The following is a 55,999-nucleotide window of genomic DNA, read 5'->3' as shown; positions in this document are numbered from 1 at the left end:
GCGCTGTGCGGAGTCGTGGGTGTCAAGCTCGAAGCCGGTGCCGTGCCGATGACCGGTATCGCGCCGCTGGCCCCGACCCAGGACTGCGCGGGCGTGTTCGCGACGAGCACCGACGACTGCGCCGCGGCCCTGGCGGCGCTGGCGATTCCGCCGCGCAGCGGCGAGATTCGCGCAGTCGGCGTGATCAGCGACAGGTGGGCCCAGCGGGTCCAGCCGGAAGTCGCTGCCGCGCTGGCGGATTCGGTGGAGGTGCTGCGGAGTCAGGGGATCGAGGTGGTGGACGTCGCGGTGCGGCATGCCGAACTCGCCCCGGCCGCGTCGTACGTGATCATGCTCGCCGAGTCCGCTCACGAGTGGTTCCCCGCCACCGGTGTCGGCGACGAGGTGCGCGACCTGCTCCGCCTGGGCGCCAACGTCCGCCGCGGCGACTACGACCTCGCGCTGTCCGCGCGTTCGGCCATCCGCGCCGGCCTCGACGAGGCGTTGCGCCGGGTGGACGCGCTCCTGCTGCCTGGTTCGCCCGTCGTCGCCCCGCCAATCGGGGCCAAACTGGTGGAGTGCGCCGGGCGGGAGGTTCCGGTGGCCGCCGCGTTCACCGCCATGACCGCGCTGGCATCGGTCACCGGTGCCGCCGCGGTGTCGGTGCCCGCCCCGGTCGACGGCCTGCCCGTCGGGGTGCAGTGCATCGCCTCCTCCACCGGTGCGGCGCTGCACTGTGCGGAGCTGCTCCACACGGGGTCGTGCCGCGCGCCCAGCTAGAATTCCGCCCGTATCAGCACAGAATGGATGACCCCCGTGATGCAGCCGCTGTACACCAGTAAGACCGAGCTGGTCACCAGCATGCTTCGCGAACTCATCGTGACCGGGGAGCTGGAGGCCGGGACGACGCTGCGGCAGCGCGACCTGGCGGCCCGGCTCGGAGTGAGCCCCACCCCGGTCCGCGAGGCCCTGCGCCGTCTGGAGTCCGAGGGGCTGGTGACCGCCGGCCAGCACCGCAGCGCCATCGTCGCGGAATCCTGGCTGGACGCCACCGAGGAGAACTACCTCATCCGCGCCGCCCTGGAGTCGCTGGCCGCCAAGCTCGCCGCCCGCCGTATCACGGCGGACCAGCTGGCAGCGATCGAGAAGATCAACGCGCAGATCCTCGCGCTGGACGAGAACGCTCTCACCTACGGCGCGCTGAACCGGGACTTCCACTTCGGCATCTACCAGGCGGCGGGTTCTCCCGTGCTGCTGTCGCTGATGCGGATGCTGTGGCAGGCGATGCCGGACGGCCCGAAGGTGGTGCGCACCCACCAGGAGTCGGCGGCCGAGCACGCGGAGATCATCGAAGCCCTCCGGGCGGGCGACGCGGAGCGAGCCGGAGAACTGACGCACAAGCACATCGTCGGCAGCGCCCACCTGGCGGACGAACGCCCCGCCAGGCGCAAGCGCGGAACCTGATCCCGCACCGCCCCCGCACCGCCACTCGATGAGCGGACCAACGCGGGGGCGTCACGGCATGCGCGTGTGCGGTTCGAAACCGGTGGTTCGGCGTCCCAGCCGACCGTCCGCGTTCAGCAGCGTTGCGGAAGGCGTTGCGGTTCCGCTGCGCGGGAGCGGCTGCGCGCGATGACGAGCAAGGAGCACACCAGCGACACCGCGACCAGCAGCACGTGGTAGGCGGCCACCGGCACGATCGAGTGCGTGCTGGTGTAGAGGCCCTGGCCGACCATCGGCGCGGTCCCGCCGATCAGCGCCGAGCACAGCTGGTACGACAGGGAGATCCCGGTGTAGCGGACGTTGGCCGGGAACGCCTGCGCCAGCAGTCCCGCCAGGACCGCGTAGTTCATCGCGCCGGTGATGCCCACGGCCGTGATACCGACCGCCGCCGCCACCGCGTTCCCGGTGCCCACCAATGCGTACATCACGGGCACGGTGAGCAGGTTGATGGTCAGCAGCGTGCCGACGGTGCGCGCCAGCCCGAAGCGCTGCGCGGCGAGGGCCCCGAACGGCTGCGTGACGAACTGGGCGATGCTGTAGACCAGCAGCGCGTTGAGCATCACCGAGCGGTCCATGCCGACCTCGCTGGTCGACCAGGACAGGATGAAGGTGGTGATGAAGTAGGTCGCGGCGATGCCGATGGAGCTGGCGAGCACGCCGAGCACCAGCATCCCCGGGTGTGTGCGGACCACCTCGCCCAGCGGGGCCCGCACGATCTGCCGCTGCTGCCGCAGCCGCTCGAACTCCGGGGACTCGGCCACCCGCAGCCGGATCACCAGCCCCACCACGACCAGCACCGCCGAGATCAGGAACGGCACCCGCCAGCCCCACGACCGGAACACCTCGTCAGGCAGTTGCGTGACCGACACGAACGCCAGCGTGGCCAGGATGGAACCGGCCGGTGAGCCCTGCTGGGCGTAGGCACCGAACAGGATGCTGCGCCCCTTCGGGGCGTGCTCCGCGCCGATCAGCACCGCGCCGCCCCACTCCCCGCCGACGGCGATGCCCTGCACGCAGCGCAGCAGCACCAGCAGGATCGGGGCGAGCACCCCGGCGGTGGCGTAGGTCGGCAGCACGCCGATGCCCGCGGTGGCCACGCCCATCAACACCAGGGTGACCACGAGGGTCTGCTTGCGGCCGATTCGGTCGCCGAGATGGCCGAAGATGACGCCGCCGAGCGGGCGGGCGAGGAACCCGACCCACAACGTGGCGAAGGACGCCAGCACGCCCGCGGCCGGGGACGACTCGGCGAAGAACAGCGAGCCGAACACCAGCGCGGAGGCCGTGCTGTAGATGTAGAAGTCGTACCACTCGATGGTGGTGCCGATGAAGGATCCGAGGCCCGCGCGGCGGGCCCGCCTCAGTTGTTCGTCCACAGTGGTCACCGTCCGGAGATGAGATCGGCGATCTTGGCGATCGGCGAGGTGGTGGTGCGGTGGGTGAACTCCGCCCGGTCCGCGGCCCGGTAGGCCGCGTACATGCCCTGCACACCGAGCCAGCGCAGCGGTTCCGGTTCCCAGCGACGCACCGGGTGGTCCACCCAGGGCAACCGGGTCAGCTCGGTGTTCCGCCCCAGCAGCAGGTCCCGCATGGTCCGCGCGGCGAGGTTGGCCGCGGCCACGCCCTGCCCGGTGTAGCCGCCCGCCCGGGCCAGGCCGGTGCGGCGGTCGAAGCTGATCGAGGCGCACCAGTCCCGGGGCACCGCGAGCACCCCGGACCAGGCGTGGTCGATGCGCAGCGTCGCGGTACTGGGGAACAACCGGGTCAGAACCTCGCGCAGGGCCTGCACGGTGCTGGCGCCGGTGGTGCCACGCGGGTTCGTGCCGCCGCCGAAGCGGTAGGGGTTGCCGCGCCCGCCCACGGCGATCCGCCCGTCGGCGGTCCGCTGTCCGTACATGTAGGCGTGTGTCTGGTCGGACAGCAGTTCCGCACCGGCCCACCCGATGGCGTCCCACATCGCGGCGGGCAGCGGCTCGGTCACGATCATCGAGGAGTTCATCGGCAGCACGCTGCGCCGCTCTCCGGCCAGCGTGGGCGTGTAGCCCTCGGTCGCCCGCACGATGCGTTCGGCGCGGACCACGCCGAACGGTGTGTGCGCGGCACCGGGTTCGATGCGGGTGACCGGGGTCGACTCGTAGATGGTCACGCCGCTGCGCTCCACCAGCTCGGCCAGGCCGACGACGAGCTTGGCGGGGTTGATGCGCGCGCAGTGGGGGTTGAACACCGCCCCGAGCGCCCCGTCGATACGGACGCGGTCGGCCAGTTCGGCCGCCGACAGCATGACCTGGTCGGTGTGCCCCCAGCGCCGGTCGGCTTCGTGGGCGGCGGCCAGCCTGGCGAGCTGGGCCGGTGAGTGTGCGACGCGGAGGTAGCCGGACCGCAGGACGTCCGCCTCGATGTCGTTGTCCGCGGCCACCGCGATGACCTCGTCCACGGCCTGGTTCATCCAACGCTGGAACGCCAGCACCGCGGCGCGGTCGCGGACCTGTGCGTAGCGCTTGGCCGAGCCGGGGATCTTGGCGCTGAGCCAGCCGCCGTTGCGGCCGGACGCGCCGAAACCGGCGAATTCCCGCTCCAGCACGGCGATCCGCAGCCCGGGATCGGCCTGCTTGAGGTAGTGCGCGGTCCACAGCCCGGTGTAGCCGGCACCGACGATGCACACGTCGAAGTCGCGCGGGCCGTCCAGCGGCGGACGCCGCACCGGATGCCCGATCTGCTGGAACCAGAACGACACGTTGCCGTTGACGGCCATGCCACTCCTTTCGACCCGCCCCGCGGGCAGTCCCTAGTAGCTGGGTGGGCTGATCACCCAGAGCACGCTCGCCGGTGCGCCTCCGGTCTCGACCAGGCGGTGCGGCGTGGCGCTGCTGTAGTCGGCACTGTCCCCGGCGGCCAGCTCGATCGCCTCGCCGTCGAGCTGCAACTCGACCCGGCCCTTGAGGACCAGGACGAACTCCTCGGACTCCCCGTGGGTGTAGGGATCGTCGCCGGTCGAGCCGCCCGGGTCGAACTCGCCGATGAAGACCTCGACGTTGCGGGCCGGACGCGGGGTCAACCGGTACTTGCGGCCGAGCACGCCGAACTCCAGGCCGGGCCGGTCGGCCACCCGCAGCACGCGGGCCCTACCGCCGCCCTGGTCGGCGAACAGGTCGCCGACACGCAGCCCCAGCGCCCCGGCGATCTGGCGGAGGGTGGCGATGCTGGGATTGGCGATGCCGCGCTCCACCTGGCTGAGGTAGCCCTCGCTGATCCCGGCACGTTGGGCCACCGACAGCAGGGTCATGCGCCGCGCCTTACGCAGCTCACGCACGCGCTCGCCGACCGGAATCTCCCCGTCCTGCGCCACCGCACCTCCCTGGGTCGACTGCAGGCTAAAGCGGCGCCGCACCGTCACACAAGATTTCTGAGGTAACAACTCAGCTGGCTTGCCCATGACCGGCCGGCACTGTGCTTCGACGGCGGGGCCGGTTCCGGACAGTGCAGGCCGCTGTCAGGTGCGCAGCAGCACGGCTACCCAGCCGGACGCGGACGAGGACGATCTCCGTGGTGGGACGGCACGTCGTGGGCGCCGCTGGGATGCGCGTGCAGCACCGCGCCACCCAGACGCGGAAGTGCCTGGCACAGGTTGTGTTCCGCGGTGTGCGCGATGTGGTGCGCGGCAGCGAGGCTCAGGTCCGGGTCGACGTCCAGTTCGGCTTCGGCACGCAGCGCGTGCCCGACCCACCGCATCCGCATCCCACCGACGGCGCGCACGCCCGGCGTCGCGGCCAGCACCCGCTCCGCGCGGAGCACCAGCTCGGGGTCCACGGCGTCGAGCATCCGCGCCAGCACGTCCTTCGCCGAGCCCCACAGCACCACCGCGATCGCCGCGGTGATCAGCACGCCGACCACCGGGTCCACCCACCACCAGCCCAAAGCGGTGCCAGCGGCCGAACCCAGCACGCCGAGGCTGGTGAAGCCGTCGGTGCGCGCGTGCCGACCGTCGGCGACCAGTGCGGCGGAGCCGATCTCGCGGCCGACGCGGATGCGGTAGCGTGCGACCAGCTCGTTCCCAACGAAGCCCAGCAGCCCGGCCACCGCGAGCCAGCCCGAGTGCGCCACCGGGTGCGATTCGACCAGCCGCCGCACCGCCTCCCACCCGGCCGCCGCGGCCGATGCGGCGATGACCGCGAGGACGGCCAGCCCGGCGAGGTCCTCGGCGCGGCCCAGTCCGTAGGTGAAGCGGCGGGTGGCCGCCCGCCGCGCAAGCAGGAACGCCACCGCCAACGGCACGGCGGTCAGCGCGTCGGCGAAGTTGTGCAGGGTGTCGCTGAGCAGCGCCACGGACCCGGTGAACGCCACCAGCACCGCCTGGCCCAGCGCGGTGACGAGCAGCGCCGCGAAGGAGATCCACAGCGCCCGCATCCCCTTCCGGCTGGCCGCCAGTGCGCGGTCGACCGCGTCGCGCGCGTCGTGGCTGTGCGGTGTCGCGGCGTGCCGCCACCGGCCGTGCCCGTGGCCGTGCCGCGATGTCGCAGAACCCATCGGACCTCCTCTCCCCACCGCACGATAGGCGCCCCGAGCAGCACGCGACAACGCTGCTGTTACAAGGAAATCGCAGCTACTCTCCGATCCGTTGTGGACATTCCGGCCGAGCCGCGGTGTGGTCGGCGGGTGGAGCGGCCGAGCGCGTTCCGGCGGTGGTCCAGCCCGGCCACCGCGGTGCCGCGCCTGCCGGTGGCCACACCCGGTGCAGCGCGGACATCGCGGCCCGTCGCGGTGGCCGCCGATCAGACCTTGCGGGCGGCGGTTTCGTTGGTCATCGCCGCGCGCCGCGGCGGCTCCGGCTCCAGCAGGTCGCCAACGTCGCACCCCAGCACCGAGCAGATGACGTCGAGGTCGTCGAGCTTGATGCTGGCCGGGGTCTTTGACCACAGCCCGGACATCTTCCCGGCGGAGACCACCAGCCCGCCCTCGGCGAGCCTGCGCTGCAGTTCGGTGGCCTTCCAGATGCCGCGCTGGGCCGCGACCAGGCGCAGGTTCCACTTCACGGCGACATCGCCTCCCGCGATGGAATGCAGCGTTCGCACACGCTCGTCCCGCCTCCAAACTCCGTGCCGCGGCAACAATTCCGCGCCGCCGAGGCGATCTCGGGGCTCCTGAGGAAGCTCCGGGATCTCCCGAGATCGTTCCGTGGCCCGAACAGTACTACTCACCCGACACAGCGCGGATAACACGATTCGTGGAATCCGGGATCACACCCAAGATCGCCCGGGCGGAGCAATACCGCGCGGGAATATGCCAAAACACCCCGAGCGACCTAACGCGAGCGGAGCAGTCCGCGCCGAATTGCCGCCACCGCCCGTCCTATTCGATCACCGAGCGTTTTCCGCAAGCAGCGATTCAGGTGACATTCGATCTGTATCGAACCACGCCGGTTTCGCTGCACTTTCGGGTGACTGTACGGCCGTGGTCCACGATGCTAGCGTCGCCGACGTCCGAACAACTCCCGCGATAAGCGGCACAAACACCCCTTTTCCGGAATCTTCTCGAATTCGCGGACACCGCGATTCGGTTCCCATTCATCTACGCATTCCGATACTCCGATGATTGGTGGTACTGGCGTGACTGTCACGGATCCGCTCACCCCGGGCGAGGTCGACGCACCGCAGTTGAGCCTGAGCACGGCGGCGGCCCGCAACCTCGCGACCACGACCAAGACCGTCCCGCAGATGCAGGGCATCACCTCCCGCTGGCTGCTGCGGATGCTGCCGTGGGTGCAGGCGGCCGGCGGCGTCTACCGGGTCAACCGGCGGCTGACCTACACGCTCGGCGACGGCCGACTGACCTTCACCAACACCGGAGCCGACGTGCGGGTCGTGCCGCAGGAACTGCGGGAACTGCCGCTGCTACGCGAATTCGACGACGAGCAGGCGCTGGGCGCGCTGGCCGACCGGTTCGTCCAACACGAGTACGAACCCGGGCAGGTGATCGCCACCGCCGGGCACCCCGCCGACCAGGTCGTGCTCATCGCACACGGCAAGGTCAACAAGATCGGCACCGGCGAGTACGGCGACGACACCGTGCTCGACGTCCTCGCCGACGGCGAGTACTTCGGCGCGCATGTGCTGACCGGCGAGGCGACCAACTGGGAGGCCACCTACAAGGCGGTCACCCGGTGCACCGTCCTCACCCTGCGGCACCAGAGCTTCCAGGAGTTGAACGGGCTCAACGAACCACTGCGGGAGCACGTCCGGCAGGTGCTGTCCGGCCCACAGCGGCCGCACAACCCGCACGGCGAGGCCGACATCAACATCGCCTCCGGCCACCGCGGCGAACCCGTGCTGTCGGGGACCTTCGTGGACTACGAGCTCAAGCCCCGTGAGTACGAGCTCAGCGTGGCGCAGACCATTCTTCGGGTGCACAGCCGGGTCGCCGACCTCTACAACCAACCGATGAACCAGACCGAACAGCAGTTGCGGCTGACCATCGAGGCGCTGCGCGAGCGCCAGGAGGACGAGCTGATCAACAACCGCGAGTTCGGCCTGCTGCACAACGCCGACCTGCGCCAGCGCATCCACACCCGCAGCGGCCCGCCCACTCCCGACGACATGGACGAACTGCTGTCGCTGGTCTGGAAGGAACCCGGATTCTTCCTGGCGCACCCGCGGACCATCGCCGCCTTCGGCCGCGAGTGCAACCGCCGCGGCATCTACCCGCAGAGCATCGACCTGCACGGCCACCAGGTCCCGGCCTGGCGCGGCGTGCCGATCCTGCCGTGCGACAAGCTCCGCGTCAGCGACACCCGCACCAGCAACATCCTGCTGATGCGCACCGGCGAGGAGAACCAGGGCGTCGTCGGCCTGCACCAGACCGGCATCCCCGACGAGTACCAGCCCGGCGTCAGCGTCCGGTTCATGGGCATCAACGACAAGGCCGTCATCTCCTACCTGGTCAGCGCCTACTACTCGGCGGCCATCCTGGTCCCGGACGCGATCGGGGTGCTCGAACACGTCGAGATCGGCCGCGAGGGCTGACCGCAGTCCGAAGTGGACTCCGATGAGACTCCGGAGCGGGTGACCGCGGTCCACCCGCTCCGGTCCCTCCCCCGACACGCCCTCCAACGCCACCCGAGGAGAACTGGACACCGTGACTGCCACCGAACCGGACACCGACGTCGAGCAGACCCCGCTCAGCCTCAGCACCGCAGCGGCGCGGAAGCTGTCGTCGACCACCAAGACACCACCGCAGATGCAGGGCATCACCTCGCGGTGGCTGGTGCGGATGCTGCCGTGGGTGAACGTCGAGGCCGGCACCTACCGGGTCAACCGCAGGTTGACCTACGCGGTCGGCGACGGCCGCATCACCTTCGCCTTCACCGGCGCAGACGTGCGGGTGATCCCCCAGAAACTCGCGGAGCTCCCGCTGCTGCGCGGCTTCGACGACGACTCCGCGCTGGGCGCGCTGGCCGACCGGTTCGTGCAACGCCAGTACGAGCCGGGCCAGGTCATTGCCTCCACCGGGGAACTCGCCGAGCAGGTGGTGCTGATCGCACACGGCAAGGTCAACCGGATCGGCCGCGGCGAGTACGGCGACGACACCGTGCTCGGCATCCTCGCCGACGGCGAGTTCTTCGGTGGCAACGCGCTCGCCCCCGACGAGACCACATGGGACAGTACGTTCCAGGCCGTCACGCCGTGCACCGTGCTGACGCTGAGCCGCCGGTCCCTGCGGGAGATCACCGACCAGTTCGACCACCTGCGGGCGCACATCGACCGCACCCGCAACCAACCCCGACCGCCGCAGAACAAACACGGCGAGGCCGGCATCGAGATCGCCTCCGGGCACTCCGGCGAACCGCGCATCCCCGGCACCTACGTGGACTACGAACTCGCGCCGCGCGAGTACGAACTGGCCGTGGCGCAAGCGGTGCTGCGGGTGCACAGCCGGGTCGCCGACCTCTACAACCAGCCCATGAACCAGACCGAACAGCAGTTGCGGCTGACCATCGAGGCGCTGCGGGAACGCCAGGAGGACGAGCTGATCAACAACCGCGAGTTCGGCCTGCTGCACAACGCCGATCCGCGCCAGCGCATCCACACCCGCAGCGGCCCGCCCACCCCCGACGACCTCGACGAGCTGCTGTGCCGACGGCGCAGGTCGCGGTTCTTCCTGGCGCACCCGCGCACCATCGCCGCCTTCGGCCGCGAGTGCAACCGCCGCGGCATCTACCCGCAGACCGTGGAGCTGGCGGGCCGCCAGGTGCACGCCTGGCGCGGCGTGCCGCTGCTGCCCAGCGACAAGATCCCGATCAGCGACCACGGCACGAGCTCCATCCTGTGCCTGCGCACCGGGGAGGAGGACAGCGGGGTCGTCGGCCTGCACCAGACCGGCATCCCCGACGAGTACCAGCCCGGCGTCAGCGTCCGGTTCATGGGCATCGACGACCGAGCCGTGATCTCCTACCTGGTCAGCGCCTACGTCGCCACGGCGGTCCTGGTGCCCGACGCTCTCGGCGTCCTGGAACACGTCGAAATCTCCCGCTGAGCGGCCGGATTCTGCTCCCCGGTCCAGCTTTTTCGCCAGGCCGTCTCGGCAGGACCATGGGACACCGGACCGGGGACGGCCGCCGAGCACCTCCGCGAACGAGTCGTCCAAACCCGAAGGGACAGTCGGATGGTTACCATGCAGCACGACGCCAGCAAGGCCGCGGCCGCGCACGAGGCGTTGACGCGCAGCCGCGCGGTTGTCGACCCAGCGTTGCGGGTCGCGGTCGACCGGCTGCCCACCCGGATGCAGCAGATCGCCGGCTACCACCTCGGCTGGTGGGACGAACGCGGCAACCCGGTGCACGCCGACCGCGGCAAGGCGATCCGCCCCGCGATGGTGCTGCTCTCCGCGGCGGCGGTGGGCGGCGACCCGAAGGCCGCGGTGCCCGCGGCGGTGGCCGTGGAGCTGGTGCACAACTTCTCACTGCTGCACGACGACGTGATGGACGGCGACGTCACGCGGCGGCACCGGCCCACCGCCTGGACCGTTTTCGGCAGCGGACCCGCCATCCTGGCCGGGGACGCGCTGCAGGCACTGGCCGTCGAGGTGCTCGCCGGCTGCGGGCACCCGGAGGCGACGACGGCGGTGCGCACGTTGCACACCGCCGTGCTGAACCTGATCAACGGCCAGGTCGCGGACCTGGCGTTCGAGGACCGCCGGAGCGTCGATCTGGCCGAGTGCCAGCGCATGGCCCGGGACAAGACGGGCGCGCTGCTGGGCTGCGCGTGCGCGCTGGGAGCGATGTTCGGCGGCGGCAGCGCCGAGCAGGTCGCCTGGTTGCGGGGCTTCGGCGAACGGCTGGGGCTGGCCTTCCAGCACGTCGACGACCTGCTGGGCATCTGGGGCGATCCGGCCGTGACCGGCAAACCGGTGTTCTCCGATCTGCGCACCCGGAAGAAGACCCTGCCGGTGGTTTCGGCCCTGACCTCCGGCACTCCCGCCGGGCGGCGGCTGGCTGCCCTCTACCTCCGCAACCAGCCGCTGTCCGGTAGCGACCTGGCCCACGCCGCCGAGCTGATCGAGCTGGCCGGCGGCCGGACGTGGAGCCAGAACCAGGCCGACGAGCTGCTGGCGGCCGCGCTGGGCGACCTGCGGCGGGCGGACCCCGGCCCGCGCGGCGCCGAGGAGCTCAACGCGCTCGCGCAGCTCGTCACGTGCCGCGACCACTGACCGACCGAAGTGGGGAGTGCATGCTGCTCGCTCGTGGTGCGCGGGATCGTCGAGCACGCGCTGGCCCGCCGCGCGGGCGAACAACGGTGTCCCTGGGTCAGCGGCGGGTGACCGCGCCGATCGCCCCCGCGGCCACCGCCGCGACGAGGAACGACGACAGCGACGCGCTCATCCAGATCGGGGCGGTGAAGCCGATCGCCTCCCGGACGTCCGTCCACAGCTGCGTCCACCAGCCCAGCTCGCCCGGGTTCACCAGCTGGAACACCGCGAAACCGAGCAGCCAGGCCGCCAGCATCCCCCAGCGGGACGGGGCCTGCGCGGACAGGTCCCAGCTGCGGCGGCGGGCGTGCACGAAGTAGTCCACCGCCAGCACACCGAACATCGGCACGAACACCGAGCCGATCAGCAGCAGGAAGTTCGCGAACTGCGCGATGTCCAGGGTCAGCGCCAGCAGCGTGGTCACCACGCCGACGACCAGGCTCAGCACCCGGCGGTCGGTGCTCGGCCGCAGGTTCTGGATCGACACCGCCGTGGAGTAGGTGTCGGCGAAGGACTGGTCGACCTCGCGGATCACCAGGACGGCGAAGAACACCACGCCCAGCGGCACCGCCAGCAGCGGGTCGAACGCGCGGTCCGCGTCCCCGCCGACCAGCGCCAGACCGAGCAGGCCCAGGAGATAGCAGGCGATCTGCGTGATCGAGTAGCCGACCGTGGCCGCGGTGAACGCGCCGGTGGCCGACCGCGAGTGCCGCGAGTAGTCGGAAGCGACCGGGAGCCAGGACACCGCGACGGCCAGGGCCGCGTCCGCACCCGGCCAGAACCCCTGCCAGGACCCGTCGTGCAGCTCCGGCAGCGGGTGCCGCAGCAGCTGCACGAAGAAGTACAGCATCGCGATGATCACCGCGATGCTGACGTAGCGGCGCAGCAACCGCAGCGCACCCAGCGGGCGCAGGGTGAGCGCCGTGGTGATCACCCCGGCGACCACGATGTAGAGCCACTGCGGGCCGCCGCCGAAGATCGCCTCCGCGCCCTGCGCGATGACCAGCAGCTCGAAGGTGCCCCACCCGACCAGCTGCAGGATGTTCAGCACGGTCGGCAGGTACGACAGCCGGGTGCCGAACAGCCCGCGCAGCAACATCATCGAGGGCGCGCCGGTGCGCGCGCCGGGGATCGCGGCGATCCCGACCATCACGCTGCCCAGTACCGTGCCCACCACGCACGCGGTGACCGCGGCGAGGAACGACAGCTGGGGCACGCCGCTGGGCGCGAGGACGGCCAGGGCGCCGCTGAACCCGAGCAGGCTCACGCCCAGGTTCCCCCAGAACGCGCCCTGGTCGAGCACGCCCAGCGTCCTGGGCGCGGGTTCGTCCAGGGTGTGCGGGGCTTCGCGGCGGTCGACGTCGTGCGCCATCAACAGCTCCCTACGCCGGCATTATCCGGACAGGTTCAGCGGTCGGTGGCACGTAAAGCCACCCTCTCAGCCCGGTGCGTCCGAGCTCCCGCGTGGATATGTCGGCGACACCTTACCCCGGTCGAGCGAGCCCCGGCAGGTGGGCCTGATCACCACCCGGCTCCGCCGCGGGGCGTGTCACCTCCTGGAGGGGACGCGCCGGCGGCTCGGGTTGACTTCGAGTTAACTGGAAGTCCTAGCCTCGGATTCGTTCCAGCGATCGCCGAAAGCGGGTGTTGACCATGGCTGTTCAGCTCAACCACACGATCGTCGCGGCCACCGACAAGATCGCCTCCGCGCGGTTCCTAACCGATCTGCTCGGGCTGCCCGAACCCGAGCCGTTCGGGCCGTTCATGTGCGTACAGACGAGCAACAACGTCACCCTGGATTTCCTCGAGACCGACGGGGAGATCACCTCGCAGCACTACGCGTTCCTGGTCAGCGAGGACGAGTTCGACGAGATCTTCGGCCGGATTCGCAAGCGGGGCCTGCCGTACTGGGCCGACCCGGCGCACCGCGAGGCCGGCGAGATCAACACCCGCGACGGCGGCCGCGGTGTCTACTTCGACGACCCCGACGGGCACAACATGGAGATCCTCACCCGGCCGTACGGCAGCGGTGCGTAACCGAGCCGCTCCGCGGGGCTCTCGCCCGGCTCTCTCCGGGACGCTCTCCCCAAGTCGCGTTCGGGCGGTTAGAGTCTGGTCTGACTACCTGGCCAGAACAGCGACGATGGGGACGACGATGCGCGTGGAGTACCTGTCCGACGACGAGCGGCGTCGGGCGGTCGGTCGTGGCTGAGCAGGTGGTGATGCGCCTCGACCACGGCGAGCAGGGCCTGCACGCCGAAGATCCGGGCGACAGTGCAGACCAGGGCCCAAGTGGCGGTGCACAGCGACTTCCCAGGAGAGGAGTGAGCTCGTGAGCGTCCCCGAACTCGACCGCCTGCGCCACCGGCTCAGCGAGGAGACCGCCCTGGTGGTGGCCTTCTCCGGCGGGGTGGACTCGGCACTGCTGGCGGCGGTGGCGCACGAGGCGCTGGGCGCGCGGATGCTCGCGGTCACCGCGGTGTCGCCCAGCCTGGCCGCGAGCGAGCGGCGGCAGGCCAGGCAGTTCGCCCGCGACCGCGGCATCCCGCACGTCGAGGTGTGCACCGACGAGGCGGACCGGCCTGAATACGCCGCCAACGACGGGAACCGCTGCTATCACTGCAAGTCCGCGCTGTTCGACGCGGTGGAGCCGCTGGCCGCGGCGATGGGTGCCCGCGTCGCGCTGGGCACCAACCTTGACGACCTCGGCGACCACCGCCCGGGGCAGCAGGCCGCCGCGCAGCGCGGCGCGATCGCGCCGCTGGTCGACGCCGGGCTCACCAAAGCCGCCGTCCGACTGGCCAGCCAGCAGCTCGGTCTGTCCACTGCGGACAAGCCGGCCGCGGCGTGCCTGGCGTCCCGCGTGGCCTACGGCGATCCGGTCACCCCGGAGGTGCTCGGCCGGATCGAGCGCGCCGAGGAGGCGGTGCACCGGTTGGGATTCGAGGTCTGCCGGGTCCGCGCGCACGGCCGGGGCTCGGTGGCGCGGCTGGAGCTTCCGGCCACCGACATCGAGCGTGCAGCGGCGCTGCACGACGAACTGGACCGCGCGGTGCGTGACGCCGGCTTCCGGTTCTGCTCCCTGGACCTGGCCGGATTCCGGAGTGGACGGATGAACGCGCTGCTGCCCCTGCTGCCGATGAGGACCGCGTCATGACCAGCTTCGCCGATCTGGGCTACGCGCGCGTGGACATCGACCGCGAGTCCCGCCAGGGGCTGCCGGAGGTGGTCTACGCGCCCGGCAAACGGCCCGCGGAGATCACCGGCATCGTCACCGAACTGCTCTCCCGCAGCACCGGCCCGGTGCTGGTGACCCGTGTTGAGCCCGAGGTCGCCGCGCAGGTCGACGTGCCAGGCGGCACCTACCACGAGGCCGCGCGGCTGCTGGTGTGGCGCCCGGCTCCGGCGGGTTCGTTCCGGGTCTGCATCGCCACCGCGGGCACCTCGGACGGCCCGGTGGCGGCCGAGGCCGAGGCGGTGGCGAGCGCGATCGGGCTGTCCACGTGGCTGGTCCGCGACATCGGGGTGGCCGGGATCCACCGGCTGCTGGCGGCGCGCGAGGAACTCGACCAAGCCGACGTGGTGATCGTGGTGGCCGGGATGGAGGGGGCGCTGGCCAGCGCCGTCGGCGGGCTGGTGGCCTGCCCGGTGATCGCGGTGCCCACCTCCACCGGGTATGGCGCGGCGTTGGAGGGCATCACCGCGCTGCTGGCGATGCTGACGTCCTGCGCGGCGGGGCTGACAGTGGTCAACATCGACTCCGGTTTCTCCGCCGCCATGGCCGCGCACCGATTGGCGCACACCGCAGCGAGGTCCCGATGATCCTGTGGCTCAATCCGGTTACCGGCGCGTCCGGAGACATGCTGTTGGGGGCGCTGCTCGGGCTGGGCGCGCCGGTGGCGGACGTGCGCGCCGCCGTGGCGTCGACCGGTCTCGCAGGGTGGCGGCTGGACGTCGAGCAGGTGCAGGTCGGCGGGATCGCGGCGACGAAGGCCGTGGTGGAGGTCGAGGACACCAGCACCGAGCGGCACGCCGCGGAGCTCCTCGACCGGGTGCGGCGGGCGCGGCCGGAGCCGGTGGCGGAGCTGGCCGCCAGGGCGATCGCCGCGATCGCCGACGTGGAAGGCGCCCTGCACGACAAGGATCCGGCCGAGGTGCACCTCCACGAGATCGGCGGGCTGGACACCGTGGTGGACACCGTCGGGGTGGCCGCGGCACTGCACGCCCTGGGGATCATCGAGGTGCGTTCCGCTCCGCTGGCGCTGGGCAGCGGAACGGTGCGGTGCAGCCACGGCGTACTGCCCGCGCCCGCGCCCGCGACGATGACGTTGTTGCGCGGCGCGGCCGTCGTGGGCACCGACCTGCCCGGCGAGACGGTGACCCCGACGGGCGCGGCGCTGCTGCAGGCGATGGGTACCCGCTTCACGCCACCTCCGGCGATGACCGTGCGGGGCACCGCTTATGGCGCGGGAACCCGCCGGTTCCCCCAGCGCCCCAACGTGCTCGCGGCGACCCTCGGCGTACCGTTGACCGCGGACCCGGCGGAGCCGATGGTCGCTCTGGAGTGCAATGTGGACGATGTCCCCGGCGAACTGCTGGGACACGTGGTCACCCGCGCGTTGCAGGCCGGGGCGGCGGACGCCTGGACGACCCCGGCGACAATGAAGAAGTCCCGCCCGGCCGCGGTGCTGCACGTGCTGTGCCGCCCCGAGCAGGAGCCGGCGCTGGCGGAACTCGTGCTGTCCGAAACGGGCAGCCTCGGCCTGCGTCGCCACGCGGTGGACCGCCACGCGCTGCCCCGCCGCACCACGACGGTGGAGGTGGACGGCCACCGGATCCGCATCAAACACGGGCCCTGGCACGCCAAACCGGAGCACGACGACGTGGTGGCGGCGGCGGAAGCCCTGGGCCGCCCGGTGCGCACCGTCGCCGCCCAAGCCCTCGCGGCCGCGGGCGAAGAGCCGTGACGTCCCGTCACAACCGACGCGCCGGTTTCGAGCCACCGCGAGTGAGCGGCACTCCTGTGCGCACGCGCGACACACGCCGTTCGCGGTGCGCGATCAGGCGCAGAACCGGTCGAGGGTGATCGGCAGGTCCCGGACCCGGATGCCGGTGGCGTGGTGGGCCGCGTTGGCGATCGCCGCCGCGGTGCCCACGATGCCCAGCTCGCCGATTCCCTTGGCACCCATCGGATTCACGTACGGGTCGTCCTCGTCGATCCAGTCCACCTCGATCTCGCCGACGTCGGCGTTGGTCGCGATGTGGTACTCGGCGAGGTCGTGGTTGACCACGTGCCCGAAGCGCGGGTCGACGTGACTCTGCTCGTGCAGCGCCATGGACAGCCCCATGGTCATCCCGCCCAGCAGCTGGGACCGCGCCGTCTTGGCGTTGATGATCCGCCCCGCGGCGAAGATGCCCAGCATCCGCGGCACCCGCACCTCCCCGGTGTCGACGTGCACCCGCACCTCGGCGAACTGCGCGCCGAAGCTGTGCATCGACATCTGCCCGGCGTAGGGGTTGTCCGGGATCGAACCGGTGACCTCCACGCCCTCGTCCGGGATCGGCGCGCTCGCCGGCAGCTGGGCGCGTAGTTGTCGCGCCGCGTCCACGATCGCCGAGCCCCAGCAGGTGATGCCGGTTGACCCGCCGGCGCCGGAGGCGTATGGCAGGTCGGTGTCGCCGATGCTCAGCTGCACGTCGGACATCTCCACGTCAAGCGCGTCCGCGGCGATCTGGGTCAGCGCGGTCCACGCCCCGGTGCCGATGTCGGCCGCCCCGATCAGCACCCGGTACCGGCCGTCCGGCCGCGCCTGGATGGTGGCCCGCGAGCCGGGCATGGCGAACACCGGGTACGTGGAGGCCGCGACCCCGGTACCGACCAGCCAGGGCCCGGAGCGCCCGGACCGGGGTGTTGGGTCGCGGTCGGTCCAGCCGAAGCGGCGCGCCCCCTCACGCAGGCAGGCCACCAGGTTGCGGCTGGAGAAGGGCCGCCCGGTGGCCGGGTCGGTCTCCGGTTCGTTACGGATGTGGAACTCGACGGGGTCCAGGCCGCAGGCGATCGCCATCTCGTCCATCGCGACCTCGAGGGCGAACATGCCGGGGCACTCGCCGGGCGCACGCATCCACGACGGCACCGGCGCGTCCAGCTCCACCAGCCGGTGCGTGGTGCGGCGGTTCGGCGCGGCGTACATGATGCGGGTGGGCACCGCGGTCTGCTCGGCGAACTCCTTGATCCGCGAGGTCTGCTCCACCACGTCGTGGCTGATCGCGGTCAGGTGACCCGCGGAGTCGCTGCCCAGCCGGACGCGCTGCACGGTGCCGGTGCGGTAGCCGACCACCGAGAACATCTGCTGGCGGGTGAGCACCAGCTTCACCGGCCGCGGTTCGACCAGTCGCGCGGCCATCGCGGCCAGCACCACGTGGGCGTGCGGCAGCCCCTTGGATCCGAAGCCGCCGCCGACGTGCGGGCACACCACGTGCACCTGCTGCTGGTCCAGGCCGAACAGCGCGGCGATCGTCTCGCGAACCCAGTGCACGCCCTGCGTCGAGTCGTGCAGCGTCAGGTCCCCGTCGGTCCACATCGCGATGGTGGCGTGCGGTTCGAGCGGGTTGTTGTACTCCTGCGGCGTGGTGTAGGTGGCGTCGACGACCACTTCGGCACTGGCCAGTGCCCCGTCCACGTCGCCTTCGACGGTATCGGTCTCGAACCCGCCGTTGACCTGCTCCGGGATGACCAGGTCGGTGCGTGCCGGGTGCAGTTCCACGTCGTGCTCGCGGGCCACGCAGGAGATCCGCACCAGCCGCGCCGCCCGGCGGGCCACCTCCGGACTCTCGGCCAGCACCGCGCCCACGAACTGCCCGCGGAAGCCGATCTCGGGCGACTGCAGGATCGCCAGCTCCGCATCGCGGGTCGACGCCAGCCGCGGCGCGTTCTCGTGGGTCAGCACCGCGACCACGCCGGGTTCGCTCATCGCCGCGACGGTGTCGATGCCGGTGACGCGCCCGGCGGCGATCTCGGACTGCAGCGGGTAGGCGTACACCGGCTGGTCGGCCGGGTGCTCGGCGGCGTAGACCGCGGCCCCCCGGACCTTCTCGGCGCCCTCGATGCGGTTGATCGGCGCTCCGATGAGCCTGGTCGTGGTGGTCATCGCCGCACCCCCACGAGTTCGGCGAGCACGCTGACGATCATGTTGCGTAGCAGGGGGATCTTGAACTCGTTGCCGGGCAGCGGGCGGGCGTGGGCCAGTTCGGCTTCGGCGGCCTCGTGGAACGCGGTCGTGGTCGCCCCCTCGCCGCGCAGCACGTCCTCGGCCCGCCGCGCGCGCCACGGCTTGTGCGCCACCCCGCCCAGCGCCAGCCGGACGTCGCGCACGGTGTCGTCCGGCGCGTCCAGCGCGGCGGCGACCGACACCAGCGCGAAGGCGAAGGAGGCGCGGTCGCGGGCCTTGCGGTAGCGCGAGTGGCTGGCAAAGTTCAGGTCCGGCACGTCCACCGAGGTGATCAGCTCGCCGTGCTCCAGCACCGTGTCCAGATCGGGCCGGTCGCCGGGCAGCCGGTGCAGCTCCTCCAGGGGGATGGTGCGCGTTCCGCCCGGGCCCTGGGTGTTGACCATGGCGTCGAGTGCGACGAGCGCGACCGCCATGTCGGAGGGGTGGGTGGCGATGCACGATTCGGAGGCGCCGAAGATCGCGTGCTCACGCTGGAAGCCACCGCGGGCAGAGCACCCGCTGCCCGGTTCCCGCTTGTTGCACGGCGTGGTGACGTCCTGGAAGTACACGCACCTGGTGCGCTGCAGCAGGTTTCCGCCGGTGGTGGCGAGATTGCGCAGCTGCCCGGACGCCCCGGCCAGCACCGCCTGGGACAGCACCGGGTAGCGGCGGCGGACGACCGGGTCGGCGGCGAGGGCGCTGTTGGTGACCGAGGCGCCGATGCGCAGCAAGCCGGGGTGCTGCTCGATCCGGTCGGAGGTCAGCCGCCGGACGTCGACCAGCACGTCCGGCTCGGTGACCTCGAGCTTCATCAGGTCCACCAGGTTGGTGCCCCCGGCCAGGTACTGCGCGCCGGGTGTGTCGGCCAGGGTGCGCACGGCGGTGTCGACGTCGGGGACGTGCTGGTAGCGGAACGGTTTCATCGCCGCGCCACCTCCGCGATGGCGGGGACGATGTTGGCGTAGGCGCCGCAGCGGCAGAGGTTGCCGCTCATCCGCTCACGGATCTCGTCCTCCAGTGACACGTCGTCCGCGGTGACCGCGCTGGGTTCACCGTCACGCAGCTCGCACAGCGCGCCGACCGCCGAGGTCACCTGCCCCGGCGTGCAGTAGCCGCACTGCAAGGCGTCGTGCTCGATGAAGGCGCGCTGCAGGGGGTGCAGGTCGCCGTCGGCGAGCCCGTCGGCCGTGCGGATGTCCGCCTCGTCGTAGGCCACGGCCAGCATGAGGCAGCTGTTGACCCGGCGGCCGTCGAGCAGCACCGTGCACGCGCCGCACTGGCCGTGGTCGCAGCCTTTCTTGGGGCTGGTGATGCCCAGGTGCTCCCGCAGCGCGTCGAGCACGGTGGTTCGGGTGTCGACGGTGAGCCGGTGTTCGGTGCCGTCGACGACCAGGGTGATCTCGGCTTCCACGGTGCCTCCCCTCCAGCGTTCGCCCGACAGGTCTACCCGACCGCGGCCCGCGTCACGCCCGGGACTGCGCGCGTGTGTGCTGCCTGACGGTTCGCCGGAATGTGCGACGTCCCCCGGGTGGCGGCGGTGGTCGCCGGGCTGGGGTTCCTGGTCGGTGGTTCACCTCCCGGTGCGCGCCGGGAAGTCGCTGCCGGTCCGTGGGTCCTCGATGTTCCGCCACGGGTCCGGCTTCTGCGCCAGCCGCCGCGCCATGTTGGCCAGCCCGTGGTCCCGCGGCCCGGCGCGGCCGAGTTCGCCGGGGTCCAGCGGGGTGGCCGCGGGGGCGCCGGGGCGGGCCCGCAGGGAGTACGGGGCGATCACCGTCTGGCCGTAGGCGTTGCGGTTGGTGTCCAGGAAGATCCGGTCGCCGCGCTTGTCCTTGCGCTGCTCGGTGGTCAGCCGCCGCGGCTCGTCGCGGGACGCCTCGTCGGCCAGCTCGCGCATCGCGGCCCGCACCTCGTCGAAGTCGCGGCGGCCGCGCAGCGGGGCGGCAACGTGGAAGCCCGTGCCGCCGGTGGCCTGCACGTGCGGGGACAGCCCGGCGTCGTGGAACCGCTCGCACGTCCGCCGCACCACCGAGCGCAGCTCGCCGATGCGAAAGCCGTCGGGCGGGTCCAGGTCCAGCACCGCGAGCACCGGCCGCTCCAGATCGTCCACTCTGGACAACCCGATGTGGAACTCCACGCAGCCCTGGTTGGCCAGGTAGAGCAGGGTCGCCGCGTCGTCCACCACCACGTGGTGCACCGGGCTCGGGGCGCCGCGCTGCGGCACCGGAACACGACGGACCCAGTCCGGGAAGTGCTCGGGGGCCTCCTTCTGGAAGAAACCGTCCGAGCCGATACCGTCCGGGAAACGGCGCATGGTCAGCGGTTTGCCGCGCAGGTGCCCGACCATGGTGTCGGCCACCGCCCGGTAGTACTCGACCACGTCCTGCTTGCGGTATCCGTCGTCGGGGTAGAGCAGCTTGTCCGCATGGGACACTTCGATGCGGTGTCCGCCGATTTCCAGCGTCGCAGTCATCGTGCCTCACGCACGTCGTCGTTGGTCCACCCGGTGAGCACTGACCTGGTGTGGCGCCGGCCGACCCCTTCTCGCCAAGCGTCGGGTCGTGGCACCGCGCACCACGGGCGCTCTCCCGGCTGCCCTGCGACGGGCGAGCGCCGAAGGTCTCCCCTGCGCCGACGGATCGCTGGCTTGTCCTCACCCATGCCGTGGGCGTACCCGCGTGCTCCACGGCGTAACCGCGGCTTGGCCGTGATCGAGCCGTTACCGGAAACACCGTCGTGTTGGGACGATCGGGTGAAACCTGGAACCAAGGGCGGCCGAATTTGTTCCTATGGGGCAAGAAACGTGGTGCCGCTCGACCCAGGAGACGATCCATGCACCAGCACGTGCACGCCGAGCTCATCGGCGGCCCGGAGGACGGCCGCTCGTTCATCATCCCCGCGGTGGACGCGGACTTACCGCTCGGGCAGTTCACCTTCCCGTCGGCGCGCGACGGCTCCGCCCCGTGCGCGCGCTACGACCGGCGCGACCGGCGCGCCGACGGGGTCTGGCGCTACCACTACGCGGGTGAGCAGGCGTTGTCGCGCTGACGCCGACTCCGCTGCCCGCATGATCACGCAGAGTCGCGGTCGGCTCACCTCCAGCCACACAGGAGACTCCGGCCACTGACACACACTTCCGCACCACGCGTCGAAAACGGAAGCCGCGACCCCCGACGGGGCATGCAGGTGAGGTGACGTCGGCGAACCCGGAGCGTCTGCGGTTCCGTCACGCGACCGAAGGTTTTCGGAGGACAAGCACCCAGATTCGCCTCCCAAGTTCGCCCGAATCTGGGGATCTGTAGTGTCTGGTGGCCTGCGGTGCGCCTGTTGCGGCAGCTGACATCTGGGAGTGCGAGGGGACGGAGCCGGGGCGTGCACCACGGGTGGGGGCGTAAGCCGTGGTGGCGCTGTGAGCAGAGACCTCCGGCCCGCCACCCTGCCTACGCTGGGTGACGGGGGGTTGTGGGAGGGTTCGGGTATGCGGATCGCCACCTGGAACGTCAACTCCGTCAGCGCCCGGCTGCCCAGGCTGCTCGACTGGCTGGGTACCGCCGAGCCCGATGTGCTGTGCCTCCAGGAGCTCAAGTGCGCCGAGGACGCCTTCCCGAGCGGCGAGATCGGCGAACTCGGCTACGAGGTCGCCGCCCACGGCACCGGCCGGTGGAACGGCGTGGCCGTGCTGTCCCGGGTCGGCCTCGAGGAGGTGCGACGCGGTCTGCTCGACGAACCCGGATATCTCGCCGACGGCGCGATGTTCGAGACCAAGGAGCCGCGGGCGATCGGCGCCACCTGCGGCGGCATCCGCGTCTGGTCGGTCTATGTACCCAACGGGCGCGAGGTCGGCCACGCGCACTACGCGTACAAGCTGCGCTGGCTCGACGCGCTGCGCGCCACCGCCGCCGCGGAGCTGTCCTCGCCCCGCCCCTTCGCGGTGCTCGGCGACTTCAACATCGCCCCGACCGACGCCGACGTCTGGGACATCACCGCCTTCGACGGCTGCACGCACGTCTCCGAGCAGGAGCGCAAGGCCCTGACCGCGCTGGCCGAGACCGGCCTGACGGAGGTCCGCCCACGCGCCCTGAAGTACGACGTGGCCTTCACCTACTGGGACTACCGGCAGCTGCGGTTCCCGAACAACCAGGGCATGCGCATCGACCTGATCTTCGGCAACGAGGCGTTCACCAGCTTGGTCGCCGACTCCTACGTCGACCGCGAGGCCCGCAAGGGCAAGGGCACCTCCGACCACGCCCCGGTCGTCGTCGACCTCACCGCGCCTTGATGCGTCACATCTGTGACCGGGGCAGCGCGATGATCGCAACAACGATGCCGACCAGCGTCACGAGGACCGCTGCCCACAGAGCGATCGTGGCGACGCGGCTGCGTCGGCCGAAACCTGCTGCCAGGACTCCTACGGCACCCCAGCACAGCACGAACCAGACCATGGACCAGAACAGGCTGTAGGGCAGGGCGACACCGGCCGAGCCGTAGCGCAGGTTGGCATCGATCGTCGCGACCCAGGTGGCGAGGCCACCGAGTGCCAAGACGGCGGCACCGAACGAGCCTGCGACCCGGGCGATGAGGGGTCGCGGCGACCCGGGGACCGAGTTCACGTCTGCCTCCTGCTGCCTGCGCTCGGCGGGATTGGTCATGACTACTGCGCCCTCTGCTGGCCGACGACGATCCGTGCAATGGCGTCAACTGATTCGGGCTTGTTCCAGTAGCCCGAGTGGTCGGTGCTCGGGTCCGTGGGGATGGTCTGCGCGCCGAAACTGGGATCACTCGGTGAGATCCCGAACCGCTGATCATCTATGCCATCGAGCTCGTCAAAGAGCGGTGGAACGCCAGCGTACTTGATCGCGTCCGCCTCTGATGTTCCAGACCACACATGCTCTGGAGGGACGCCGAGGTCATGAGCATGGTCGACACCGACACCTGGTGACCCAAGAAATGCGATGTCGTCGGCGTACACACCATGATCGCGGGAGGCGTATCCGACGACCGTACTTCCGTAGCTGTGTCCCAAGATCGTGTTGTGCGATGGCTGGCCTTCGTGGGTCACCCGCAGTCCCTGCTGGAAGTCGGAGAGATCCTGCTTGGCGTTGTTGGCGTAGTGCTCGGAGGCGGCCTCACCCAGGTTCGGGGGCGACTCGTAGCCTTCCCACACGATGGTCGCCACCTTCTGACCTGGAGGTGCCAGCTGCTGGGCTCGGTCGTAGATCGCCTGGTTGTTGTTCAGGTCGCCGTTCACGCCCCCCAGGTCGGAGAACGTGCCTGGCACGTAGGTCATAACGTGGTCGGCGGTGTCGGGGTTGCCGTGGGCGACGATGGCGCGGCCACGACTGTCAGCGGTGGGATCGAAGCCAATGAGGTACTTCTCGCTCTGACCGAGGCTGGTCTCCAGATCCGTGATTCCGTCCAGGGCTTCGTTGAGTTGTGTGACCTGCTCGGCCAGCTGGCGCGCCATCGGGTCTTTCGGATCGCTCAGTTGGCGCTGGGCTTGCCGGATTTCCTCGAGCTTGCTACGAACGTCTTCCCGGCTCGTCGCCAAGAGCCTGCGGTTCGCCTCGTCCCGGAAGACGACGGGCACGCCGTTGGTATTGCCGACCATCTGCGGGTACCGGTCGATCAGATCGGCTCTTTGGGACGCTGACAGCGATGTCCACATGGCGTGCACGGCGGCCGGGCCTTGGCGCATGGCATGCTCGAACATGCCCTTGGTAGCTTCCGCGGCACGGCTCTCCACCACCGTGGCAGCGTTGGCCAGCGCCACGGCGGCGGGGCTGGTGGGGTGCGCCCCAGCCTGCTCCCACGCGACGGACTGGGGCATGTTCTTGAGGTTGTCCTTGATCGAGTTCAGCCTCTGGACGAGTTTGTCGTGGGCGTTGCGTTCCAGGTCCCGCGCCTGCTGAACCGTGGCCTGAGCTTCCGCGAACGCCGCTTCCTGCTTCGCCTGAAGCGCGCGAGCGGCTTCTGCCTCTGCTGGGGCTGGCGGAACATCTCGTCCAGGCAGACTGACGTCCTGCGAAGGACTGGGAAGTGGCATGGGGGGATAGATCAGCGGGGCGAACACGGTCAGCTGACCTTTTCTCGCGACTTGCCTGGCCTGCTCCATGCGCGAGTTCACGGTGTCGATCTCGTCGCACCACACATCGACCGCTTGGGCGACTGCCGGAAACAGCTGCGCGAGGGTGTCTCCATCGCGGCCCTGTCGGGTGGCCCAGCTCTGGAAGGCTTCTGATGCCGGGCCTTCCCATTCGCTGGCGGCATGGTTCCGCGCCATGTACTGCCCGGAGGCGACGCGCTCGGTGGCAGTTCCCAAGCCGCGGACCTGCTGCGCGTAGGCCCGCATCGTGCCGGGATTTCCGGCAACCCACGTGTTCAGAGTCATGATCTGCTAGCACCCCAGTTGCTCGAACATCCCGGCGTTGCCGTCGTCGGTGTCGATGTAGGTGGCCTTGTTGGCGTGCAGGTCCGCCGCTCCGCGGTGCACGGTCTCGACGTAGCCAGCGGCGGCGCGGATCAGGTCGGCCACGGTCGCCGAGACCGCGGCGCTGGAAGGGCCCGCGTCCCCCGGCGGAAGCGGCTGCGCCTTGCCCAGCTCGTCGGTCGAGCGCTCAATACCTCCTGCCAGTTCGGCCAGCGTCGCCGGATCGATCCGGACGTTCACCCCGATCCCTCCCCGTGATCATTGTGATGATCGTCACAACGATCACGACCGTAGCGAAGCCACTACCGAGCGGGCACCGGGTTTCTACTCATTCCCCGCCGAGCTCACCCGGACAGAGCAGACCCCCACAGCAGGCGGGACTGCTGCAGGGCGCAGGAGCGCGGCAGGGGTTCCGAGTGGCGCAACACCTGCCCGCAGACTCGGAACGGTCACGGCGCGGGGCGCGGTCGAGCAGGCGGGGCGGGGTAACCTCGGAGTGTTTGAGCAGCAGGCGCAGCACGGTCAACGGGTACGGGCCGTGATGGCGGGCGAGCTCGGTGATCCGCGGTGTCCTGGGTGAAGGCGTCGGCGCAGTCGGCGGCGAGCTGGTCGCGGCGGTCGGGGTCAAGGTCATCGAATTCGCTGCGCAGGGCGCGGTGATCTCCCGGTGCGCCGGGCCGCCGCAGTGGGACACCGGCCACTGTGGTCAGCAGGCGGTGCACCGCGCCGTAGGACAGGCCCTCCTGGAACATTAGCCCGATCGCCGTCGCCGGTCCTGGGCGGCAGCGTCCCGGTCGAAGCCGAGCTGGGCTGCGAAGCGGAGCCGGCGTGCCCGGACTTCACCGGTGCGGACGAGGTCTTCCGCACGTTGCGGGCCCGGCAGTTCGACCTGGCGCTGGGCGAGCTGCGACCGGCATCCCCGACCGGCTCGAACCGAGCCTGGTGGCCAGCATCGACGCGGGCCGCCGCCAGGGTGGCGCGGGCGGAACGGCTGCCCAGCGAGCTGTTGCGGATCACTCGCCCAGGCGCATCAGCAGATGCCCGCGGCGGTGTCGTTCCCCCTCGTGCGGCTCCCGCAGCATCCGGCCGACCTCGACGAACCCGGCCTCGGCGGCCAGTTCCGCGAGGTCGTCGATCGGCCACCGGTAGGCCGTCACCACCTTGTGGTCGAACGGCACCACCGGCTCGCCCTCCGACTCGAAGAAGGCGAGCAGGAGGTGGCCGCCGGGCGCGAGCACCCGCCGGAACTCGGCGAAGTACGGGGGCACGTCCTGCGGTGGGGTGTGGATGATCGAGTACCAGGACACGATGCCGGTCAGCTCGCCGTCGGCCAGGTCCAGGGCGTCCATCGAACCGACCTCGAAGCGCAGGTCCGGGTGTGCCTCGCGGGCAAGGTCGATCATCACCGGCGACAGGTCGATGCCGAAGACGTCCAGCCCCATATCCCGCAGGTGCGCGGTCACGCAGCCGGGGCCGCAGCCCAGCTCGGCGACGCGCCCGGTGGTTCGCGTGAGCTCGGCGAACGCGGCGAGCACCGCACGATCCAGCGGAAAGCCGTCGAGCGCGTCGCGGGCCATATCGGCGTAGCGGACCGCGACGGCATCGTATGCCTCCGCTGTCGCGCGGAGATGGGAGGAAGTTCCAGTCACGTGCGCGGACTCTAGAATCTCCTCCCTCAGTCCCTACGGTGCGGGTTCGAGCTCGTCGAAGATCAGCCAGCTGTGGCAGCTGCGGACGCCCGGCAGCGACTGGATGTGGTCGAACACGAGGCTGCGCAGGGACAGGTTGTCCTCGGTACGCACCAGCACGACCATGTCGAAGTCGCCCGCCACGAGCGCCACGCGCTCAACCCCTTCGACGGTGGCCAGCCGCCGCGACACCTCCCGCCAGGTGTCCTGCTCGATGCGCAGGCCGATGAACGCCGCGGTGCCCAACCCCGCCTTCACCGGATCGACGCGCGCGTGGAATCCGGTGATCACACCGCTGCTCACCAGCCGCTCCATCCGGCTGTGCGCGTTGGTCCGGGAGATGTTCACCCGCTCCGCCAGGGTGCGGACGGACATCCGCCCGTCCCGCCGCAGCTCGTCGACGATGCGGGCGTCCACGTCGTCGAGGGCGGGGGCCAAACGTCCGGCCCGCCCGCGCCGGGACACCTCCGCGCTGGACGTTCGGTCTGCCATCACGCACCTCTGGAGCCGTTCGTGCCGATTCTCCAGCCATGACTTGTATCACGTTTGGCGCTCACCCACCATCCAATGCCAGTCGTCCAGCATGGGAGGTGCCCGCCGTGGAATGGCTTCCGTCGCCCACCCCGGTTCGGCTGCTGGAGCAGCCCGACCCGAGCTACCCGATGCCTGCCCCGGAACGGTTGCTGGCCGCGTACCGGGCGATGGTGGTGGGCCGCCGGTTCGACGCGCAGGCCACCACGCTCACCAAGCAGGGGCGTCTCGCGGTGTACCCGTCCTCGCGCGGCCAGGAGGCGTGCCAGGTGGGCGCGGCGCTGAGCATCGGCGCCGACGACTGGCTGTTCCCGACCTACCGGGACTCGGTCGCGCTGGTCACCCGCGGCATCGACCCGGTGCAGGTGCTGACGCTGCTGCGCGGCGACTGGCACTGCGGCTACGACGTGCCCAGCACGCGCACCGCACCGCAGTGCACCCCGCTGGCGACGCAGACGCTGCACGCCGTCGGGTTGGCCCATGGCGAGGCGCGCAAGGGCCGCGACACGGTCGCGCTCGCGCTGATCGGTGACGGCGCCACCAGCGAGGGCGACTTCCACGAGGCGTTGAACTTCGCGGCCGTCTTCCGCGCCCCGGTGGTGTTCCTGGTGCAGAACAACGGTTACGCGATCAGCGTCCCGCTGGCCAAACAGTCGGTCGCGCCGTCCTTGGCGCACAAGGGAATCGGCTACGGGGTGCACAGCGAGCAGGTGGATGGCAACGACGCGGCCGCGGTGCTGTCGGTGCTGGAGACCGCGGTGGCGCACGCCCGCGGTGGCGGCGGGCCGTTCCTGGTCGAGGCGCACACCTACCGGATGGAACCGCACACCAACGCCGACGACGCCGGGCGCTACCGCTCGCCTGATGAGGTGGAGCGCTGGAAGCAGCGGGACCCGATCGACCGGCTGGGCCGCCACCTGCGGCAGGCGGGTCACCTTGACGACGCCGAGGCCGAGCGGATCAGCGCGGCAGCCGAGGAGTTCGCCGCCGAGGTGCGGACCCGCATGCAGGAAGAACCCGTCGTCGAGCCCGCGGACCTCTTCCGCCACGTCTACGCCGAACCGACCCCGCAGCTGGTCGAGCAGCTCGCCCAGCTCCGAGCCGAACGGGAGGCGTTGTGATGGCACCGACGAGCATGGCGCAGGCGCTCAACGCGGCGCTGCGGGACGCCGTCGCCGAGGACGAGCGCGTGGTGGTGTTCGGCGAGGACGTGGGGCGCCTGGGCGGCGTCTTCCGGATCACCGACGGACTGCAGGACGCCTTCGGCGAACAACGGTGTTTCGACACCCCGCTGGCCGAGTCCGGCATCGTGGGGTTCGCGATCGGCATGGCGATGGCCGGGTTCCGCCCGGTGGTGGAGATGCAGTTCGACGCCTTCGCGTTCCCCGCCTTCGAGCAGGTCGTCTCGCACGTGGCGAAGATGCGCAACCGCACCCGCGGCGCGGTGGAGCTGCCGATGGTCATCCGGGTGCCGTTCGCGGGCGGCATCGGCGGCGTCGAGCACCACTGCGACTCCAGCGAGGCGTACTACGCGCACACCCCGGGCCTCAAGGTCGTCGCCCCGGCCACCCCGACGGACGCCTACGCCATGCTGCGCGAGGCCATCGGCGATCCCGACCCGGTGGTGTTCCTGGAGACCAAGAAGCTGTACTGGTCCAAAGAGGACATTAAACTGCCGGTGACCGCCGAACCGATCGGCCGCGCGGTGGTTCGCCGCGAGGGCAGCGACGCGACGCTGCTCGCCTTCGGTCCTGGTGTGCCGCTGGCGTTGGAAACCGCCGAGGCCGCCACGGCCGAGGGGTGGGACGTCCAGGTCGTGGACCTGCGCAGCCTGGTGCCCTTCGACGATGCCACGGTGACCGAGGCCGTGCGCCGCACCGGGCGGTGCGTGGTGCTCCAGGAGGCGCCTGGCTTCGCCGGTGTGGGCGCGGAGATCGCGGCGCGCGTGCAGGAACGCTGTTTTCACTCGCTGGCCGCGCCGGTACTGCGGGTGTCCGGGTTCGACATCCCGTACCCTCCACCGAAGCTGGAGCACGTGCACCTGCCGAGCGTGGACCGGGTGCTCGACGCGATCGCCCGGCTCCAGTGGGACGACGAGCCGGACGCGACGTGGCTGCCCGGGCGCGGGAACGACATGGAGGGTGCGGCATGACCGGCTTGGCGCAGTTCACGTTGCCCGATCTCGGCGAGGGGCTGACCGAGGCGGAGATCGTGCGGTGGCACGTGGCGGTCGGCGACCGCGTCGAGGCCGACCAGGTCGTCGTGGAGGTGGAGACGGCCAAGGCGGTGGTGGACGTGCCCTGCCCGCACGCGGGAGTGGTCCAGCAGCTGCACGGCGAGCCCGGCGACGTGGTGGCGGTGGGCGCGCCGCTGACGACGATCGCCACGGATGCTCACGAGCAGTACCGAAGCGAGGAACGCGCAGGGTCGGGGCACGTGCTGGTCGGCTACGGCACGGGTGCCGCGACGAGCCGCCGTCGCCGTCGCGCCCGCCCGGTGCACACCACGACCCGCACGAACGGATCTACTGCGCCGCGCGTGATCTCGCCGATCGTGCGCCGCCTGGCTCGGCAGCACGGAATCGATTTGTCTCATGTGGATGGAAGTGGCCCCGGCGGGGTCATCCTGCGCCGCGATGTGGACGCGTTGCGCGCTGCTGCGGCCGGGTCGTCGTCCCCCCTGGGCGCGGCGGATACCGGCGGCGGTGCTGCCGCGGACGGTGAGGTCAGGATTCCGCTGCGGGGGCTGCGGGGCGCCGTGGCGGACAAGCTCACCCGCAGCCGGCGCGAGATCCCGGACGCCAGCACGTGGGTGGATGTGGACGCCACGGGGCTGCTGGAGGCGCGGGCGCTGCTCAAGCAGCGCAACGACGTCAGCCTGCTGTCGCTGATCGCCCGGTTCTGCGTGGCGGGCCTGCGCCGCTTCCCCGAGCTGAACTCCACAGTGGATAGCGAACGCGGCGAGATCGTCCAGTTCGGACACATCAATCTGGGTTTCGCGGCGCAGACACCGCGCGGCCTGCTGGTTCCGGTGGTCCGCGACGCGCACCGGATGAGCACCGCCGAGCTGTCCGAGGCGATCGCGGCCACCACCGAGCAGGCGCGCGCGGACGAGCTGGAACCCAGGCAACTCACCGGGGGCACGTTCACGCTGAACAACTACGGCGTTTTCGGGGTGGACGGCTCCACCCCGATCATCAACCATCCGGAGGCTGCGATCCTGGGCGTCGGCCGCATCATCGACCGGCCGTGGGCGCACGAGGGCCAACTGGTGCTGCGCAAGGTGACCCAGCTGTCCCTGACGTTCGACCACCGGGTCTGCGACGGAGCAACAGCGGGAGGGTTCCTCCGCTACGTGGCGGACTGCGTCGAGAACCCGATCACGGCCCTGGCCGACCTCTGAGCGAGAACCGGGCAGCACTCGGGTGCCCCGCCTGCACCGCTGCAGGTGGCCGGATGAGCGATGGGCGCCTTTCGTGGCCGTCACTCGTCCGGGGTTTCGGCGGTGGCGTGGTCGTAGTAGACGAGGACGCCGGTGGCACCGTGGAGGGCGAACGCCGCTTCCGGGCTCGCCGGTTCGCCGGAGAGCTCGATGAGTTCGCGCAGCGTCACGTTGACCAGGTCGTCCAGGTCCCGCCAGCGCTGCGCCGGACGGTCCGCGTCGTAGGCGTCCGGGGCGAAGTCGGTTTCGCAGCGCCGCAGACCTTCCCGCAGGTGGCGCACCAGCTTCCGGTAGGTGCCCTCGGCCCACGTCGGCGCCAGGTCGTCCGCGCGCTGGGCGAGCCGACCGGCCATGTGGATGATGTCGTCGACGTGGTTGCCGAGCCACCTGCGCCGGCGGTGGATGGCGCCGAGTTCCGGCCAGCGCTTGCGCGCCGCCTGCCGGGACCGCCCGGTGATCGCGCTGAGGTCCGCGAGGCTCGCGCCGAGCCACACCGCCTCCGCCGCCGCTTCGGCGGTCTGCGCTCCCGCCGCCGCGACGACGAGTTTCTCCGCTTCCAGCGCGGCACGGAACCTGCCCAGCGCCACCAGGCGGCGCTGCTGCTCGTCACCGACGTCGCTGCTTTTGGGTCCCGGGTCGAGCACCTCCACCTCGACCGCGTCCGCCAGCCGCCGGACCGCACGTCGGGCCTCGTCGACCCCCATGACCACCTCCTGTAAACCTGTGGTTCACAGCGTACAGGTTGTCAACCACGGGTTCACATCCGGATTTCTCCGGGACATCCGCAACTGGCCCGGCGAACTGCGCGACCGCTGCGCGAACCGCAGTCGCCAACCCTGGCACGGCACGGCGTTTCCGCAGGTCAGGGCGAACATGAACGTGCTGTTCACATTTGACTCGCGATCCGCGGCGGCGCCAGAATCCAGCTCTCCCCAAGCACGCCCCCAACCAGGGGTTTCTTCGTCGTGCCCGGAAAAAGGAGCAACACATGATCCACGCCCGCGGCCTGACCCGCCGGTTCACCGCGCGACGCCACCAGGTGGAGGCCGTGCGCGGCCTGGACCTGGACGTCGAGCCCGGTCAACTGGTCGCGTTCCTCGGCCCCAATGGGGCCGGGAAGTCCACCATCCTGCGGATGCTGACCACGCTGCTGCCGCCCACCTCCGGCACCGCCACCGTCGCCGGGCGCGACATCACCACCGACCCGGCCGGGGTGCGCGCCCGGATCGGCTACGTCGGCCAGCGCGCCAGTGCCGGCGAGAACCACCGGGTCCGGGACGAGCTGGTCAACCAGGGCCGCTGCCACGGGCTGCCCCGGTGGCAGGCCCGCCACCGCGCCGAGGAACTGCTCGACCTGACCCCGCTGGCCGACCGCAAGCCGGGCACCCTCTCCGGTGGCCAGCGCCGCCGGGTCGACATCGCGATCGGCCTGGTCAACCGACCGGCGCTGTTGTTCCTTGACGAGCCCTCCACCGGGCTGGACCCGCAGAGCCGGGCCGACATCTGGCAGCACATCCTGCGCCTGCGCAGTGTTCCTCGCGCTCACCGGCCGCAGCCTGCGCGAGAGCGACCCACGCTGAAAGGAACCCGATGCACTTCTTGCGCGACACCGCAACGGTTTTCGTCCGCGAGATCACCCCGACGCTGCGCGCCCCGGCCGGCATCGCGTTCACCATGACCCAGCCGCTGCTGTTCCTGTTCGGACCGCTGCTGGCGGGCACGGGGTTCCCGACCTCGCCGTGGCAGTGGTTCGTGCCCGGCGTCCTGGTGATGATGTGCCTGTTCGGCCCGATGATGGCCGGATACACCCTGCTGGTCGAGCTGATCGGCGGCTCGATGGAGCGGATGCTGGTCACACCGATCAACCGGTCGGCGATGTTGGTCGGCCGCACGCTCAAGGAGTTCGCAATGCTCCTAGTGCAGGCCGTGCTGCTCGTCGCCCTGGCCGTACCGCTGGGTTTCCGGCCGCACCCGGTCGGCGTGCTCGCCGGACTGGCGCTGCTGCTGGTCTTCGGTATCGGCCTCGGCGCGCTGTCGTTCGTGCTGGCCATCGCCTCGGCCCCGGGCGGTGAGCTGTTCTACATGGTCACGCAGCTGGTGTTGTTCCCGTTGCTGCTGCTGTCCGGTGTGCTGCTGCCGATGGACTTCGGGCCCGGCTGGTTGCGGGCGATCGCCGCGGTCAACCCGGTCTCGCACCTCGCCGACGCCGAACGCGCCCTGTTCGGCGGAAACCTCACCGATCCGTCGGTGTTCACCGGAACCGCCGTGGCCGTCGCGCTGGCCGCGCTGGGCCTGGCGTGGGGCACCCGCGCGATGAAGCGCGGAGTCTGACCCGATCACCGGCTTCTTCCTCGGGGCCGCTCACCTAGGCTGTGGGCAGCGACCCCGAGGAGGAGCCGTGTCGGTCACCGGAGAGCACGCCGCGGATACCCGCATCCCCCTGCGCGACCAGGTGCGCCAGGAGTTGCAGGCCCGCATCGCGGACGGGCGGCTGCGCCCCGGGGACCGGATCTTCGAACAGGACCTAGCCGCCGAGCTCGGGATGTCCCGGGTCCCGGTGCGCGAGGCGATCCGGATGCTGCAGAGCGAGGGATTCGTCGAGGTGCTGCCGCGCCGCCGCGGGGTGTTCGTGCGCGGCCTGGATCGCCAGCAGGCCAAGGAGCTCTTCGAGGTCCGCGAGGCGCTGGAGGTCTACGCGGCGCGGCTGGCCGCCGAGCGCGGGCAGAGTGCGGACGTGGCACGGATGGCCGAGCTGGCTCGGCAGGCGCGCGCCGCGTACGAGGCCGGTGACGTCGAGGCGATGTCCAACGCCAACGCGGCGTTCCACGACCAGCTGGTCGCGGTGGCGGGCAACGAGCTGCTGGCCTCGATGCTGGAGCCACTGCACGGGCGGTTGGCCTGGCTGTTCCGGATGAACCTCGAGCCCGAGCGGGTCTGCGCGGAGCACGAGGAGTTGCAGGAGGCCATCGCCGCGGGCGACGCCGACCTGGCCGCCGAGGTCGCCCAGCGGCACGTGCTGTCCAGCCGCCGCATGGTTCTGGAACGCATGCTGTTCTAGCTGCCGCGCCGTCGCAGGCGCGACATTTGGCTACGCGAACGGCATCGGACCGTTTCCGCGGAACTCTTGACCAGCGGTTCGCGCGGATCTACCTTACGTATACACAATCCTATACTTCCACATAACGAAACTTAGATTCCATAACTCCACGAACTCCGGCACCGCACCCGGCAGCGGCGCCGGACGACCGGCAGCATCTGGCGCGCACCCCGGCACCTCCGCGCTCCAGCACGCTGAGCTGGGATGACGACGGGCATGTGGCACCCTGGGGACTTCCCCGCCACACCGCCCGCGGCAGCGGGCCACCCCGCATCCCTCCGGAACCAGGGCACCGATCGTTTCAACGCCGAAACCCGGGAGCAGCCGCATGACCGCCACGGACAACAGAGTGGCCGGGGGCACAACCGGCACCACGAGCACCGCTCTGTACAGCCATGACCTCGCGCCGACGAAGAAGGAAGGGCGACGCTGGGGCGCCTACAACGTCTTCACCCTCTGGGCCAACGACGTGCACAGCCTCGGCAACTACGCCTTCGCGATCGGCCTGTTCGCACTCGGCCTCAGCGTGTGGGGCATCCTGCTGGCCTTCCTGCTGGCCTCCGCACTGTTGTTTTTGCTGCTGACGCTCTCGGGCTACATGGGGCACAAGACCGGCGTGCCGTTCCCCGTCATGAGCCGCATCGCCTTCGGCGTCAAGGGTGCCCAGATTCCCGCAGCCGTCCGCGGCGCGGTCGCCATTGCCTGGTTCGGCATCCAGACCTACCTCGCGTCCTCGGTGCTGAACGCGCTGCTCGTCGCCCTGTTCCCCGGGTTGGCCTCGTGGCAGGAGCACACCGCGCTGGGGTTGTCGGCGCTGGGCTGGGTCACGTTCCTCGCGCTCTGGGCGGTACAGGTCCTCATCGTCAGCTACGGCATGCACGTGATCCGCAGGTACATGGCGGTCGCCGCGCCGATCACCCTGATCACCATGTGCGCCCTGGCGATCTGGATGTTCGTCCGGGCCGGCGGTTCGATCTCCCTGTCCACCGCGCAGCCGCTCACCGGCGCCGCGATGTGGCTGCAGATCCTGCAGGGCGCCGCGCTGTGGGTGGTGATCTACGGGACCTTCGTGCTGAACTTCTGCGACTTCACCCGCTCGGCCAGGAGCCGCCGGTCGATCGTTGTGGGCAACCTCATCGGGATTCCGGTGAACATGCTGTTCTTCGCCACCATCGTCGTCGTGCTCAGCGGGGCCCAGTTCACGTTGGACGGACGCGTAATCACCAGCCCGACCGACATCGTGCAGAACGTCCCGAACCTTCTCATGCTGGCGTGCGCCTCGATCGCCCTGGTCGTGCTGACGATCGCGGTGAACCTGATGGCCAACTTCGTGGCCCCGATCTACGTGCTGGTGAACCTCTTCCCGCGGCGGCTGAACTTCCGCCGGGCGGGCCTGGTCAGCGCCCTCATCGGCCTGGCCATCCTGCCCTGGAACCTCTACAACAGCCCGGTCGTGGTGAACTACTTCCTCGGCGGTCTCGGCGCGCTGCTCGGCCCCGTCTTCGGCGTGATCATGGCGGACTACTGGCTGCTGCGGAAAACCCGCGTCAACGTCCCGGACCTCTACCGCGAGGACCCGGGCGGCGACTTCCACTACCGCGGCGGCTACAACCCCAGGGCCGTCTGGGCGTTGGTCCCGGCCGCCGCCATCGCCGTCGTCGTGGCGCTGCTGCCCGCCTTCAGCGTGGTCGCCGGCTTCTCCTGGTTCATCGGGGCGATCCTCGCCGCGGCCATCTACTCCGCGATCGGCGACCGCAGGCCCCAGTTCCGGGACGTCGACGGCGAATCCATCGCCGTCCCCGCCGAGTGAAATCCTTGCCGAATCCCGGCCCATCTCAAGAAAGTCCAACGATGCGCATCCTCGTCGTCAACGTCAACACCACCGAGTCGATCACCCGGTCCATCGGCGAGCAGGCGGCGACCGTCGCCTCCCCGGGCACCGAGATCGTGCCGCTGACACCGTCGTTCGGCGCGGCGTCCGTCGAGGGCAACTACGAGAGCTACCTTGCCGCGATCGCCGTGATGGAGGCCGTCCGCGGCTACCCGGAGCCCTTCGACGCGATCATCCAGGCCGGCTACGGCGAGCACGGCCGGGAGGGGCTGCAGGAGCTGTTCGACGTCCCGGTCGTCGACATCACCGAGGCAGCCGCGAGCACCGCCCAGTTCCTGGGCCGGACCTACTCGGTGGTCACCAGCCTGGACCGCACGGTCCCGCTGATCGAGGACCGCCTGCGCCTCGCCGGTCTCAGCGCCCGCTGCGCATCCGTGCGCGCCAGCGGCCTGGCGGTGCTGGACCTCGAGCGGGACCCCGCGGCCGCCGTCGACGCCATCGCCGAACAGGCGGCCCGCGCGGTGCGGGACGACCGGGCCGAGGTCATCTGCCTCGGCTGCGGTGGCATGTCGGGGCTCGCCGAACGCGTGGTCCACCGCACCGGCGTCCCGGTCGTCGACGGCGTGACCGCTGCGGTGACGATCGCCGAATCCCTGGTCCGGCTCGGCCTGACCACCTCGAAGGTCCGCACCTACGCGCCCCCGCGCCCCAAGGTGATGACCAACTGGCCGCCCGCGGGCGTTCGAACGGGACAACGCGTACCGGCGTGAGCGGTGTACCCGCGCCCCGCGAGCTCGCTCGCGGGGCGCGGGTACTCTGGACGGCTCGGGAAGCCCGGCGGCTACCGTGGAGTCCAGCGCCGACGGCGACGAGGGAGGCGGGGCTCATGCAGCAGAACCACACCGGTCCACCGAGATCTGGCCAGTACACGCCCGCCCGCGCGGACCACACGCGGCCGTGGATCGAACCGCCCGCCGCCGAGGCGGACCAGCCCGGGGCCCCGGCCGCCCCCGGTCCCGCGCGGCAGCCGGAACTGGTGATCACCCAGGGCCCGGGCACCGGCCGCCGGTTCCCCGTGACCGCCCCCGCCACGATCGGCCGCGGCCGCGAGTGCGACATCGTGCTCGACGACCCCACCGTCTCCCGGCGCCACGCCGCGATCCAGCACGACGGGGACCACTACGTCGTCACCGACGCCGAGTCGCTCAACGGCACCTACCTCAATCGGCACCCCATCGACTACGCCAGGATGTCCGACGGCGACGAGCTGTGGATCGGAAGATTCCACCTCCGATTCCACGCGGCCCGGTAGCAGCCGTTCACCCGGCCCGAGCACGAGGCGCCAGCGGCGCTGTGACCACTGTGGACATCCACATGGTGGAACGCGGTCGGACGAAGGACTGGATCGACTCAGACGGATCTTGCGGGACAGGGTGAACACAGGTTTACTCCTGCGGTGAACACCGGTTCACAGTCGATCGCGAGGAGCCGAATGAGCAGCGCCACACCCGCTTCCCCCGCATCGCGACGCTCCAAGCTCGTCATCGGGGTGCTCGCCTCGTGCGGGATCGCGGTGTCGTTGATGCAGACCCTCGTCGTCCCCCTGTTACCCGAGTTCCCCCGGCTGCTGGGTACCTCCCGCTCCAACGCGGGCTGGCTGGTCACCGCCACGCTGGTGGCCGGCGCGGTGTGCGCGCCGGTGCTCGGGAGGCTCGGCGACATGTACGGCAAGCGCCGGATGCTGCTGATCTCGCTGGCCACCATGGCTGCCGGCAGCGCGATCGGCGCGGTCAGCGACGACTTCGCGGCGGTGCTGGTGGGCCGGGTGCTGCAGGGGGCGGCGATCGGTGTGGTCCCGCTGGGCATCAGCATCATGCGCGACGAGCTGCCGGAGGACCGGGTCGGGTCCGGGGTGGCGCTGATGAGCGCGACGCTGGGCATCGGCGGCGCGGTGGGGCTTCCGGTGACCGGCCTGGTGGCCGAGGAGCTGAACTGGCACTGGCTGTTCGCGGGCGCCGCGCTGTTCGCCGTCGCCGAGTTCGTGCTGGTCCGGCTGGTGGTGCCGGAGTCGTCGCTGCGCAGCGGCGGCAGGTTCGACCTCGTCGGCGCGGTGCTGCTGTCCGGCGCGCTGACCTGCCTGCTGCTGGCGGTGTCCAAGGGCAACGAGTGGGGCTGGATGAGCGGGACCATCCTTGGGCTGCTGGCTGCGGCGGCGGTGCTGTTCGCCGTGTGGGGCACCTTCGAGCTGCGCACGAGCACGCCGCTGGTGGACCTGCGGGTGTCCGCGCACCCGACCGTGCTGCTGACCAACATCGCGTCGGTGCTGATCGGGATGGCGATGTTCGCCGGGTTCCTGGTGGGCGCGCAGATCCTGCAGGCCCCGGTGGGCACCGGGTACGGGTTCGGCATGTCGCTGGTGGTCAGCGGCCTGGTGCTGCTGCCCATCGGCGGCGCGATGGGCGTGTTCTCCCCGGTGTCGGCGCGGATCTCCCGGCGTCGCGGACCGCGCACCACGCTGATCATCGGCGGCGTCGTGCTGACCATCGGCAACCTCGCCGGGGCGCTGCTGCACGACCCGCTGCCGTTGGTGGTGGCCATCCTGACCGTCGGCGCGATCGGCGGCGCGCTGGCCTACGGCGCGCTGCCGACGCTGATCATGCAGGCGGTGCCGCCGACCGAGACGGCCGCCGCCAACAGCCTCAACAGCCTGGCTCGCTCGATCGGCACGTCCATCTGCAGCGCGATCGTGGTGGCGTTGACGACGGGGTCGGTGGTGCGGGTGGGCGGCGTGAACCACCCGTCGCTGCTGGCCTACTCGTGGGTATTCGCGGTGGCGGGCGGCGCGGCGCTGGTGGCCGCGCTGATCGCGGTGGTCACCCCGCCGGCGCATCGGTTCGCGCCTGTTACCGCACAGGTGGCGACCGCGGCCGGGAGCTCACGCTAGCCTGAACGGCATGTCCAGCACGGGTGCGGCCACCACGGTCGGCGAGGACCAGCGACGGGACGCGTGCGCCACCCGCGAGGCCATCCTGAAGGTCGCGCGCCGCCGCTTCTCCTCCTGCGGCTACGCCGACGTGACGCTGCGTGACATCGCCGCGGAGGCGGAGGTCAGCGCGGCACTGGTGGTGAAGTACTTCGGCAGCAAGGAGAACCTGTTCGCCGAGGCGTCGGGTTTCGAGCAGGACGCGGAACGCCTGCTGGACTGCGAACTGCCGCGGCTCGGCGAGCACATGGTCCGCACGCTGCTGGACCACCACGAGCGAACCCAGGGCGACCCGCTGGTCCGCGCGGTGTTCACCTCGTCGCGGTCGGCGGGTGCCCAGTTCCGCGCGAACTTCGAACACCAACTGGTCACCCGCCTCGCCGAGCGCCTCACCGGCCCGGACGCACGCCTGCGCGCGGAACTGGTCTGCAGCGTCCTGATGGGCCTGGGCGCGGCCCGCCTGGTGCTGCGCACGCAAGCGATCAGCGGGGAGCCCAAGGAGAACCTGATCGCGATCACGGCCCCGTTGATCCAGAACTGGATCGACGGCCCCCTCCGCGCGTCAGCGGTCGAACCGCCCCGCCTTCCCAGCGCGGACTGACCCAAATCGGGTCACGCTCCTGCTTGCCGCAGGCAGCGGCACTTCCGCCGGTGAGATCTCCCAACACGGCGCCCGCGGCTGCCGCGTCAGAGGACCCGGTGGAGGAACTCGCGGGTTCTGGGGTGGCGGGGGTTGTCCAGGAGTTCCTCGGGTGGGCCGGATTCCAGTGCTTCGCCGCCGTCGAGGAACACCACCTCGTCGGCCACCTCGCGGGCGAAGCCGATCTCGTGGGTGACCACCACCATCGTCTGGCCCGCTTGCGCCAGGTCCCGCATCACCGCCAGGACCTCGCCCACCAGTTCCGGATCCAGGGCGCTGGTCGGCTCGTCGAACAGCAGCAGCTTCGGCTCCATCGTGAGCGCGCGGGCGATCGCGATGCGTTGTTGCTGGCCGCCCGACAGCTGGCGGGGATAGGCGTCCTCGCGCCCTTTTAGGCCGACCCGGCGCAGCTGCTCCCGCGCACGCTCGCGGGCCTGCGCGCGGGGTACCCCCAGCACGCCGATCGGCGCTTCGATCAGGTTCTCCAGCACCGTCAGGTGGCCGAAGAGGTTGAAGTTCTGGAACACCATGCCGATGCCGGCCCGCTGGCGGGCCACCACGCGGTCCGGCAGTTCCCGCAGCCGCCCGCCGACCTCGCGGTAGCCGACCAGTGCGCCGTCCACCTCGACGCGCCCGGCATCGACCTTCTCCAGGTGGTTGATGCAGCGCAGCAGCGTGCTCTTGCCCGATCCCGAGGGACCGATCACGCACGTGACCTGGCCGCGCGCCACGGTCAGGTCCACGCCGCGCAACACCGGTGTCGCGCCGAAGCTCTTGTGCAGTCCCGAGATCTTCAGCATCACCGCACTCCCCTCGATCGCAGCGCGCGCCGAAGCCGCTGCAGCGGTGTCGGCGGCAGTTCCCGCTGGCTGCCGCGGGCGTAGTGCCGCTCCACGTAGTACTGGGCCGTCGTCAAAAGCGAGGTGATCACCAGGTACCAGATGGTCGCCACCAGCAGCAGCGGGATCACCTGGTAGGTGCGGTTGTAGATCAGCTGCACCGAGTGCAGCAGGTCGTGCACCGCGATCACGCTGACGATCGACGTGCCCTTCAGGGTGCCGATGAGCATGTTGCCGGCCGGCGGGATGATGGCGCGCATCGCCTGCGGCAGCACGATCCGGCGCAGCACCCGCGACTTCGTCATGCCCAGTGACTGCGCCGCCTCCGCCTGGCCGGCGTCCACCGAGAGGATTCCGGCGCGGACCACCTCCCCGGCGTAGGCGGCCTCGTGCAGCACCAGGCCGATCACCGCCGTCGCGGTGCCACCGATCAGGTTCACGGTGTCCACTGTGAACGGACCGAAGCCCAGCGTCGGGTACAGCGCCCCGATGTTGAACCAGAACAGCAGTTGCACCAGCAGCGGGATGGAGCGGAACAACCAGGTGTAGAGCCAGCTCAGCCCGCTGAGCACCGGGTTACCGGACAGGCGCATGACCGCCAGCACCGTGCCCAGGGCGAAACCGAGCACCATGGTGACCGCCGTGAGCCACAGCGTGAGCCAGAGCCCTTGCAGCACGGCCGGAACCGAGAAGTACGCGGCAACCACCGACCACTGGAAGTTCGGGTTGGCGGCCATGGACCACACCACCAGGGCGAACACCAGCAGCGCGGCCACCGCCGCGATCCACCGGCCCGGGTGCCGCGCCGGGACCACCGGCGGCGATGTGGCGACGGCGGCCGGTTCGACGTCCGGCACCGCCTGCAGATGCGAAGATCGGGTCATCGGATTTTCCTGTGCGGGAGAAGGGATGGACGCCCGGTCCCGCCACCACCTGGCGATCACGGTAGCCGGAGCGGTTCCCGCGTCAACCGCGTCCCACAGGTTGATCGGCGTTGACACCACTGACGCGCCCGGCGATTCTCGACCCGTGACCAGGCAGCTGCGTTTGGTGAAGCGCAACCACATCGACCTCGCCCTGGTGTGGTCGGCCGCTTGTCGCGGCTGACCCGTTTCCCGCTTCGCGCCGCCGGCCGCTCCTGCCGGCATCTCCCCGCACGGGTCCGCCACCACCACCTGCCGTACCCGTTTGCCTGTGAAGGGTGTGCACCGAATGTTTTCGCGCGTGAGGACGACTGCTGCGCTGCTGCTGGCCACCGGGTTGCTCGCCGGGTGCGCGGCCAGCGCGCCCGATGCCGCACCTGGCCTGGATGCCACCGCCGACGTGGTGTCCACCGTGAGCAAGGACGAGTCGGTCGCGGCACTGCTGCCGCCGGAGGTGCGCCAGTCCGGCGTGCTGACCTTCGGCAGTTCCGTCGGCGGCACTCCGCCGAACGCGTTCTACCTGCCGGACAACCGGACCATCGTCGGCCTGGACATCGACATCGCCGACGCCGTGGGCCGCGTGCTCGGGGTGCGCATCGACCGCCAGGAGGCGGCGTTCGAGACCATCCTGCCCGCACTGCGCAGCGGCAAGTTCCAGGTTGGCACCGGCAACTTCGGTGTCACCGAGGAACGCAAGCAGACCATCGACTTCGTCACCTACATCGACGACGGCCAGGGTTTCGCGGTGCGTCAGGACAGCGATCTGGCGCCGGTCACCGACCTCGTGCAACTGTGCGGGCGCATCATCGGCACCGGCTCGGGCACCACGTTCGAGGCGACGCTGAACGCCAACGTGCACCGCTGCGCCGAAACCGGTCGGCCGCCGTACCAGATCCAGGTGTACTCCGAGCAGAGCGCGCTGTACTCGGCTCTGCACCAGGGGCGGATCGACGTGCTGATGAGCACCATCAACGGACTTCGCCATGCGACGAGGCTCCAGCCGAACCTGCGGTTCCTCAACGAGTTCCGCCGTCTGGACGTTGGTTTCGCGCTGCCGAAGGGCTCACCGTTGTGCCCGGCGCTGCAGGCGGCGGTGAACAAACTGATCGCCGACGGCACCTACCAACGCATCCTCCGCAAGTGGGGCACGGAACCCTCGGCCATCCCCTCCTCCCAGATCAACCCCCCAGAACACTCCTGACACCCCCTCCCAGGTTCGCCGAAACCCGGAAGCCCCGGGCCTGGCTGGATTCCCGAATCTGCCTCTGGGGATTGTTGGGCGGCGCGCCCTTCGGGCGTCACCGGATTGGGGGTAGGTGGGGAGGATCGGGGTCAGGCGGGGCGGCCGAGGACGGTGGCGTGCGGGATGCCGTCCAGGGCTTTGGTGAACTGCTCGATCACATCGCCCAGCGGCTCGGCGCTGTCCGGGTGGATGCTCAACTGGTCCTCCACCACCGTCAGGTGCTTGTCCAACAGGAAGAAGCTCTGCACCACGTGGCGCGCGCCGAGGGAGTGCACCACCGGGCGCAGGGCGTAGTCCAGCGCGAGGACGTGCGCGATCGTCCCTCCGGTCGCCAGCGGCAGCACCGCCTTGCCCGCGAACCCGAACTGCGGCAGCAGATCCAAAAACGTCTTCAGCAGACCGGAAAAGCTGGCCTTGTAGGTGGGGGTGGCCAGCACCACGCCGTCGGCCGCGGCGACACGCTCGACGGCCTCGGCGATCGCCGGGGCGCGGGTGTCGGCGCCGAGCAGCGATTCGGCCGGCAGGGTGCGGACGCGCAGGTGGTCGGTGAGGTGGCCGTCGGTGGCGAGGCGCTGCGCCACGTGGTCGGCGACCCGCTCGGTCCTGGACGTGCGGGACGGACTTCCGGAAATGACAAGGACGCTGGACACAGGGGCTCCCTGGATGCGAGGTGGGTCGGTTCCGCGGCGGGTTTTCTCCCGGCGGCGGCGCGGGAATGCGCTAGGGACGACACGCCTGGGCGGCCACGCGGCGGAAGTCCACGTGGCGGCGGCGCGTGAACACCGACAACATCACGAACCCATCGCAACAGAGCATCGGGAGGTGTGTCAATCAAGGCGGTCCGCGTTCCACCACCCGGACTCGGCGAGCACGACCGCGTGGATTCCGTACCGGCGCGGGACTTCCGGCGGGATGGCCGCCGATGTCGACGGTGCGGTCCGCGCCGGGGCGGACAAAGTGCCCGTCCGGCAGGACCCATCCGAGAACCGTTGCTGCGAAACGATGTCCGGACCCCGCCCGCGACCTGCTGCCCGGGGCGTGGCGCCCGACCGTCCGCGCCTGGCGCCCGCGTCAGTCCCCGAACACCTCGGGCAGCGGGCGGCGCGTGGTGTGCGGCACCGGGATCGCCGCCGGGTACCCGACCCGCATCAGCAACTGCGGCACCCCGGCCAGGTCGAGCGCCTCCCGCAGTCCCGCGCGCACCTCCGGCAGCCGCAGCGGCTGCGTCATCACCGACGCGGCCAGCCCCAACCGTGTGGCCTCCAGCCACGACCGCTCCGCCGCCTCCCCCGCCTGCATCTGGTCGCGGGGGCTGTCGCTGAGCGTGCTGAACACCAGCACCGACTCCCGCGCCAGCCAGGCCGCCAGGCGCTCCTCGTCCGGCAGGCGGGTCCGCGAGCTCACCAGCCCGACCGCGCCCACCCCGCTGTCGGCGAACGCGCCGGTGAACAAGCCCTCGTCGGCCACCGCCGCCGTCCAGATGCCCAGCTCGTGCTGGTAGCGGACATCGTCGTGGGTGACGCGCGCGGCGTAGGACAGCAGCCGTGCGACGGCGCGCTGCTCCTCCACCCCTTCCAGCCACATGGCCTGCGTGGTCGCCGCGGCCACCATGGTGGTGCGCACCAGGTGTGGGATCGGCCGGTCGGCGAAGGACCGCCGGTAGCTGACCCGGCGGCTGATCGCGTTCCAGCGGTCCCGCTCGATCGCGCACGGCGGTTGCCGGCGCGTGCCGATGACCGCCGCCTCGCCGTCCGCGCCCGCCTCGTCGACCGGCCAGCGGACCTCGGGCACCCACCCGAGCCCGCGCAGCGCGATGACCAGGTTCGCCACCGCGGCCCCGCACGACATCCGCCGGTCGCGCCCTTCCGGGTCGTGCTGGACCAGCTCCGGCGTGGACCGCACCCGCAGGGTCGCCGTGCGCCCCTGCACGCGCAGCGCCCAGGGCTGCGTGTTGTGTACCGACGGGGCGTGGCGGATGGCCTCGGCCAGGGCCGCCACCTCGTCCGGCGTCCACGGTCGCTCGTCGGCGGGCTCGACCGCGGGCCGGTGGAGCATCGGGAACCAGTTCATCAGCTGACCACCTCCACGACCACGGGCAAACACTTCGACAGTGCCGCGACGGGTCCGCCGCCAGCAGAGGCCAAAGTCCCCGCTGTGACCAGGCTCAACACCACGGGAGGCGGGCCGGGGTGTCGGCATTGGCGAATCCGGGCCGTGGATTTCGGCGTTCTGGCACTGGCGTACCTGCTGGTGCGGCGGCGAAGCTGGCGAGGAGATCGAAGGAGGAGCGCATGTCGACAGCACCGCGCAACACCGCGTTGTGGCACCCGTTCGCGGACATGTTCGAAGTCCGGCAGTCGCAGTTCTGCGTCACCCGCGCCGACGGCGTCTGGGTCCATGACCAGGAGGGCCGCCGCTACCTCGACGGCACCGCGGGCCTGTGGTACGCCAACGTCGGACACGGCCGCACCGAGATCGTGGAGGCCGCCGCGGCGCAGATGCGCACGTTGGACGCCTACTTCGTGTTCAACGACTTCACCAACCCGGCCGCCGAGGCGCTGGCCGACCGGCTCGCCCAGCTCGCGCCGATGCCGGACGCGAAGATCTTCCTCACCACCGGCGGCGGCGAGGCGATCGACACCGCCGCCAAGCTCGCCCGGCAGTACTGGGCACAGCGCGGGCAGCCGCAGCGCACCCACATTCTCAGCCGCGGCAACGCCTACCACGGCACCAACGGCATGGGCACCAGCATCGGCGGCATCGAGGTCAACCAGGCCGGGTTCGGGCAGCTGGTGCCGGACACCAGTCGCGTCGCCTTTGACGACGCCGACAGCCTGCGGGAGGCGATCGAGCGCCTCGGCGCCGACCGGGTCGCGGCGTTCTTCGCCGAGCCGGTGATGGGCGCGGGCGGCCTGCACCCGCCACGGCCGGGCTACCTGGAGGCGGTGGCCAAGATCTGCGCCGAGCACGACGTGCTGTTCGTCGCCGACTCGGTGATCTGCGGGTTCGGCCGGGTGGGCACCTGGTTCGGTGTCGAGCGCTGGGGCCTGCAGCCGGACATGATCACCTTCGCCAAGGGGGTGACCAGCGGTTACCTGCCGCTGGGCGGGGTCGTCACGTCCGCCCGGGTCGCCGAGCCGTTCTGGGAGCACCCCGGCCGGGTCTTCCGGCACGGCGCCACCTATTCCGGGCACCCGACGGTGGCCGCCGCGGCGCTGGCCAACCTCGACATCCTCGAGCGCGAGAAGCTGTTGCAGCGCGCCGACGAGCTGGAGCGCCCGCTGCACGAGACGCTGGTGCAGTTCGCTGACCACCCCGCCGTCGGCGAGGTGCGGGGCGGCACCGGCCTGCTCGGCGCGGTGGAGCTGGCGCCCGAGGTGCTGGACGCCGACCCCGGCGCGGTCGGGCGTGCGCAGCGCGCGATCCGCAAGCACGGCGTCATCGTCCGGCCGCTGGCCAAGGCACTGGCCGTGTCGCCACCGCTGATCATCACCGAGTCCGAGATCGGGATGATCGGCGAGGCCATGCGGGCGGGGCTCGACGCCGTGGCCGCCGGCTGACCCGTTCACCTGGCGCGGGGGCGGTGGCACCCCGCCGTCGACCCCCGCATCACCTGGTCGGAACAGCGCCGTTGCGGAACCGATACGTACCGGTCTGTACCAGGCGGAGTTCGTCACGTAACTTTCTGGCCAGACCAACTCGGCACCGGGTGCGCGCCGCCGCGTCGGCCCGCCCGGCTGCCGGGATGCTTCTAGTGCGGAACATGCTGTCGGGCAACGGTTTCCAGCCTTGCACGTCCACAGCAGACAGTCGGGGGACGGCGATGCGCAGCGAGCAAACCGGGGTGGCCGGCACCCGGCTGCGCGGACGCGGGCCGGAGTGGCGTGCCTCGGACCGGGACGCTTCGGAAAGTCGCCGCCCCTGTGGACAAGCCACCCGTACGAGTTGGCAAAATACGGCTTCCGGGTGACGACGCGGATGGAGGACGACGACCAGGTGAACACCCAGACCGCACAAGTCGACGACCTGCGACTCATCGCCCTGCCCAGCGCGGTGAACTGCGCCGAGATGTTCGTGCGGTTCGCGCTCGCCGAGTGGTCGCTGCGCGAGCTCACCGACGAGACCACGCAGCTGGCCTCGGACCTGGTGACCGCGGCCGTGGACAGTGCCGATCCGGACACGCCCGGCTTCCTCACCATTCGCCTGCGGCTCAGTGGGGAGAGCCTGATCATCGAGGTCGAGGACGAGCAGGCCACCATCCCGCCCGCCCTGGCCCCGGGCTTCGCCAACGGTCGCTGCGGAGCGACCGCGCTGCGCGGCGGCGGCACCCTCGTGTGGTGCGAGGTGCCGCTGCCGGGCGGTGTCTCGGCCACCGCGGTCCCGCTCCCCCGCCGGTCGCGCAAGCGCACGGCCCCGGCGGAGCGCGCCGCGGAGGAGACCGCCGAGATCGATCCCGAGGTGATCAAGCGACTGCTCTCCGGCCTCAGCAACACCGACCTCGGCTGACTTTCCGCACACCGGAATCACGCTGCTGGTCGGCCTCGGGGGCGTCCACTTCGGTCAGGTTTCGAGCCCGGGGGTCGTGGGCAACACCCGGGGGCATGGATCGTGAGAGCTTCCGCCTCGAACTGGCCCAACAGTTGCGGGTCGACTCGGTGCGCGCCAGCAGCGCCGCCGGGTCCGGCCACCCCACCTCGTCGATGTCCGCGGCCGACCTGGTGGCCGCGCTGCTCGACGGCCACCTGCGGTTGGACTTCGCCCATCCCGAAGACCCCCGCAACGACCACCTGATCTTCTCCAAGGGCCACGCCTCGCCGCTGCTGTACTCGGCGTTGAAGGCGGTCGGCGCGATCGACGACGCCGAACTGCTGACCTTTCGCGCGTTCGGCAGCCGCCTGGAGGGCCATCCCACCCCGATGCTGCCGTGGGTCGACGTGGCCACCGGCTCCCTCGGCCAGGGCCTGCCCATCGGCGTCGGCCTGGCGCTGGCGGCCCGCCGGCTGGACCGGTTGCCCTACCGGGTGTGGGTGCTCTGCGGTGACAGCGAGATGGCTGAGGGCTCGGTCTGGGAGGCGCTGGAACACGCCGGGCACGAGAGTCTGGACAACCTCATCGCGCTGGTCGACGTCAACCGGCTCGGCCAGACCGGCGAAACCATGCACGGCTGGGACCTCGGCTCCTACGCCGCCCGCGCGCGGGCGGCCGGGTGGCGCACCCTGGAGATCGACGGACACGACCCGGAGCAGATCGAGACCGCGCTGAAGGACGCCGAGGCCGGCGACGGCCGCCCCGTCGCCGTGCTGGCCGCGACCAGGAAGGGTAAGGGCGTGGCGGAGGTCGAGGACAAACCCGGCTTCCACGGCAAGGCTCTCAAACACCCCGACGACGCGATCCGCGAGCTCGGCGGGGTCCGGGACCTGCGCGTCACCCCGGCCCGGCCGGAGACCACCGCCGCGCCGCACGTCTTCGCGGTGCGCGGCGGTGAGCTGCCCACCTTCGACCTCGGCGAGACGATCGCCACCCGTCGTGCCTACGGCGAGGCGCTGCGTGCGCTCGGTGACCGGCGCGGCGACGTGGTGGCGCTGGACGGTGAGGTGTCGAACTCGACGTTCTCGGAGCTGTTCCGCGACGCGCACCCGGAGCGCTACTTCGAGATGTACATCGCCGAGCAGCAGATGATCGCCGCCGCCATCGGCATGCAGGTGCGCGGCTGGCGGCCGTTCGCCTCCACCTTCGCCGCGTTCCTCACCCGCGCCTACGACTTCATCCGGATGGCCGCGGTGAGCCGGGCGGACCTGCGGCTGATGGGCTCGCACGCGGGTGTGGCGATCGGCGAGGACGGGCCGTCGCAGATGGGGCTGGAGGACCTCGCGGCGTTCCGCGCCGTGCACGGCAGCACCGTGCTGTACCCGTGCGACGCCAACCAGACCGCGCGACTGGTGGAGACCATGGCCGACCTGCCCGGCATCAGCTACCTGCGCACCACCCGCGGCGCGACGCCGGTGATCTACCAGCCGGACGAGGAATTCCCCGTCGGCGGGTCGAAGGTGGTCCGCGACGGCGACGACGTGACACTGGTCGGTGCGGGGGTGACGCTGCACGAGGCGCTCCGCGCGGCCGGGACGCTGGAGCGGGAGGGCATCCGGGCTCGGGTGATCGACCTGTACTCGATCAAGCCGGTCGACGCCGTGGCGCTGCGGCGGGCCGCGAGCGAGACGCGCGGGCTGGTCACCGCGGAGGACCACTGGCCGGAAGGCGGTCTTGGCGAGGCGGTGCTGAGCGCGATCGCGGGTTCGCCGACGCCGGTGCGCCTGCTGGCGCCGCACCTGATGCCGGGGTCGGGGACGCCGGCGGAACTGCTCAGCCAGGCGGGGATCGACGCGGCGGCCATCGCCACCGCGGCCCGCGAACTCGTCGGCTGACGTCCGCCGCCCGCCGAGGACCGATCACGCAGCGGCCCCGGCCTCGATCACCGCGGGCCGGCTGGGCGCGGCGCCGGTCTGCCGGTGTGCGCATTTCTCTCCAGCACCACCTCGACCAGCCGCGCTGTCAGCCACCAGACGACCCATCCGCCACGGTCACGCTGCGTGCCGTGTCGGGCGGAGGTAGAACCAGGACTGCCCGGCCGCACAGCGTAGCGGGAGGACAGTCATGCCGGTACCAGACCGCGGGGAACTGCTGCGGTTCCTCTGCCACGTGCGCTACCCCGCCACCAAGGAGCAGATCGTCGAGCAGTGCGTCGCGCAGGGCGCCCCGACCCCGCATCTGGAGCGCATCGGGACCCTGCCGGAGGGCATCTACGTCGAGGCGGACACGGTACTGCAGGCGCTGCCCCGCCTCACCGGCTGATCAGTCCACGCAGGACGGTCAGGTGCGGTGTTCGTGGCGGGCGTGCCACCAGGTGGCGACGGCGCCGCCCGCGGTCAGCACCGCCAGCACCACCGAACTCACCACCAGCCCGCTCACCAGGCACATCAGCGCCAGCAGCGCGGTGACCACAAGCACCGCGAACACCAGCAACCGACGTATCCCGGGCCAGCTCGGACCGCTGCCGAACCGGTCGAACTTCTCGGCCAACCGGGGATCGTCGGAGACCAGGGCGGATTCGATCTCGGCCAGCCTGTTCCGCTCGTGCCTGCTCAACATGACGAGCTCCCCTTGCGACGTCCGCATCGACACCATCGAGGTACCCGCACCCCACTGACCCCATGCCCCCGTGTGACCTCCCCAGATTCGCATGCCGGGGGTGATCTCCGAACGCGGCAGCCGGGTGATTTCAGACGGTTACCGAGTGTTGCCGCGCGGCATCGGCGGGAGATCAGCACGTGCGCGTGACGAGCTATTCCACCCGTGCAGGCCGGTGACGACGTGGCCGTGAACCGCGGGACCGGCACCCCGGACTCAGGGTGCGGAGTAGTGCACCACGCCCTCGACTCGTTCCTTGCGGAGTCGGCCCTGCAGTTCCAGCACGTCCAGGTGGGCGGCGGTTTCCAGCACGGCCAGCATCTGGTTGAACGGGTCGAGCTCGTCGAGGGTGCGTTCGCGGCGGGTCCAGGTCAGCGCCCGGGCCGCTTCGTAGGCCGTGCTCGCCCCGGCGGCGATGACCGCTGCGGTCGCGTGCAGCCGGGTGTCGTGGTGGTCCAGGAGTTCGTCGACGCGTTGGTGCACGCTGTCGGTGACCGGCCCGTGCGCGGGCAGCAGCCGCATGTCCGGCAGGGTTCGGACCAGCCGCAGCGACTCCAGGTAGTCGCGCAGCGGGGCTGCACTGGGGACCTGCTCGAACCCGATGGACGGCGTGATGTGCGGCAGGACGTGGTCCCCGGCGAACATCAGCCCGTGGGCGTCGTCAAGGAACACCAGGTGCCCGCGGGTGTGCCCGGGTGTGGCCATGGCGCGCAGCGGCCGGTCGGCGAGGCCCACGTCGGTGGTCCGGCCGATCCACTCGTCGGGTTCCTCCCAGAAGTGCGGCGGGCCGTCGTCGCGCGCGGCGAGCACCGCGTCGCGGACGGGTTTGGCGCCGCATTCGGCGAGCATCTCCAGCTGCGGGCCCAGAGATCGGTGCCCGGGGTCCATCAGGGCGCGGATGGTGTGCCGTTCCTCCTCGCCGAGCAGCACCTTGGCGCCGAGCTCGCGGCGCAGCGCGATGGCCTGCGTGTAGTGGTCACGGTGCGCGTGGGTGACCAAAAAGCGCCTGATGTCGCCGAGCCCGGCGCCGATCTGGCGCAGCGCCGAGGTGAGCTGGTCGCGGGATTCCGCCAGCGCCCAGCCGCCGTCGACCAGCGTCAGCGCGTCGCCGTCGGCGATCGCGTAGACGTTGACCGCGCGTAGCCCGTCGTTGGGCAGCGGCAACGGGATCCGGTGCACTCCCGGCGCGACTTCGTACGCGCCCGGTCGCATCCACTCGTGCCGCGAGTCGCCCATGACTCCACCTCCCGAACACGCCCGGCCAGGGCACCCATCAGGACTACCACACGCATACCAACCGGTCAGTGTGCTCGTGGCCGCAGGACGCGCCCTGCGAACCGTGCCAACGCCGCCGCGATCCCGTCCGTGTCCAGTGCCGAACTGGATCGAGAAAGCGTCGCGAAGCTGGGGAGATCCAGCGCCCCGAACCGACCGCACACCCCACCACCGTCGTCCTCAATGGACAGAGGCGGCCCGCCGAGTGGCGTTCGTCACGACGCACCGCGGGCCCGCGTGGTTTTCGCATCGCGAAACACCGGGGCGGTCGTGGTTTCCTGGTGGCACCGGGAACGCCTGGAGGCACCGATGCCCACCGACGCCCTCACCGCGGTGATCGACGACCTACCGCTGGTCGACCACCACGTGCACGGCGCGCTTGGCGCCGACGTCGACCGCGCGGCGTTGGAGGGCATGCTCACCGAATCCGACCGGCCGATCCCGGAGTGGATGACCCAGTTCGACTCCCAACTGGGCTTCGCCGTGCGCCGTTGGTGCGCCCCGGTGCTCGACCTGCCGCCGCACGCCAGCCCGCAGGACTACCTCGCGCGCCGCACCGAACTCGGCACCGTCGAGGTCACCCGGCGCCTGCTGGCGGCCAGCGGCATCGAGCACTACCTCGTGGAAACCGGCTACCGGGGCGGCGACGACCTGCTCTCGCCCGCCGGGATGGCGGCGGCGTCCGGAGCCCGCGCGGACGAGGTGGTGCGGCTGGAGGCGGTGCTGGAGAACCTGGCGCGCGACGGGGTGGCCGCCGGGGAACTGCCGAGGCGGTTCCCGGAGGTGCTGGCGGAGCGCACCGCCGACGCCGTCGCCCTCAAGAGCATCGTCGCGTACCGCTGCGGCTTCGACTTCGACCCGCAGCGGCCGAGCGACCCGGAAGTCGTCGCGGCGGCCGGGGGCTGGCTGCGCTCCGGCGGTCCGGTGGCCGACCCGGTGTTGCTGCGGTTCCTGCTCTGGTGCGGGATCGACCGCGGCCTGCCGCTGCAGCTGCACGCCGGCTACGGCGATCCGGACGTCGAGCTGCACCGCTGCGACCCGCTGCTGCTGACCCGGTTCGTCAAGCTGGTCGAGCCGTCCGGGGTCGACCTCCTGCTGCTGCACTGCTATCCGTTCCACCGCAACGCCGGGTACCTGGCGCAGGTGTTCCCGCACGTGCACTTCGACGTCGGGCTCGGCATCAACCACACCGGGCTGCGCTCGGCGGCTGTGGTGGCCGAATCGCTGGAACTCGCGCCGTTTTCGAAAATCCTGTTCTCCACCGACGCCTGCGGCCCGCCGGAACTGCACCACCTGGGCGCGCTGCTGTGGCGGCGCGGGATGCGCCGGGCGCTGTCGGCCTGGGTGGACGCCGGCGAATGGTCCACATCGGACGCCGCCCGGGTGGCGCGGATGATCGGACGGGACAACGCCCGCCGGGTCTACCGGCTGACACCTTGACACCGCACTGACGGGCGGATAACTTCGCGCCACTTCGAAGACATCAGACGTCTGATCAGTAGGTGGTCGCGGTGTCCCTGCCCGATGAGCTGGCCGAGCAGCTACTCGCGGCCATCATCGACGGCACCTACCCGCCCGGGGCCGCGCTACCGTCCGAAGGCGAACTCGCCGAGCAGTTCTCGGTCAGCCGGTTGACGGTCCGCGAGGCGGTGAAGGCGCTGCGGGTGCAGAAGTGGTGCGCATCCAGCGCGGCCGCGGCACCTACGTCAACGCCCCCGCGCACTGGAGCGCACTGGACCCGATGATCCGGGCCGCGAGCTCCCCGCGGTGCAGCGCCGTGGTGTCGGAAAGCCTCATCGAGGCCCGGCGGCTGCGGGAGGTCGGCGCGGCCGAACTCGCCGCCACCAAACGCACCGAGGACGACCTGGCGCAGCTGCGCGACCAGTTGCGGGACATGCGCACCGCCGCCGGGACCGGCGACGTGGAGCTGTTCGTCGCCGCCGAACCTCGCCTTCCACGCCACGATCATGCAGGCCACCGGCAACACCATCATCCCGCTGATGTTCGAGCCCTTCGGGAGGTTGCTGGTCAAGGGTCGGCGGGAGACCGCCGCGGTCGGCGAGATCCGGGCCAACGCCCTCGAACAGCACACCCGCATCCTGCACGCGCTGGAGTCCGGCGATCCCGCGCAGGCGCGGCAGGCGATGGCCGCCCACCTCGCCCAGACCGCCGACGACCTGCGCACACACGTCATCGCCAAGCACCCCGTGGAGTAGCAATGCCGCACCCCAGCGCGCCGATCCCGGTCGAAGAGCTGCTGACCGGGCTGCCCCCGGTTCGCACGGTCGACCCCACCGAGATCGCCGAGAGCACCGCCACCGGACCGCGCCTGGTCGTCCTCGACGACGACCCGACCGGCACCCAGACCGTCGCCGACATCCCGGTGCTGACCGGCTGGACCATCGACGACCTGCGGTGGGGCCTGCGGCAACCGGGCGGCGCCTGCTTCGTGCTGACCAACACGCGAAGCCTGTCGTTCGCCGACGCCGCCGCCCGCAACCGCGAGGTCGTCGACGCGCTCGCCGCGGCGGCGCGGGCCGAAGGCGTCGACTTCGTGCTGGCCAGCCGCAGCGACTCGACGCTGCGCGGCCACTATCCGGGTGAGACCGACGCGCTCGCCGACGACCTCGAACGGCACGGCCGCCCGGTGGACGGCGTGGTCATCGTGCCCGCCTTCCCCGACGCGGGCCGGTTCACCGTCGACTCGGTGCACTGGGCGCGCACCGCTGCCGGGATGGTGCCCGCCGGGGACACCGAGTTCGCCCGCGACGCCACCTTCGGCTACCGCAGCTCCGACCTGCGCGAGTGGGTGGCGGAGAAGACCGGCGGCCGGGTCGCCGCCGAGGCGGTTCTGGCCATCACCCTGGCGGATGTGCGCACCGGTGGGCCGGAGCGGGTGGCCGAGCTGCTGGGCGGTGTCCGGGACCGGCGGCAGGTCGTGGTCGACGCCGCCTGCGACGACGACCTTCGGGTGCTCGCCCTCGGTCTGCTGCGGGCGGAATCGAACGGCGTCCGGCTGCTGTACCGGGTCGGCCCGGCGTTCGTGCGGGCGCGGACCGGCCAGGCCGCGAGCCCGCCGCTGGACGGCGAGGTGCTGCGCGCGTACGGCAGCGGGCACGGGTTGATCGCCGTCGGCTCACACGTCGGGTTGACCACCAGCCAGCTCGCCGGGTTGCGCTGCCTGGGCGGGATCGAGGAGGTCGAGCTCGACGTGCCGACGCTGCTGGACCCGGCCGCCCGCGACGCGCACGTCGCGGAGGTCGCGGCCCGCGCCGCGGCGGCGATGTCGCGCTGCGACGCGGTGATCCGCACCAGCCGCGCCCTGGTCACCGGCCGCGACGCCGACGACAGCCTGGCCATCGCCCGCGCGGTGTCGTCCGCGCTGGTGGCGACCGTGGCGGCGGCGGTGCGCGCGCACCGGCCCGGGTTCGTGGTGGCCAAGGGCGGGATCACCGCCAGCGACATCGCCACCGACGGCCTGCGCATCCGCCGCGCCATCACCCGCGGCACCCTGCTGCCGGGCATGGTCTCGCTGTGGGAGCCGGTCGCCGGCGAGTCGGCCGGTATCCCGTACGTCGTGTTTCCCGGCAACGTCGGCGACGAACAGGCCCTGGCCCACGTCGTCCGCGCGCTGCGCGACCGGTGAGACCGGACACCGACTCGCACGGCGGGTGTGCGTCGCGGGCCCGAGCCCGCACCCGGCACCACACCAGACGATCCACTGTGGAGGAATGATGAGCAAGCCGCGGGTCGCGGTGATCGGGCTCGGCGCGATGGGGCTGCCGATGGCCGGCCGCCTCGCCGCCGAGTTCCCGGTGACCGCTTTCGACCTCGACGCCGACCGCCGGGCGCAGGCCGCCGACGCGGGCGCCACCCCGGCCACCACGGCCGCCGAAGCGGCGGTCGACGCTGACGTGGTACTGCTCGCCGTGCGTGACCAGCAGCAGGTCGAGGCGGCGCTGTTCGGGCCCGACGGCGTCGCGACGACGCTGCGCCCCGGCGCGGACGTCGTGCTCACCAGCACCGTCGGTCCGCAGGCCGCCAGGGCGACGGCGGCACGGCTGCCAGACCACCGGGTGGTGGACGCGCCGGTCAGCGGCGGCCCGGCGCGTGCGGCCAGGGGCGACCTGTTGATCGTGGTGGGAGCCGCCGACGACGCGTTGGCGGCGACCCGACCCGTCCTGGAACGGCTGGCCTCGACGCTGACGATCATCGGCCCCAACCCCGGCGACGGCCAGGCGCTCAAGGCGATCAACCAGCTGCTGGCCGGGGTGCACATCGCGGCGGCGGCCGAGGCGGTGGCGCTGGCGCGGGGCATCGGCCTGGACCCGAACCTGGTCGTCGAGGCGCTCAGCCAGGGTGCGGCGAGTTCGTTCATGCTGGCCGACCGCGGCCCGCGGATGATCGAGGCATACGGGGAGGGCGCGGAGGTGCGGTCGCGCCTGGACATTTTCGTCAAGGACATGGGCATCGTGGGGGACCTGGCCCGGGACGCGCACGTGCCCACCCCGCTCGCGGCGGCGGCCCACCAGCTCTACCTGCTCGGCGAGCGGGCGGGTCTGGGCGCGGCGGACGATTCCGCGGTCGTCACGGTCCTCTCCCCCAAGGACTGAACCCCGCCCGCCCCCGACACGGCGACATCCCACGACACACGACACGCGGAGGGCATTCACGGAGTTCGCGCCCGTTGCGCGGCGGCGCCGGTACGGGCAGCGCCGCGGCGTAACGGGGCGGCGCAAGCACCGCAACGGGGCGGTGCAGGGTCGCACCGAGACCGGGAGCACGCCGCGGCCGGTGCCGGACATCCGGTGGGAGCGCGGTCAGCTGGGGTGGGTGCGGATGTGGCCGGAGGCCGAGACCACGTCCGGGAGGTTCTGCCCCGCGCTCCGCCCGTCGTCGATCGAGAGCGTGAACACCGACAACGCCTTGTCCTCCGGGTGACCGGTCGCGTCGAACGACAGCCAGCCGCTGGCGCCGGGCACCGCCTCCGAGCCGTGCATGACATGGAACTGCTCGGCGACCGTCTCGGCCGTGATCGCCGCGGCGTCCTGGCCGCTGCCCGCCGCGCGGCGGATCGCCGTGATCGTCACCCCCACCGCGTCGAAGGAGGCGATGGCCATGCCGTCACCGGCCGAGTCGTCGCGAAAGACGTTGCGGTAGGAGGTGCGCAGCTGCGGGTCGCGGAAGTACCGGATCGCCTCCTGGTCGAACGCCCACGGGGCCGCGTCCCAGGCGCGCGGGGTGGACAGGTGGGTGTACTCCAGCGTGGTGTTCGGCGACAGCGTGCGGCGCACCTCGTCGACCCCGGCGAGGTCGACGACGCTGTCCAGGGCCAGCACCCGCAGCCGCAGGTCCGGGCAGGGCCGGTTCTTCAGCGCCCCCATCAGCAGGGCGAGGTCGCGGTAGCGGCCGGAGAAGAAGATCGCGTCCGGCCGCGCCGCGCAGATGTTGCGCACCATGGCGGGGAAGGT

Annotated in this window: 54 protein-coding genes, 3 pseudogenes and 1 riboswitch (2 of these 58 running past the window's edge); of the genes and pseudogenes, 34 read left to right on the top strand and 23 right to left on the bottom strand. The window is 71.2% G+C overall.

Annotation, left to right across the window (positions count from 1 at the left end):
* On the top strand, positions 1 to 759 hold the 3' portion of the coding sequence (locus IEY17_RS13490) for an amidase (RefSeq protein WP_229680127.1). It extends 516 nt beyond the left edge of the window; 759 of the gene's 1,275 nt are visible here — the last part of the coding sequence; the start codon falls outside the window, past its left edge; it ends in the stop codon at positions 757 to 759.
* 39 nt (positions 760 to 798) lie between these two features.
* Complete coding sequence (locus tag IEY17_RS13485; RefSeq protein WP_229680139.1) at positions 799 to 1,443, top strand: GntR family transcriptional regulator; 645 nt, start codon at positions 799 to 801, stop codon at positions 1,441 to 1,443.
* 113 nt (positions 1,444 to 1,556) lie between these two features.
* Here the strand turns inward: IEY17_RS13485 and IEY17_RS13480 are convergent, their stop codons facing one another.
* From IEY17_RS13480 to IEY17_RS13460, 5 genes are all read right to left on the bottom strand, one after another.
* Positions 1,557 to 2,858, bottom strand: a complete 1,302-nt coding sequence (locus IEY17_RS13480) for an MFS transporter (RefSeq protein WP_229680126.1) — start codon at positions 2,856 to 2,858, stop codon at positions 1,557 to 1,559.
* Between the two features lie 5 nt (positions 2,859 to 2,863).
* Positions 2,864 to 4,234, bottom strand: a complete 1,371-nt coding sequence (locus tag IEY17_RS13475) for an NAD(P)/FAD-dependent oxidoreductase (protein ID WP_188987705.1) — start codon at positions 4,232 to 4,234, stop codon at positions 2,864 to 2,866.
* Between the two features lie 33 nt (positions 4,235 to 4,267).
* Positions 4,268 to 4,828: a helix-turn-helix domain-containing protein gene (locus IEY17_RS13470; RefSeq protein WP_229680125.1), complete on the bottom strand. Its 561-nt coding sequence runs from the start codon at positions 4,826 to 4,828 to the stop codon at positions 4,268 to 4,270.
* Between the two features lie 164 nt (positions 4,829 to 4,992).
* Complete coding sequence (locus tag IEY17_RS13465) at positions 4,993 to 6,006, bottom strand: cation diffusion facilitator family transporter (RefSeq protein ID WP_188987703.1); 1,014 nt, start codon at positions 6,004 to 6,006, stop codon at positions 4,993 to 4,995.
* Positions 6,007 to 6,251: 245 nt separating this feature from the next.
* Positions 6,252 to 6,512, bottom strand: a complete 261-nt coding sequence (locus tag IEY17_RS13460; RefSeq protein WP_188987702.1) for a helix-turn-helix domain-containing protein — start codon at positions 6,510 to 6,512, stop codon at positions 6,252 to 6,254.
* 573 nt (positions 6,513 to 7,085) lie between these two features.
* Here IEY17_RS13460 and IEY17_RS13455 point away from each other — a divergent pair.
* The 3 genes from IEY17_RS13455 (at position 7,086) to IEY17_RS13445 (ending at position 11,181) form a co-directional block, all read left to right on the top strand.
* Positions 7,086 to 8,498 carry a family 2B encapsulin nanocompartment shell protein gene (locus tag IEY17_RS13455; protein WP_229680124.1) on the top strand — a complete coding sequence of 471 codons (1,413 nt, stop codon included), beginning with the start codon at positions 7,086 to 7,088 and terminating at the stop codon, positions 8,496 to 8,498.
* Positions 8,499 to 8,610: 112 nt separating this feature from the next.
* Complete coding sequence (locus IEY17_RS13450; RefSeq protein ID WP_229680123.1) at positions 8,611 to 10,008, top strand: family 2B encapsulin nanocompartment shell protein; 1,398 nt, start codon at positions 8,611 to 8,613, stop codon at positions 10,006 to 10,008.
* Positions 10,009 to 10,137: 129 nt separating this feature from the next.
* Entirely contained in the window at positions 10,138 to 11,181 is a 1,044-nt protein-coding gene (locus tag IEY17_RS13445; RefSeq protein ID WP_373289877.1) for a family 2 encapsulin nanocompartment cargo protein polyprenyl transferase, read from the top strand.
* A gap of 97 nt (positions 11,182 to 11,278) precedes the next feature.
* Here IEY17_RS13445 and IEY17_RS13440 read toward each other — a convergent pair whose 3' ends face one another.
* On the bottom strand, positions 11,279 to 12,592 hold the full coding sequence (locus tag IEY17_RS13440) for a purine-cytosine permease family protein (protein WP_188987700.1): 1,314 nt from the start codon (positions 12,590 to 12,592) through the stop codon (positions 11,279 to 11,281).
* Positions 12,583 to 12,694, bottom strand: a riboswitch (TPP riboswitch). (Overlaps the previous gene by 10 nt.)
* Positions 12,695 to 12,873: 179 nt before the next feature.
* Here IEY17_RS13440 and IEY17_RS13435 point away from each other — a divergent pair.
* From IEY17_RS13435 to larC, 4 genes are all read left to right on the top strand, one after another.
* Entirely contained in the window at positions 12,874 to 13,257 is a 384-nt protein-coding gene (locus tag IEY17_RS13435; RefSeq protein WP_188987699.1) for a VOC family protein, read from the top strand.
* 295 nt (positions 13,258 to 13,552) lie between these two features.
* Positions 13,553 to 14,377, top strand: a complete 825-nt coding sequence (gene larE / locus IEY17_RS13430) for an ATP-dependent sacrificial sulfur transferase LarE (protein WP_188987698.1) — start codon at positions 13,553 to 13,555, stop codon at positions 14,375 to 14,377.
* Positions 14,374 to 15,042 carry a nickel pincer cofactor biosynthesis protein LarB gene (larB, locus tag IEY17_RS13425; protein WP_188987697.1) on the top strand — a complete coding sequence of 223 codons (669 nt, stop codon included), beginning with the start codon at positions 14,374 to 14,376 and terminating at the stop codon, positions 15,040 to 15,042. The genes larE and larB overlap by 4 nt, the downstream gene beginning before the upstream one ends.
* Positions 15,039 to 16,187 carry a nickel pincer cofactor biosynthesis protein LarC gene (gene larC, locus IEY17_RS13420; protein ID WP_188987696.1) on the top strand — a complete coding sequence of 383 codons (1,149 nt, stop codon included), beginning with the start codon at positions 15,039 to 15,041 and terminating at the stop codon, positions 16,185 to 16,187. Before larB ends, larC begins: the two co-directional genes overlap by 4 nt.
* 93 nt (positions 16,188 to 16,280) lie before the next feature.
* Here larC and IEY17_RS13415 read toward each other — a convergent pair whose 3' ends face one another.
* The 4 genes from IEY17_RS13415 to ligD form a co-directional block, all read right to left on the bottom strand.
* Positions 16,281 to 18,368 (bottom strand): xanthine dehydrogenase family protein molybdopterin-binding subunit, encoded by a 2,088-nt coding sequence (locus tag IEY17_RS13415; RefSeq protein ID WP_188987695.1) that lies wholly within the window; start codon positions 18,366 to 18,368, stop codon positions 16,281 to 16,283.
* Positions 18,365 to 19,351 carry an FAD binding domain-containing protein gene (locus IEY17_RS13410; protein WP_188987694.1) on the bottom strand — a complete coding sequence of 329 codons (987 nt, stop codon included), beginning with the start codon at positions 19,349 to 19,351 and terminating at the stop codon, positions 18,365 to 18,367. The genes IEY17_RS13415 and IEY17_RS13410 overlap by 4 nt, the downstream gene beginning before the upstream one ends.
* Positions 19,348 to 19,839 (bottom strand): 2Fe-2S iron-sulfur cluster-binding protein, encoded by a 492-nt coding sequence (locus IEY17_RS13405; protein WP_188987693.1) that lies wholly within the window; start codon positions 19,837 to 19,839, stop codon positions 19,348 to 19,350. Before IEY17_RS13405 ends, IEY17_RS13410 begins: the two co-directional genes overlap by 4 nt.
* Before the next feature lie 159 nt (positions 19,840 to 19,998).
* Positions 19,999 to 20,898, bottom strand: a complete 900-nt coding sequence (ligD, locus tag IEY17_RS13400) for a non-homologous end-joining DNA ligase (RefSeq protein WP_188987692.1) — start codon at positions 20,896 to 20,898, stop codon at positions 19,999 to 20,001.
* 359 nt (positions 20,899 to 21,257) lie between these two features.
* Between ligD and IEY17_RS13395 the strand changes: the two genes are divergently transcribed.
* A complete protein-coding gene (locus IEY17_RS13395) occupies positions 21,258 to 21,473 on the top strand; it encodes a hypothetical protein (RefSeq protein ID WP_188987691.1) in 216 nt (71 codons plus the stop codon).
* 430 nt (positions 21,474 to 21,903) lie between these two features.
* Positions 21,904 to 22,704, top strand: coding sequence for an exodeoxyribonuclease III (locus tag IEY17_RS13390; RefSeq protein WP_188987777.1), 801 nt, complete (start codon positions 21,904 to 21,906; stop codon positions 22,702 to 22,704).
* 4 nt (positions 22,705 to 22,708) lie between these two features.
* Here IEY17_RS13390 and IEY17_RS13385 read toward each other — a convergent pair whose 3' ends face one another.
* Genes IEY17_RS13385 through IEY17_RS13375 form a run of 3 tightly spaced genes read right to left on the bottom strand, consistent with a single transcriptional unit; the run spans position 22,709 to position 25,092 of the window.
* Complete coding sequence (locus IEY17_RS13385) at positions 22,709 to 23,074, bottom strand: hypothetical protein (protein WP_188987690.1); 366 nt, start codon at positions 23,072 to 23,074, stop codon at positions 22,709 to 22,711.
* 2 nt (positions 23,075 to 23,076) lie between these two features.
* Positions 23,077 to 24,813, bottom strand: coding sequence for an alpha/beta hydrolase (locus IEY17_RS25425; RefSeq protein WP_229680122.1), 1,737 nt, complete (start codon positions 24,811 to 24,813; stop codon positions 23,077 to 23,079).
* Positions 24,814 to 24,819: 6 nt separating this feature from the next.
* Positions 24,820 to 25,092 carry a hypothetical protein gene (locus tag IEY17_RS13375; RefSeq protein WP_229680121.1) on the bottom strand — a complete coding sequence of 91 codons (273 nt, stop codon included), beginning with the start codon at positions 25,090 to 25,092 and terminating at the stop codon, positions 24,820 to 24,822.
* Positions 25,093 to 25,409: 317 nt separating this feature from the next.
* On the opposite strand from IEY17_RS13375, the gene IEY17_RS13370 reads away from it, so the two are divergent.
* Positions 25,410 to 25,607 (top strand): hypothetical protein, encoded by a 198-nt coding sequence (locus IEY17_RS13370; protein ID WP_188987689.1) that lies wholly within the window; start codon positions 25,410 to 25,412, stop codon positions 25,605 to 25,607.
* A 258-nt stretch (positions 25,608 to 25,865) separates the two neighbouring features.
* Here the strand turns inward: IEY17_RS13370 and IEY17_RS13365 are convergent, their stop codons facing one another.
* Both IEY17_RS13365 and IEY17_RS13360 read right to left on the bottom strand, forming a co-directional pair.
* Positions 25,866 to 26,501 carry a class I SAM-dependent methyltransferase gene (locus IEY17_RS13365; protein WP_188987688.1) on the bottom strand — a complete coding sequence of 212 codons (636 nt, stop codon included), beginning with the start codon at positions 26,499 to 26,501 and terminating at the stop codon, positions 25,866 to 25,868.
* 33 nt (positions 26,502 to 26,534) lie between these two features.
* Entirely contained in the window at positions 26,535 to 27,032 is a 498-nt protein-coding gene (locus IEY17_RS13360) for an Lrp/AsnC family transcriptional regulator (protein WP_188987687.1), read from the bottom strand.
* Between the two features lie 107 nt (positions 27,033 to 27,139).
* On the opposite strand from IEY17_RS13360, the gene pdhA reads away from it, so the two are divergent.
* From pdhA to IEY17_RS13345, 3 genes are read left to right on the top strand one after another with little or no spacing between them, the layout of a single operon-like run.
* A complete protein-coding gene (pdhA, locus tag IEY17_RS13355; protein WP_373289876.1) occupies positions 27,140 to 28,192 on the top strand; it encodes a pyruvate dehydrogenase (acetyl-transferring) E1 component subunit alpha in 1,053 nt (350 codons plus the stop codon).
* The gene (locus tag IEY17_RS13350) at positions 28,192 to 29,223 is read left to right on the top strand and encodes an alpha-ketoacid dehydrogenase subunit beta (RefSeq protein ID WP_188987685.1); all 1,032 of its coding nucleotides are present in this window, start codon (positions 28,192 to 28,194) and stop codon (positions 29,221 to 29,223) included. The genes pdhA and IEY17_RS13350 overlap by 1 nt, the downstream gene beginning before the upstream one ends.
* Positions 29,224 to 29,228: 5 nt before the next feature.
* Positions 29,229 to 30,473: a dihydrolipoamide acetyltransferase family protein gene (locus IEY17_RS13345; RefSeq protein WP_229680137.1), complete on the top strand. Its 1,245-nt coding sequence runs from the start codon at positions 29,229 to 29,231 to the stop codon at positions 30,471 to 30,473.
* Positions 30,474 to 30,553: 80 nt separating this feature from the next.
* Here IEY17_RS13345 and IEY17_RS13340 read toward each other — a convergent pair whose 3' ends face one another.
* A complete protein-coding gene (locus tag IEY17_RS13340) occupies positions 30,554 to 31,216 on the bottom strand; it encodes a hypothetical protein (protein ID WP_188987683.1) in 663 nt (220 codons plus the stop codon).
* Positions 31,217 to 31,500: 284 nt separating this feature from the next.
* Here IEY17_RS13340 and IEY17_RS13335 point away from each other — a divergent pair.
* From IEY17_RS13335 to IEY17_RS13300, 8 genes and pseudogenes are all read left to right on the top strand, one after another.
* Positions 31,501 to 32,043: pseudogene (locus tag IEY17_RS13335) on the top strand (ABC transporter ATP-binding protein); the annotation flags it as partial.
* A gap of 59 nt (positions 32,044 to 32,102) precedes the next feature.
* A complete protein-coding gene (locus IEY17_RS13330; protein WP_188987682.1) occupies positions 32,103 to 32,843 on the top strand; it encodes an ABC transporter permease in 741 nt (246 codons plus the stop codon).
* A 67-nt stretch (positions 32,844 to 32,910) separates the two neighbouring features.
* Entirely contained in the window at positions 32,911 to 33,570 is a 660-nt protein-coding gene (locus IEY17_RS13325) for a GntR family transcriptional regulator (protein ID WP_188987681.1), read from the top strand.
* A 367-nt stretch (positions 33,571 to 33,937) separates the two neighbouring features.
* Positions 33,938 to 35,419: an NCS1 family nucleobase:cation symporter-1 gene (locus IEY17_RS13320; protein ID WP_188987680.1), complete on the top strand. Its 1,482-nt coding sequence runs from the start codon at positions 33,938 to 33,940 to the stop codon at positions 35,417 to 35,419.
* A 41-nt stretch (positions 35,420 to 35,460) separates the two neighbouring features.
* Positions 35,461 to 36,210, top strand: coding sequence for an aspartate/glutamate racemase family protein (locus IEY17_RS13315; protein WP_188987679.1), 750 nt, complete (start codon positions 35,461 to 35,463; stop codon positions 36,208 to 36,210).
* Positions 36,211 to 36,326: 116 nt separating this feature from the next.
* The gene (locus IEY17_RS13310) at positions 36,327 to 36,752 is read left to right on the top strand and encodes an FHA domain-containing protein (protein ID WP_188987678.1); all 426 of its coding nucleotides are present in this window, start codon (positions 36,327 to 36,329) and stop codon (positions 36,750 to 36,752) included.
* A 180-nt stretch (positions 36,753 to 36,932) separates the two neighbouring features.
* Positions 36,933 to 38,384, top strand: a complete 1,452-nt coding sequence (locus IEY17_RS13305; RefSeq protein ID WP_188987677.1) for an MFS transporter — start codon at positions 36,933 to 36,935, stop codon at positions 38,382 to 38,384.
* A gap of 10 nt (positions 38,385 to 38,394) precedes the next feature.
* Complete coding sequence (locus IEY17_RS13300) at positions 38,395 to 39,024, top strand: TetR/AcrR family transcriptional regulator (RefSeq protein WP_188987676.1); 630 nt, start codon at positions 38,395 to 38,397, stop codon at positions 39,022 to 39,024.
* An 86-nt stretch (positions 39,025 to 39,110) separates the two neighbouring features.
* Here the strand turns inward: IEY17_RS13300 and IEY17_RS13295 are convergent, their stop codons facing one another.
* Positions 39,111 to 39,863, bottom strand: a complete 753-nt coding sequence (locus IEY17_RS13295; RefSeq protein ID WP_188987675.1) for an amino acid ABC transporter ATP-binding protein — start codon at positions 39,861 to 39,863, stop codon at positions 39,111 to 39,113.
* Positions 39,863 to 40,786 carry an amino acid ABC transporter permease gene (locus IEY17_RS13290; RefSeq protein ID WP_188987674.1) on the bottom strand — a complete coding sequence of 308 codons (924 nt, stop codon included), beginning with the start codon at positions 40,784 to 40,786 and terminating at the stop codon, positions 39,863 to 39,865. The genes IEY17_RS13295 and IEY17_RS13290 overlap by 1 nt, the downstream gene beginning before the upstream one ends.
* 340 nt (positions 40,787 to 41,126) lie before the next feature.
* Here IEY17_RS13290 and IEY17_RS13285 point away from each other — a divergent pair, with 340 nt between their 5' ends.
* A complete protein-coding gene (locus IEY17_RS13285) occupies positions 41,127 to 42,026 on the top strand; it encodes an ABC transporter substrate-binding protein (protein ID WP_229680120.1) in 900 nt (299 codons plus the stop codon).
* A gap of 131 nt (positions 42,027 to 42,157) precedes the next feature.
* Here the strand turns inward: IEY17_RS13285 and ssuE are convergent, their stop codons facing one another.
* Positions 42,158 to 42,718 (bottom strand): NADPH-dependent FMN reductase, encoded by a 561-nt coding sequence (ssuE, locus tag IEY17_RS13280; protein WP_188987672.1) that lies wholly within the window; start codon positions 42,716 to 42,718, stop codon positions 42,158 to 42,160.
* A 421-nt stretch (positions 42,719 to 43,139) separates the two neighbouring features.
* Positions 43,140 to 44,138, bottom strand: coding sequence for an Acg family FMN-binding oxidoreductase (locus tag IEY17_RS13275; protein WP_188987671.1), 999 nt, complete (start codon positions 44,136 to 44,138; stop codon positions 43,140 to 43,142).
* Positions 44,139 to 44,359: 221 nt separating this feature from the next.
* On the opposite strand from IEY17_RS13275, the gene IEY17_RS13270 reads away from it, so the two are divergent.
* From IEY17_RS13270 to IEY17_RS13255, 4 genes are all read left to right on the top strand, one after another.
* A complete protein-coding gene (locus IEY17_RS13270) occupies positions 44,360 to 45,628 on the top strand; it encodes an aminotransferase family protein (RefSeq protein ID WP_188987670.1) in 1,269 nt (422 codons plus the stop codon).
* Positions 45,629 to 46,064: 436 nt separating this feature from the next.
* Complete coding sequence (locus tag IEY17_RS13265) at positions 46,065 to 46,574, top strand: ATP-binding protein (protein ID WP_188987774.1); 510 nt, start codon at positions 46,065 to 46,067, stop codon at positions 46,572 to 46,574.
* 95 nt (positions 46,575 to 46,669) lie between these two features.
* Positions 46,670 to 48,490, top strand: a complete 1,821-nt coding sequence (locus IEY17_RS13260; protein ID WP_188987669.1) for a transketolase — start codon at positions 46,670 to 46,672, stop codon at positions 48,488 to 48,490.
* Between the two features lie 229 nt (positions 48,491 to 48,719).
* Complete coding sequence (locus tag IEY17_RS13255; protein WP_188987668.1) at positions 48,720 to 48,917, top strand: DUF2795 domain-containing protein; 198 nt, start codon at positions 48,720 to 48,722, stop codon at positions 48,915 to 48,917.
* Positions 48,918 to 48,935: 18 nt separating this feature from the next.
* On the opposite strand, the gene IEY17_RS13250 is transcribed toward IEY17_RS13255, so the two are convergent.
* Together IEY17_RS13250 and IEY17_RS13245 are read right to left on the bottom strand one after the other, a co-directional pair.
* On the bottom strand, positions 48,936 to 49,214 hold the full coding sequence (locus IEY17_RS13250; protein WP_188987667.1) for a DUF3040 domain-containing protein: 279 nt from the start codon (positions 49,212 to 49,214) through the stop codon (positions 48,936 to 48,938).
* Between the two features lie 255 nt (positions 49,215 to 49,469).
* Entirely contained in the window at positions 49,470 to 50,489 is a 1,020-nt protein-coding gene (locus tag IEY17_RS13245) for an MBL fold metallo-hydrolase (protein WP_188987666.1), read from the bottom strand.
* Positions 50,490 to 50,837: 348 nt separating this feature from the next.
* Between IEY17_RS13245 and IEY17_RS13240 the strand changes: the two genes are divergently transcribed.
* The 6 genes and pseudogenes from IEY17_RS13240 to IEY17_RS13225 all read left to right on the top strand — a co-directional run bounded on the left by IEY17_RS13240 (position 50,838) and on the right by IEY17_RS13225 (position 55,141).
* Complete coding sequence (locus tag IEY17_RS13240; protein WP_188987665.1) at positions 50,838 to 51,968, top strand: amidohydrolase family protein; 1,131 nt, start codon at positions 50,838 to 50,840, stop codon at positions 51,966 to 51,968.
* Positions 51,969 to 52,039: 71 nt separating this feature from the next.
* Entirely contained in the window at positions 52,040 to 52,273 is a 234-nt protein-coding gene (locus tag IEY17_RS25420; protein WP_229680119.1) for a FadR/GntR family transcriptional regulator, read from the top strand.
* A pseudogene (locus tag IEY17_RS25415) lies at positions 52,270 to 52,413 on the top strand (GntR family transcriptional regulator); the annotation flags it as partial. The gene IEY17_RS25420 and the pseudogene IEY17_RS25415, both read left to right, overlap by 4 nt.
* 73 nt (positions 52,414 to 52,486) lie before the next feature.
* Positions 52,487 to 52,744: pseudogene (locus IEY17_RS25410) on the top strand (FadR/GntR family transcriptional regulator); the annotation flags it as partial.
* A gap of 2 nt (positions 52,745 to 52,746) precedes the next feature.
* Positions 52,747 to 54,174 (top strand): four-carbon acid sugar kinase family protein, encoded by a 1,428-nt coding sequence (locus tag IEY17_RS13230; protein WP_188987664.1) that lies wholly within the window; start codon positions 52,747 to 52,749, stop codon positions 54,172 to 54,174.
* 88 nt (positions 54,175 to 54,262) lie between these two features.
* The gene (locus IEY17_RS13225) at positions 54,263 to 55,141 is read left to right on the top strand and encodes an NAD(P)-dependent oxidoreductase (protein WP_229680118.1); all 879 of its coding nucleotides are present in this window, start codon (positions 54,263 to 54,265) and stop codon (positions 55,139 to 55,141) included.
* Between the two features lie 207 nt (positions 55,142 to 55,348).
* On the opposite strand, the gene IEY17_RS13220 is transcribed toward IEY17_RS13225, so the two are convergent.
* Positions 55,349 to 55,999 carry the final stretch of a type 1 periplasmic-binding domain-containing protein gene (locus tag IEY17_RS13220; RefSeq protein ID WP_188987662.1) on the bottom strand. The gene runs 861 nt beyond the window's last position, so only the last 651 of its 1,512 coding nucleotides appear in the window; the start codon falls outside the window, past its right edge; its stop codon occupies positions 55,349 to 55,351.

It is taken from the genome of Saccharopolyspora thermophila (genome assembly GCF_014646075.1).
Taxonomy (GTDB): domain Bacteria; phylum Actinomycetota; class Actinomycetes; order Mycobacteriales; family Pseudonocardiaceae; genus Saccharopolyspora; species Saccharopolyspora thermophila.
The sequence above is the reverse complement of the archived record's forward strand: the minus strand, read 5'-3'. Positions and strand labels throughout refer to the sequence as shown.

Excerpts from the sequence above, each read along its gene's own strand:
- IEY17_RS13485 (WP_229680139.1), top strand. The coding sequence starts at position 799 with ATGCAGCCGCTGTACACCAGTAAGACCGAGCTGGTCACCAGCATGCTT.
- IEY17_RS13475 (WP_188987705.1), bottom strand. The coding sequence starts at position 4,234 with ATGGCCGTCAACGGCAACGTGTCGTTCTGGTTCCAGCAGATCGGGCAT.
- IEY17_RS13465 (WP_188987703.1), bottom strand. The coding sequence starts at position 6,006 with ATGGGTTCTGCGACATCGCGGCACGGCCACGGGCACGGCCGGTGGCGG.
- IEY17_RS13445 (WP_373289877.1), top strand. The coding sequence starts at position 10,138 with ATGGTTACCATGCAGCACGACGCCAGCAAGGCCGCGGCCGCGCACGAG.
- IEY17_RS13440 (WP_188987700.1), bottom strand. The coding sequence starts at position 12,592 with ATGGCGCACGACGTCGACCGCCGCGAAGCCCCGCACACCCTGGACGAA.
- IEY17_RS13435 (WP_188987699.1), top strand. The coding sequence starts at position 12,874 with ATGGCTGTTCAGCTCAACCACACGATCGTCGCGGCCACCGACAAGATC.
- larB (WP_188987697.1), top strand. The coding sequence starts at position 14,374 with ATGACCAGCTTCGCCGATCTGGGCTACGCGCGCGTGGACATCGACCGC.
- larC (WP_188987696.1), top strand. The coding sequence starts at position 15,039 with ATGATCCTGTGGCTCAATCCGGTTACCGGCGCGTCCGGAGACATGCTG.
- IEY17_RS13415 (WP_188987695.1), bottom strand. The coding sequence starts at position 18,368 with ATGACCACCACGACCAGGCTCATCGGAGCGCCGATCAACCGCATCGAG.
- IEY17_RS13410 (WP_188987694.1), bottom strand. The coding sequence starts at position 19,351 with ATGAAACCGTTCCGCTACCAGCACGTCCCCGACGTCGACACCGCCGTG.
- ligD (WP_188987692.1), bottom strand. The coding sequence starts at position 20,898 with ATGACTGCGACGCTGGAAATCGGCGGACACCGCATCGAAGTGTCCCAT.
- IEY17_RS13395 (WP_188987691.1), top strand. The coding sequence starts at position 21,258 with ATGCACCAGCACGTGCACGCCGAGCTCATCGGCGGCCCGGAGGACGGC.
- IEY17_RS13390 (WP_188987777.1), top strand. The coding sequence starts at position 21,904 with ATGCGGATCGCCACCTGGAACGTCAACTCCGTCAGCGCCCGGCTGCCC.
- IEY17_RS13385 (WP_188987690.1), bottom strand. The coding sequence starts at position 23,074 with ATGACCAATCCCGCCGAGCGCAGGCAGCAGGAGGCAGACGTGAACTCG.
- IEY17_RS25425 (WP_229680122.1), bottom strand. The coding sequence starts at position 24,813 with ATGACTCTGAACACGTGGGTTGCCGGAAATCCCGGCACGATGCGGGCC.
- IEY17_RS13360 (WP_188987687.1), bottom strand. The coding sequence starts at position 27,032 with ATGGCAGACCGAACGTCCAGCGCGGAGGTGTCCCGGCGCGGGCGGGCC.
- IEY17_RS13350 (WP_188987685.1), top strand. The coding sequence starts at position 28,192 with ATGGCACCGACGAGCATGGCGCAGGCGCTCAACGCGGCGCTGCGGGAC.
- IEY17_RS13340 (WP_188987683.1), bottom strand. The coding sequence starts at position 31,216 with ATGGGGGTCGACGAGGCCCGACGTGCGGTCCGGCGGCTGGCGGACGCG.
- IEY17_RS13330 (WP_188987682.1), top strand. The coding sequence starts at position 32,103 with ATGCACTTCTTGCGCGACACCGCAACGGTTTTCGTCCGCGAGATCACC.
- IEY17_RS13320 (WP_188987680.1), top strand. The coding sequence starts at position 33,938 with ATGACCGCCACGGACAACAGAGTGGCCGGGGGCACAACCGGCACCACG.
- IEY17_RS13315 (WP_188987679.1), top strand. The coding sequence starts at position 35,461 with ATGCGCATCCTCGTCGTCAACGTCAACACCACCGAGTCGATCACCCGG.
- IEY17_RS13310 (WP_188987678.1), top strand. The coding sequence starts at position 36,327 with ATGCAGCAGAACCACACCGGTCCACCGAGATCTGGCCAGTACACGCCC.
- IEY17_RS13305 (WP_188987677.1), top strand. The coding sequence starts at position 36,933 with ATGAGCAGCGCCACACCCGCTTCCCCCGCATCGCGACGCTCCAAGCTC.
- IEY17_RS13300 (WP_188987676.1), top strand. The coding sequence starts at position 38,395 with ATGTCCAGCACGGGTGCGGCCACCACGGTCGGCGAGGACCAGCGACGG.
- IEY17_RS13295 (WP_188987675.1), bottom strand. The coding sequence starts at position 39,863 with ATGCTGAAGATCTCGGGACTGCACAAGAGCTTCGGCGCGACACCGGTG.
- IEY17_RS13290 (WP_188987674.1), bottom strand. The coding sequence starts at position 40,786 with ATGACCCGATCTTCGCATCTGCAGGCGGTGCCGGACGTCGAACCGGCC.
- IEY17_RS13275 (WP_188987671.1), bottom strand. The coding sequence starts at position 44,138 with ATGAACTGGTTCCCGATGCTCCACCGGCCCGCGGTCGAGCCCGCCGAC.
- IEY17_RS13270 (WP_188987670.1), top strand. The coding sequence starts at position 44,360 with ATGTCGACAGCACCGCGCAACACCGCGTTGTGGCACCCGTTCGCGGAC.
- IEY17_RS13260 (WP_188987669.1), top strand. The coding sequence starts at position 46,670 with ATGGATCGTGAGAGCTTCCGCCTCGAACTGGCCCAACAGTTGCGGGTC.
- IEY17_RS13255 (WP_188987668.1), top strand. The coding sequence starts at position 48,720 with ATGCCGGTACCAGACCGCGGGGAACTGCTGCGGTTCCTCTGCCACGTG.
- IEY17_RS13250 (WP_188987667.1), bottom strand. The coding sequence starts at position 49,214 with ATGTTGAGCAGGCACGAGCGGAACAGGCTGGCCGAGATCGAATCCGCC.
- IEY17_RS13245 (WP_188987666.1), bottom strand. The coding sequence starts at position 50,489 with ATGGGCGACTCGCGGCACGAGTGGATGCGACCGGGCGCGTACGAAGTC.
- IEY17_RS13240 (WP_188987665.1), top strand. The coding sequence starts at position 50,838 with ATGCCCACCGACGCCCTCACCGCGGTGATCGACGACCTACCGCTGGTC.
- IEY17_RS13230 (WP_188987664.1), top strand. The coding sequence starts at position 52,747 with ATGCCGCACCCCAGCGCGCCGATCCCGGTCGAAGAGCTGCTGACCGGG.
- IEY17_RS13225 (WP_229680118.1), top strand. The coding sequence starts at position 54,263 with ATGAGCAAGCCGCGGGTCGCGGTGATCGGGCTCGGCGCGATGGGGCTG.